This window comes from Kribbella catacumbae DSM 19601, assembly GCF_000372465.1.
Lineage (GTDB): Bacteria > Actinomycetota > Actinomycetes > Propionibacteriales > Kribbellaceae > Kribbella > Kribbella catacumbae.
In genome coordinates this window covers 1-55,554 of the sequence record NZ_AQUZ01000021.1, presented here as the reverse complement: position 1 = coordinate 55,554, position 55,554 = coordinate 1, and the positions used below count along the sequence as shown (strand labels likewise).

Genomic DNA, 55,554 nt, shown 5'->3' with positions numbered 1-55,554 from the left:
ACTGGCAAGTGGAAGCATTCCTTCGGTATTGGCTGGAGCACATCTTGAAGCCTGCGAAGAAGCCGAAGACCTACCAGGGGTACGAGTTGGTCGCGCGGGTGCATCTCATTCCCGACATCGGCAAGAAGAAGCTGCACAAGCTCACCGGTGCCGATGTCCGGCTGTTCATGAAGCGCCTACGGAACACCTGTCTTTGCTGCAAGCACGGGTACGACGCAAGGCGGGGCGATAAGGCGAAGTGCTGTGCGGTTGGTCAGTGCTGTGAGCGCCATCCTTCAGACCGGCTAGTGGAGCAAGTCCACGCCGTTCTTCGGAACGCCTTGCAAGCCGCTGTGCGAGAGGAAGTCCTACAGCGGAACGTGGCCAAGCTGGTACAGGTCCAAGGCGCGCAGTACGACGTCAACCGAGGCGCAACCGAGGAACAGGCTCGGCTGTTGCTCAAGGCGGCTAAGCCGACGCGGCTCTACGCGCTGTACGTCATGGCGCTCTACATGGGACTGCGGCGCGGCGAGCTACTCGGCCTTAGGTGGGCGGACATCGACCAGGTGGAGAAGACCCTCGAAGTTCGCAGGACGCTGCAACGGGTTGATGGCGCATTGCAGGCGGTGACACCGAAGACCAAGAAATCGAAGAGGACCGTGCCGCTGATCAAGGTGTGTCTTGAAGCACTCGCGAGCCACAAGCGTCAGCAGGCGAAGGAACGGCTGTTGGCCGGCGCGAAGTGGGTCGATACGGGCTACGTGTTCACGACCGAGATCGGAACGCCGATCGAGCCGGACAACCTCCGGCGTACTTGGTACCCGATCCGGAACGCGGCGGGGGTAGGGGAGATGCGCTTCCACGACCTGCGGCACTCGTGTGTGACTTTGCTCCTGCGGCTGAAAGTGCCGCCGCACATCGTGCAGGCAATCGTCGGGCACGCTGACGTACAGGTGACGATGGCGGTCTATGCCCATGCATCGCTGGAGGACCAGCGGAAGGCGCTGGAACAGCTAGAGGAGATGGTTGCCGGATAGGCGTTGCGGTACTGGTTGCGGTAGTCGCGGGGGAGTCGGCGGATCTCGGATCGAGATCCACGCTCAAGATTGGGTGGTCAGGGGCGGTCTCGAACCGCCGACCTTCCGCTTTTCAGGCGGACGCTCTACCAGCTGAGCTACCTGACCGGGAGAGATCAATGGCGGCGGTGTGTGAACACTCCGCCGCCACTCTCCTGGCGACCCAGACGGGACTCGAACCCGCGACCTCCGCCGTGACAGGGCGGCACGCTAACCAACTGCGCTACTGGGCCAGATTGCTCGACGATGCTACACCATCCTTCGAGCCTTGCTGACATCGGTCTTTCGACCGTATCCCCAACGGGATTCGAACCCGCGTTACCGCCTTGAAAGGGCAGCGTCCTAGGCCACTAGACGATGGGGACTCGGACCGCGGGAGCCGAAGCTCCTTGGGACAGCCGTAAGCATAGAGGAGAGCGGGCCGAGGTCCAAAACGAGTTCCTGGGAAGGCCATCCAACGGCCCCAGGAGGGTTTCCAGATAGGCCCATCCGGTGGCTCCCAGAAGGCCCGTCCAGCGCCTCCGTAGAGGGACACGTGGTGCGGGGTCCGAGGCGCACCACGTGTCCGGGTCACGAGGGTCAGCCGGCGTCCGGTGCGACCAATACCGGGAGTACCTGCTCGAAGCGCTGGGCGAAGGGCTTCGACGGGAGGATGTGGCCCTGGACCCGGGCGGTGTCGGCGAGGCTGAAGCCCCAGAGGGCGGCGCGGGTGCGCTGGTTCGGCGTGCCGTGGTGGCCTGGCTCTGAGAAGCCGCAGTCGCCGATCTGGGCGAACATCTGGGTGAAGTGCTGCACCCGTTGCCACTTCATGTTCTCGCCGCGCACATGGGTCAGGAAGTACGCGCTGAACGCGTCCGCCATCAGCTCCGTACGCCGGGTCGCCTCGGGCGCCGGCAGCGTCGAGGTGAACAGCCCCTGCTCGAACTGGATGTGGTGACCGAACTCATGCCCGATGATCGCCTGGCTGGTCACGTCGCCGAGCCCGACCAGCCCGAAGCCGTCCTGGACGCCGTCGCCCATCACGATCCGGTCCGGCACCAGTCCGACGCCCGGCATCGGCACTCCCTCGAGGCTGTTCGCGTAGGCGTTGAAGGTGAAGATCGGGTGGTCGCCGTACTTCGTCGCCGCGGTGTCGAGTTGCGTCGCGATGAACGCCGCGGTGTTCGCCGACAGGTCGGCGGGCTGGCCGTACAGGGTGGTGAACACCTTCGTCACGCGCGGCTGGTCCAGCAGCATCCGGCCGTGGGCGGGCACCAGTTCGATGTCTTCCGACTTGATGTCCCAGAACATCTTCAGGGTCTTGAAGGCCTCCGTCGCCTTCTTGCTGTAGGCGCCCGTCGCGCCGAACGTGTACGGGCCGGGCGTCGACAGGTACGTCGCCTCGGTCATCGGGATGTCGAACAGGAGCGCGTACAGGGCGGCGAGCCGCTGCTCGAAGGTCCAGTCCGCGACGCCGACGGAGATCGCGTCGACGACCGGCGGGGGTGCGGTCGGGCACTCGTGCTGCGTGGGATCGATCACATCCAGTACTGCGGCCCGCAGCGGGCTGTCGTCGAGCCCGAGCCGGGTGCGGGTCGCCTCGGCCGCCTCGCGGGCGGCGGGCAGCCCGGCGAGGAGCTGCTCGACGATCGGCTGAGGCGAAGACGCGGTGGCGACAGTGGCGGTAGCAGCCGGCGCGGCGAGGGCGGGCACGGCGACCGCGGTGGGGAGGAGGAGCGTGGCGGTGGCGGCGACCGCCAACCACATGGTGCGCTTTCTCATACGGAGCTCTCCTGGGACTGGGGACGGAGGAAACCGGCCGCCGGGACACGACCGATTGGCCGTCAGTTCAGCAGGAGGGAGCGCGTACTACGAGGTGCTGCGATGTCGGAAACCGGCATGGCAGAAACCTGAAGGCTCAACGGCTACCCACCGCTCAACGGCGTCACGGCCGGCGATCAGCCGCGCGGGCTGGGGCGCATCATTAGGCTGGCACCGTGATCGAGATGAGCCGGGCTGATTTCGAGGTGCTGGTGTCCGAGGCGCTGGATCAGGTGCCGCCTGAGCTGGCCGCGCTGATCGACAATGTGGCGGTGTTCGTCGAGGACGACGCGCCGCCGAGCGACCCGCACCTGCTCGGCATCTACGAGGGCATCCCGCTGACCGAGCGCGGGCACTACTACGGCGGTGTGCTGCCCGACCGGATCACCGTCTACCGCAACCCGACGCTGCAGATCTGCGAGACGGTCGAGGACGTCGTCGACGAGGTGAACATCACCGTGGTGCACGAGATCGCGCACCACTTCGGCATCGACGACTCCCGCCTCCACCAACTCGGCTACGGCTAACCGGTACGCCGCTACGCGGGCTGGGCAAGGCGCAAAAGCGCGCCGCTCGGCGTGCTGCGTGCCGAGCGGCGGGGGAGTGCATCGGGTCAGGAGCGCTTGAAGAGGAGCTTCCAGGGCATCAGGGCCGACTCGAGCTGGACCTTGAGGCTCATCTTCGACGCGCCTACCGTCCTCTCCTCGAAGCGGATCGGTACCTCGGCGATTCGGCGGCCCTGCCGCACCGCCCGGTAGTTCATCTCGACCTGGAACGAGTACCCGTTGCTCTGGATGGTCGCCACGTCGATCGCCCGCAGGGTGTCGGCCTTCCACGCCTTGAAGCCGGCCGTGGCGTCCTTCACGTGCAGCCGCAGGATGGTGTTCACGTAGATGTTCGCGAACGCCGACAGCAGTCGCCGGTGCCAGGCCCACTCGGCCGCGGCGGATCCGCCTTCGACGTACCGGGAGCCGATCACCACGGCGGCGTCGGTGGTCCGCAGGGTGTCGACCATGATCGGGATCACCGAGGCGGGGTGGGACAGGTCGGCGTCCATCTGGATGATGATGTCGGCGTTCTCGTCCAGCGCGCGGCTGATCCCGGCGATGTAGGCGCGGCCGAGGCCGTCCTTCGCGGTTCGGTGCAGGACCGAGACCTCTTCGGGCGAGGCCTTCGCCAGGTCGTCGGCGACGTCGCCGGTACCGTCGGGGGAGTTGTCGTCGACCACCAGCATCTGCAGCCCGGGCAGCTTCAGGTCGGACAGCAGCGCCGCCAGAACGGGCAGGTTCTCCCGCTCGTTGTAAGTCGGCACCACCACGATGATCTTGGCGCTCTCAGCCATTCTCATTCCTTCGTCAAAGCTTTCACGGGTCACAGGACGCTATCGCATCAACTGTCCCCGAGCCGCTTTGGTGACGTGATCCAAGGTTGCAACTTGTCCCGACCGACAGGACATAGTCATGCCCGAGCCGAGAGCTCACGCTCAGAGCCGGCCCGGCAGACCCCGAAATCGGCACTATGTCCTGTCGGTCGGGACGGGCGAGCCGGGTGAGACCCGGCTCGCCCAGGCGGTCAGTAGGCGGCTGCCCACTGGTCGACGATTTCGCTGACCATGTGCAGGGCCAGCAGGTGCATCTCCTGGATCCTGGCGGTCTCGTCGGCCGGTACGACGATCGCCAGGTCGGCCGCTGCCGCCAGGCCGATCCCGCGCCGGGAGGTGAAGGCCACCGAGCAGGCCCCGGCCGAACGCGCCGCGGCGAGCCCCTTCACCACCGTCGGTGAGGTCCCGGAGGTACTGAAGCCGACCACCATGTCGGCCGGCCGGACCAGCGCCTGGACCTGCCGGGAGAACACTTCGTCATAGGAGTAGTCGTTGGCGATGCAGCTGGTCACGGCCGCGTCGCCGACCAGGGCCACGGCGGGCAGCGGCCGCCGTTCCCTCAGATAACGGCCGATGAGTTCACCGACCAGGTGTTGTGCGTCGGCAGCGGATCCACCGTTGCCGTAGGTGTAGAGCACCCCGCCCGAGTCGAGTCGGCGGATGAGCTCGTCGGCGACCGCTTGGATCGCCTCCAGCTGGCTGTGCATCGCATAGGCGACCTCGGTGTGACGCTCGAGCTGCCTGGCGATGACCCGGTCTACATGTACTTGTGTCATGTGCCGGTGGTACGCCAGAAATTCAGTTTCTGGGAGCGGGTCCGGTAGATCCGCGGACAACAAGACGTGGCGTCACCCGGACAATTCGCCGCCGGGCAGGCAATTCATCCCTGATTCGGGCCAGCAATAGTTGCGCAGAGCTACGACCCAGATCCACTGTGTGCTGATCCACGGTGGTTATGGCCGGTTGGACCAGTGACATCCACGGCACGTCGTCGTACGCGGCGAGGCTGATTTTGTTCGGTATCCGGAGCCTTCGGTGCTTCAGTTCGGCCAGGGCGCCCTGCGCCAGCACGTTGTTCGCCGACAGGATCGCGGTCACGTCGTGCTCGTTGAGCAGTTCGCGGGTGGTCTCGCGAGCCGCCTCGGCGTCGAAGCTGGTGTAGACGATCAGGTCCTCGTCCAGCTCCAGGCCGGCATCCTCGTACGCCGCCCGGAATCCGGCGAGCCGGCCCGCTCCGGTGGACCATTTCGTCTCATCGATCAAGAGCCCGATCCGCTCGTGGCCGAAGCCGAGCAGGTGTTCGGTCAGCTCGCGGGCACCCGCTTTGTTGTCACTCAGTACTGCGTCGCCGCCGCGGCCGAGCTGCCGGTCGGCGGAGACCACGTGGATCCCGTTGTCCTGCAGCATCTTCGGGCAGGCGGCCGCGACCGGAGTCACGATCACCCCGGCGACCTGCATCGCCAGCAGCGTCTCCGCCGCGTGCATCTCCTCTTCCGGGTCGCCGTTGTCGTTCACCAGGATCATCTGGTAGCCCTCGGACCTGAGCACCTCCTCGACCCCGGCGGCCAGATCGGCGTAGAACGGGTTGCGCAGGTCGGAGATCAGTACGCCGATCGCGGTCGACGTCCGGCTGCGCAGGTTGCGGGCCATGTGGTTCGGCACGTAGCCGAGCCGCTGGGCGGCCGCCTGGACGCGTTCGCGGACCTCCGGCGAGGCGTAGCCCCGGGTGTGCAGGGCACGCGACACGGTCGACGGCGAGACGCCGGCCTCCCGGGCAACGTCCTGCACGGTCGGCCGACTCTGCTGCTTCCTGGAATCGACGCTCACACGCGTCATCGTAGGGCCCAAAGCCCCCAACACCGCGGACTTAGTGCCGTTCGACCGGCTCCATCGTCAGCAGAACACCTCGTTGCTGCCCGTCCGGGCCCCTCAACGCGCTGCAGAGCAGCCGGACCACGATTGCCCGTCCACGCCGGTTCACGGCGTCCAGGCGGGTCTCGCTGGCGCCGGCCGGATCGCTGAGCGCGGCTCGTACCAGCGGGCGCAGTACGTCGGCAGGCAGCCCGACATCGAGGTTGAGCAGGTGCTGCCCCTCGGCCTCGTCGCCGCGCACGCCCCACAGCTCCTGGGCGGCCGCGTTCCAGGCCAGGATCCGCATCTCCAGGTCGACGACGATCACCCCGGCGGTGAAGGCGGACAGCACCGACTCGAGGAAGTCGTTCACGTCGTTCAGCTCGGTACTGCGCTCGCGGACCGCCTCGTTGATGATCTGCAGCTCGTCGTTGGCCGACTGCAGCTCCTCGTTCATCGTCTCGAGTTCCTCGTTGGTGGACTGCAGTTCCTCGTTGGTGGTCTCGAGCTCCTCCACCGTCGACTGGAGCTCCTCGTTGGTCGTCTCCAGCTCTTCGTTGGTGGACTGCAGTTCCGCGTTGGTCGCCTCCAGTTGCCGGCCGGACCGCTCGACCTCCTGCCGCAGTGCCCTGGTCGCGGTGACGTCGTGGAACACCACCGAGACGCCGAGCAGCACCGAGGAGTCCAGGACCGGGGTGAGATGAACCTCGAACCAGTGCGTGACGCCACCGGCCCGGCCGAACTCGACCTCGGAGACCCGGATCGGCTTCTGCTCGGCGATCACCTGGTCGAGGTGGCTGCGCAGGGCGAGTGGCTGGTACGAGACCTCCAGCTCGCGGATCGGCCGGCCGAGGTCGCGGCGGCTCAGCCCGAACAGGCTGGCGGCCTGGTCGCTCTGCATCACGAGCGTGTCGTCGAGGCCGACGACCAGCTGGGCGATCGGGCTGGCCGCGAGCGAGAGCTCCCGGAGCCGGTCGGTGACCGGCCCGTCGGCCGGTGGCGGCAGCGGGCGGCGGCCGGACGTCATAGACCGGTCGGCCACCCGGCGGAAGATCCGTTGCTTGAGGTCGATCGGCTCGAACATCCGGCTCCGGCCCAGCAGCATCTCCGCCCGGCCCAGGAAGAGCACCCCACGAGGTACCAGGGCGAAGTGGAAGCGGTTCAGCACCCGCTGCTGGGTCTCGGCGTTGAAGTACATCAACGTGTTGCGGCACAGCAGCAGATCGACTCGCGAGATGGGCGCGTCCTGGACCAGGTCGTTGCGCCCGAAGATCACCGTCCGCCGCAGGTCGGGGGTGAAGACGTAACGGTCGCCGCGCTTCTCGAAGTACTTCGTCCGGAGCTCGTCCGGCACACCCTCGAGCTCGGCCTCCTGGTACGCCGCGTGCCGGGCCTGGCTCAGTGCGTCGTCGTCGATGTCGGTGGCATAGATCTTCACCTGCTGGAGATAGGCGTCGGGGCCCAGCTCCTCGGCCAGCAGCATCGCCAGCGAGTACGCCTCCTGGCCGGACGAGCAGCCCGTACTCCAGACCCGCAGCGGGTCGCCCGGGCTGCGTTCGGCGAGCAGGCCGGGCACGACCTCGGTCCGCAGCCGGTCCCAGGCTTCCGGGTCGCGGAAGAAGCCGGTGACGTTGATCAGGATGGTGTTGAACAGCGCGGTGAACTCGGCCGCGTCGACCTGCAGCAGGTCCAGGTAGTCGTGGAAGCTGTCGATCCCGGCCTGACTCATCCGGTGCGTGATCCGGCGGGCCAGCCCGGTCCGCTTGTAGCCGCCGAAGTCGAAGCCCCGGGACTCGCGCAGGTAGTCGAGCAGGGCTTCGAGTTCGTCACCGGCCACGCTGGGGTTCGTCACGTCGCCACGCTACTTGCCGTTCCGCCACCCGTTGTTGATCGCCGCTCGTGCGCTCGGCGTCGTCACCCGGATCGTCGCCCAGACGATCTTGCCGCCGCTGATCGTCGGGTTGGCACCCCACGCGGTCGACAGAGCCCTGACGATGCCCAGTCCACGGCCGTTCTCGGCCCAGTCCTCGGTCGGTGGCCGGACCGGGAAGGTCGGGCTGTCGTCGCTGATCGCCACGGTCAGCAGTTGCCTGCGCAGTTCCAGCCGCAGTACCGCGTCTGTCCGCGCGTGCCGCACCACGTTGGCGGTGAGCTCCGAGACGATCGCCACCGCATCCTCCGCGATGTCCTCGCAGCGCCACAGCTCGCAGGTGGCCGCGACGTACCGTCTGGCCACTCCAGGGCTGCTCGGTTCGGGCGCCAGCCTCAGCCGGGTCAGTTGCCGGACCGGTGGATTGTTCATCGAGGCCAGTGCCGACGCGAGGTTGTCGAACACGGGGATGAACCGGGCCACCGCGGCCGTATGAAGCTGCAGCTGGTGGTCGTGATGGCGGCTGGTGACCAGGATCAGCGGAATCCCGGACCATTCCGCGGTCTGCCGGGCCACCGTGGTGAAGACGCTGAGTGTGTGCGCCTTGGCCAGCAGGAGGTCGTGCAGCAGCACGACGACCGCGGCCGGCTGCTCCGCCAGTTGCTTGGTGAGGAAGGTCCGCAGTTGCGGTGCGGTCGCGACGTCCAGCACGCCGGACGGGCTGACCACCACGGCCTGGCCGATGGTCTGTACGCCGATCCGAAGGCGAGCGGCTCGACTCATCGCGATTCCCCTGTCCTCGGCGTCCTGGCTTCCGACTGCCCGACCGTCAGCCGTGATCGCAACAACTCGGCGGCCTTGCCGGTCTCCTCGGCCGACTGGGTGTACCGCCGGGCCAGTCCCCAGTTGCCGCGGTTGTCCGCCGAGGCGGCCATCCGCCGCGCCAGAGCCGCCTTGTCGTCGAGAGTCCGTACTGCGATCCACAGCGCGGCCCGCAGCTCCTGATCGGCCAGTTCGAGCTGATCAGGACCGGCGCACCCAGGCTCGTGGTCCGACGAATGGACAGTCTTCCCACAATCGGGACAGGCCGAACCGCTCGGCCCGGCCAGGATCCCGGCCAGTCGCCGGCCGATGGCCGCGGCCGGGAGCACGTGATCGACCAGGACGTTGGACAGCGCGCTGTCCGGCATCCCCCGGTACGCCGCTTCGTCGGGCCGCTGCACGATGGTCAGCCCACCGCGAGCCTTGATCGCGACGAGTCCGGCGGTCCCGTCGTCCAGAGCCCCGGACAAGACGATCCCCGTGACTGCCGGGCCGCGGGATCGGGCAGCGGACCGGAACAGCGCGTCCACCGCCGGCCGATGACCGTTCTCCGGCGGCTCGTCGGACAACAGCATGCAGCCGTCGTCGACCAGCAGATGGTGGTCGGGAGGCGCGACGTAGACGTGGCCGGGCTCGATCTCCGCACCGTGCTCGGCCACTGTGGTCGGCAACACGCAGGTGGCGCCCAGGATGCCGGCCAGTGCGCTCGTGCCGCCGGGCGGCAGATGCAGTACGACCAGGACACCGGCCGGCAGATTCGCCGGCAAGCCGGACACCAGGCTCCGCAGTGCCTCGACGCCGCCGGCGGAAGCACCGACCACGACCAGGTCGCGGAGCATGCCCGGTGGGCTCATCGCCGGTCGCCGACTGACTTCGTCACCCAGGCCCCGCCCTACCGGAGGGCCTCGTCGACGGAAGCGAAGATCCGGAACTCGCGCCCGAGCCCGGTAATGGTCAGCGGACGGTCCACCGGACGGCCCACCCCGACCAGTGCGAGATCGATGCCATGTTGCCCGGCCAACTGCCGGGCCTCGACCAGGTTGCCCAGGCCGGCCGAGCTGCAGAACGTCACCGCGGACACGTCGATCAGCACCAGCCGGGCCGGCGGCGCGATCGCGGCGCGGATGGATTCGGCGGCGAAGTCCGTGGTGGCGATGTCGATCTCACCGGACAACCGGACCACCAGGACGCCGGGCTGAAGCTCCTCGGTGACTGCGCCGAACGTGGTCCGGATCATCTCGCCGTCACCGGCATCGGGCTGGCTCGTCACGCTGTCTCTCCCCCGGGTGCCCCCGTGACGCCGGTCGGTCCTGACGTGGTGGAAAACAGCCCTGGTGTCACCGTATGCCTGAACGCCGCGAGGTCACAACGGTTGCCTGTCCGCGGCCCCCGGAGCGAAACCTCTCGACGAGCTGTTCGATGAACCCGGAAATCAAGCATGATGAGGACGCGTCGACTGCTGGAGGAGATCAGATGGGCGTGCTGACCGGCAAGGGTGCACTGGTGACAGGCGGTTCCCGCGGGATCGGTGCGGCGATCGTCCGCCGCCTCGCCGCGGACGGTGCAGCGGTCACCTTCACCTATGCCTCCAACGCGGCAGCGGCCGAGGCGGTGGTCGGTGAGGTGAAGGCCGGCGGAGGCCAGGCGGTCGCAGTACAGGCTGATCAGGCGGATCTGTCGACGCTCGACGAGGTCTTCGCCCTCGCTGCCGAGCCGGCTGATGGGCTCGACATCCTGGTTTGCAACGCGGCGTCCGCGATGGTGACGCCGATCGCTGACGTGACCGAAGCGGCGTACGACGAACTCATGGCCGCCAACGTGAAGGGCCCCTTCTTCGCCTTGCAGAAGGCAGGCTCGGTACTGCGTGACGGCGGTCGCGTGATCAACCTGTCGACGCTCAACACCGCTGTGCCCGGCCCCGGCATCTCCCTGTACGCCGCTAGCAAGGCCTCGCTGGAGCAGTTCGCCGCCGTTGCCGCCCGTGAGCTCGGCCCGCGCGGCATCACCGTCAACTGCGTGTCGCCGGGTGCCACCGAAACGGACATGTTCCGCGACTCGAACCCGCCCGAGGCGGCAGGCGCGGTCGTCGGCCTGACCGCGCTCGGCCGCGTCGGCCAGCCGGCCGACATCGCGGACGTGGTCGCGTTCCTGGCCGGCCCGGACAGCCGCTGGATCACGGGCCAGAACCTGCGGGTCACCGGAGGGCTGCTGATCTGAGCACGATCGACGAGCTGCTCCGGGAGATCGACGAGGCGGCGGACCCCAAGATCGCTGAGACGCTCGCGCGCTACTTCCAGGTCAAACCGGGCGGTTACGGCGAGGGCGACCTGATCATCGGCGTCAAGCTCTCCACCTTGCGCGTCCTGCTGAAGCCCTACCTTCGGGCGGACCTGCCGCTGCCGGCCGTCGAGGAGGCGCTGGCCAGCCCGATCCATGAGCACCGGCTGGCAATCCTCTGTCTGCTGGCGGATCGTGCCGCCCGCGCCCTCAAACCCCGTACTGCGAACGCCGCGGAGCTCGCCGCGATCTATGAGCTGTACCTGCGCAATACGCAGTACATCGACAACTGGGATCTCGTCGACTGCAGCGCGCCGCAGGTCGTCGGCGGCCAGCTGCTCGAGCTGCCCCGCGATCCGCTCTACAAGCTGATTGCCTCCAGCAACCTTTGGGAACGCCGGATCGCCTTGGTCGCCACCTACCAGCTGATCCGGGCCGGTGAGACCGACGACACCTTCGCATTGGCGGCACTGGTGCTGGATGACCAGGAAGACCTGATCCACAAGGCCTCCGGCTGGATGTTGCGTGAAGCCGGAAAGCACACGGCGCCGGATGAACTGCTCGCCTTCCTGGACACTCACGCGCCCCGGATGCCCCGAACTATGCTCCGGTACTCGCTCGAGCGCCTCCCCGCCGCAACCCGGAAGCATTACCTGAGCCTGCCCCGCGGTTGATGACGAACCGGTAGATGATTGCTGCTAGCAACAGATAACCGGGGACCAGCAGGATGACGTCGGGGCTGGTCAGTTCGGCGGACCAGCCGGAGTCGCGGTCGTCGCCAAGCAGGGTGAGACGGTTGACGGTGAGGAAGGTCAGGTGCGTCGCGATACCGGCGTACAGGGAGCCGGTGGAGGTACGGGCGGCGATCAGGGTGAAGCCGAAGATGGTCAGCAGGATGAAGTAGCCGACGGGGTCCTCGCCGGACGGAGCCAGGCTGGGGGTCGGTGAGGAGACGCCGATCAGACGGCTGAGCAGGAACTGGATCACGGTGGAGAGTCCGGGCACCAGCAAGAACAGGAACGTGGTGCCGACGGCGGTGAGCCAGGGGCGGTGGGCGGCGCGCAAGGTCGTGTAGGTGTGGCCGCGCAACGTCAGTTCCTCGGGGAAGGCCTCGAGCAGCACCGCGATCACACCGTTGGTCAGAAGGAAGAGGAGTACGGCGCTCAGCTCCAGTGGGCCCCACTCGATCCAGCCCAGCGCAGTACCGCCGCCGAGCATCACCACGGCGCTGCCGCCCGTCACGGCCACGCCGATGAGGAACGGGCGTAGTCCGCCGGTCAGGCCCAGTTGCGAGCGTCGGCGCCAGGGACGGATCAGCAGGACTGCGATCGCCGTGCAGAGCAAAGCCGGCAGCAGGCGTTCCAGCCAGGTGGGAGCGTCGGAGAGCGCGGTCGAGGCGGTCCCGGCCGCGCCAAGCGCCAGTGCCATCGCGAGAGCGCCGAAAGCGGCTCTTAGCCAAATCATGCATACGATCGTACAGCACGACTGTGTTAAATCACTAGGTCTTCACAGTCCGCAAGCGAGTCAGTACTCTCCGGTAAAGATGAATTTGACTCAGCTTTTAGCCGTAGAGGAGACGTCATGCGCCGCCGCCCCCGCCCGCTCGTCGCCGTACTCGCCGTAGCTCTCGTCGCCATCAGTCTGAGTGTCAACCGGACCTCGGCGCAGGCCGTCGATTCGCAGTACCTGGTCGGACGCGGGATCTCCGACGTCACCGGCCCGGCTGCCGAGAACGGGATGATGGGCTACTCGAAGTTCGGCCAGAACACGACTGGCCTTCATCAACGGCTGCGAGCCAGAGCCTTCGTCACCGTCGAGCAGGCGACCGGCCAGCGCGTCGCCTACGTGAACGCGGATCTCGGGATGATCTTCCAGGCCCAGCGAGATGCCGTCCTGGCCAAACTGCAGGCGAAGTACGGCAGCCTGTACTCCGAACGCAACTTGTTGCTCTCGGCAACTCATACCCACTCGGGCCCCGGCGGTCAGTCGCACCACCTGGCCTACAACCTGTCGATCCTCGGCTTCCAGAAGCAGGCCTTCGACGCGACTGTCGACGGCATCGTCGAGGCGATCACCGAGGCGCACCAGAACCTTGCCCCCGGCACCATCAGCCTTGGTCGTTCCACGTTGACCAATGCCAGCGTCAACCGTTCGCGAGTCGCCTTCGACCAGAATCCGGCCGCCGACCGCGCCGCCTTCCCGCAGGCGATCGACCCGGCCGTGACCGTACTGCGCTTCCAGCAGGGCGGCAACGACGTCGGCGCGATCAGCTGGTTCGCTACCCACGCGACCTCGATCACCAACGAGAACACGCTGATCAGCCCTGACAACAAGGGGTACGCGGCGTATCGCTGGGAGCACGACCACAAGGGTGTCCGGTACCTCGACGAGAGCCAGGGGTTCGTTGCCGCGTTCCCCAATACCAATGCCGGCGACATGTCGCCCAACCTCAATCTCAAGCCTGGTTCCGGTCCGACCGAGAACCCGCTGCTGAACGAGCAGATCCTCGGTGACCGCCAGCAGCAGGCGGCCGAGCAGGCCTACAACGGGCCGCGGGCAACGATCACGGGCAGCATCGATGCCCGGATGCGATTTGTCGACATGTCGGCTGTTCAGGTCGACCCGAAGTACACGCCCGACGGTGAGCCGCATCGCACCTGTCCCGGTGTGGTCGGCGTCTCGACGCTGGCCGGCAGTGTCGAGGACGGCCCGGGGATCGCGGTCATCCCCGAAGGTGTGACGAACCCGTTCTTCGAGCTGCTGAAGCCGTTCAAGGTCGACGTGCCGCCGTGGCTGATCAGTTGCCAGTCGCCCAAGCTGGCCGCAGTACCGACGGGACAGTTGCAGGCGACGCCGGACATCGTACCGATCCAGCTCGTGAAGCTCGGCCAGTTCTACCTGGTCGCGGTGCCCGGTGAGGTGACGATCGTGGCCGGGCTGCGGCTTCGGCGTACGGTGGCGGCGGAGCTCGGCGTTCCGCTCGAGAACGTGCTGATCCAGGGTTATGCCAACGCCTACAGCCAGTACGTGACGACGCCGGAGGAGTACCAGCTGCAGCAGTACGAAGGCGGCTCGACGTTGTTCGGCAAGTACACGCTCCCGGCGTACCAGCAGGAGTTCGCCGGCCTGGCGAAGGCATTGAAGGCCGGTACGCCGGTCGCGGTGGGAACGCATCCGCCCAAGCCCGCCACCGCCGAGCTGAATCTGCAGACCGGTGTGGTGTTCGACAGTCCGCCGCCGTTCAAGTCCTTTGGCCAGGTGCTGACTGACGCGGCGCCGCAGTACCAGCGTGGGGCTACTGTCTCAGTGGCGTTCGTGACCGGCCATCCGAAGAACAACTTGCACCGCAACGGCACGTTCCTCGAGGTCCAGCGACAGGTTGGTGGCCAATGGCAACGAGTTGCCGACGACGGTGACTGGGATACCACCTATCGCTGGGAGCGCACCGGCATCGCGGACTCGAAGGCGACGATCACCTGGAAGGCGACCCAGGCCGGCACCTACCGGATCATCCACCGCGGCGACTCGAAGGCCCTGAACGGCACGATCACGCCATTCACCGGCACCTCGCGCACCTTCACCGTGACGTAGACGCAGTACTGGGGCAGTTCGACAGCGGCGGCGACTCCAGTGCGCAGTGCCGGTGATAAACGTGCGGGCGCTCGCCCGGCTTCTGCGGAGCCGGGCCGAGCGTCACCCAAGCCAGTACTGCGCCCGCAACGGCCAGGCCGGCCGAGATCCACATCGCCATCTGGAAGCCATCGCTGAAGGCGGCGGGATCCCGGTAGGAGTCGCCGGTGATGCCCGCGGCCAGCGGGATCGCGGCGACCGCCATCAACTGGGCGGAGCGGGCGACGGCGTTGTTGACCCCGGAGGCGACTCCGGCGTGGTGGTCCTCGACCGAGGACAGCACGGTGGCTGTCAGGGGAGCCACCGTGCACACCAGGCCGATCCCCAGCACGACGACGGACGGCAGGATGGCGGTGAGGTACTTCGCGCCGGGCTCGACGTTCATCATCAGCAGGAAGCCGCCGGCCATGAAGAGCGGGCCGACCGTCATCGGGATGCGGGCACCGATCCGCTCCGACAAGGAGCCCGCGTAGCCCGAGAGGGTCAGCATCAGCAGAGTCATCGGCAACAGTGCGGCGCCGGCGGTCAGAGCTTCGTACCCGAGTGCCGTCTGCAGGTAGACGACCAAGAGGAACGTGGCCGTGCCCAGGGCGCCGTACACGACGACGGTCACCAGGTTGGCGCCGGTGAACCGAAGACTGGTGAAGATCCCCGGCGGCAGGATCGGGTGCGAGCTGCGACGCTCGACCTCCACGAAGGCCGCGAGCCCGAGGACGCCGATCACCAGCGACGTCAGCACCAGCGCATCGCCGAACCCACGGTCCCCGGCGCTGATCAGGCCGAAGGTCAAGCCGGCCAGTCCGGTCGTCGCCAGGACGGCGCCGGCCACGTCGAGCTTGCCGGACATCGTCTCGTCGCGCGTCTCCGGCACGTGCCGCAGGGTGACCAGGACGGTGACCGCCGCGATCGGCAGGTTGATCACGAAGATCAGCCGCCAGGAGCCGTTGTCCACCAGGGTGCCGCCGACGAAAGGCCCGACCGCCGCGGCCACCGAGGTGAGTCCCGACCACATGCCGACCGCTTTGGCGCGATCCGACGGCCGGAAGGCCGTCTGCAGGATCGCGAGGCTGCCAGGTGTGAGCAGAGCGCCGCCGATCCCTTGCAGGACACGGCCGGCGATCATTACCTCGAGATTCGGCGCCACCGCGCAGACCAGCGACGCCAGCGCGAACCAGATGACGCCGGCGATGAAGGTCCGCCGCCGGCCCAGCCGGTCACCGAGCGATCCGCTCAACAGGATCAGCGAAGCCAGCATCAGCATGTAGCCGTTGACGATCCACTGCAGGCCAGCGATGTCGGCGCCCAGGTCCTCACCCATCGCGGGCAGCGCGACGTTGACGACCGTGCCGTCCAGGAACGCCATCCCCGAACCGAGCGCGGTGGCGGCCAGCACCCAGCGGGCCCGGGCGGTACCGAAAGCGATCCGATCGTCAGGCTGTGTGTCGACCATGAGCTCAGCCTAAGCGCTTCAAAGCGCCGATTCAGGACTACTTCGGCAGATTCAGCTGGAGTACTGCGAGCGCCTGGCCGGCCGGGATGCCCTGCTGGATTCCGAGCCCGGGTGGCTCGCCGACGGCGCAGCGGGGATCCGGCAGTTCCGGGCAGACCGCGTTGAGCAGTCCGCCGCCGGAGATCTGGTAGTTGGTAGGCAAGGTCCCGTCGACCCCGGCTGTGAGCGGGCTGATCACCGCGGCGGCCCGGCCGGCCTCCGACGGCTGGCTGCGCACAGTCGAACCGGTCAGCCGGTAGGTCAGCCGCAATCGGGTCGCGGCGACCGTCAGCGGCACGTCGCGGGTTGCGGGGGATTGAGCGGCTATCGGCACCGGCTGGTCGTCGGCGGTGATCCGCAAGCTCGTCACAGTGGGCTTGGTCGGTCGCATCAGCCCGGGCAGTTGGTCACCCGATCGCGGCAGTTGAAGGCGGATGAGGGCGACCTCGGCGCGCAGTACGACGTCTTCGGTGATGTCGAAACTGCCGTCGCTGCGGGGGATCGCGGCCAGATGGATTCCGGGTGCGGTCCGGCCTGGGCCCTCTGCGGACGGGGACGGCTGGACCGATGCGGTGGCGGTGTCCTGGGGCGGCGGGGCGGGGCTGGGTGCGACCGGAGTACCGGTCTGATCCGAGGTGCAGGCCGCGGTCGCGCTGAGCCCCAAGGTCAGTGCCGCAAGGATCTCGACGGACCTGCGTGCGGCCATGCGCCATCGCCCCCAAAGGACCCGGACAGTTCCTCTGGTGGCCGGATCGACTTCCGCATACGATACGCCGCAATTAGCCTGATCAGGCAATTCCCGAAGCATTTCCGAAGGGTGGGGGAAAATGCGGGAGCGGAGCGTATCCGGGCAATCTCCAACAGTTATCAATACCAAGTCATTCTTATCGAGAATGTCAGGTCCGCAATTTCGGCGGATGATTTCCGGAGTGCTGGCGGTGGTCGTGGCCGGGCTGCTCTGCGGGCTCGTCGCGCAGCCGGCACAGGCGGCCAGCAGCGGCGTACTGCACGTGATCCAGGGGCTGCCCGGGCGGACCGTCGACATCGCCGTGGACGGCAAGACGGTCGCCGGCGGAGTAAAGGCGACCGAGGTCGTCGGCCCGCTCACGGTGGCGGCCGGGTCGCGCAAGATCACCGCGACGGAGGGCGGAAAAGTGGTGATCGAGCGGCAGGTGTCGGTGGGGGCCAACAGCAATCTCGACGTCGTCGTCCACCGTCCGGCGTCGCCGACGGCGGCTGCGGTGATCACCACGTACGCCAACAAGCTGGCCGCTGTACCTCGGGACAAGGCCGCTGTCCGGGTCGCGCACACCGCGGCCGTCGGGCCGGCGGACATCCGGGTGAACGGTCAGGTGCTGTTCTCCAATGTGGCGAACGGTGAATCACTCGACGTGGTGGTTCCGGCCGGTACCTACAAGGTCGACATCGTGCCTACCGGGGCGACCACGCCGGTTGTTCTCGGGCCGCTGAATTTGCCGGTCCGAGCCGGGTATCTGACCCGCGTATTCGCGGTCGGTGAGCCGGCGTCGAAGACGATGAATGTCGCGGTCGCGACGCTGAAGCTGCCCGGGTCCGGCAGTCAGAAGCCCGGTCTGGTCAACACCGGAACCGGCGGGCAGGCGGCAGGCCTGGCCTCCGGATCGCCGGGCGCTGGGCTGCCCTTGGCGGTTCTGCTCCTGGCGGGCGCGCTGGCACTGATGGTCAGGAAGGCGGTTCGTCGCTGAACAGGTTCTTGCTCGGATTGGTCCTGTTCTGCTGCGTGGCCCTGGAGGGGTGCAACGCAGCAGTGAACACGGCAGTCCCGAGCCCTGGCGCGGAAGGTGGCGGTACTCCGGCTGTGGGGCAGCCGGAGCCGTTGCCCTCCGTGCTGCCCGGGCGGGTTGGTACTCCAGCCGCGAGCCAGCGGATCAGATTTGTGCCGACCGAACTCGTGCTGCCCGGTGGCGGCAAAGCAGCGGTGTTGCCGGCCTCGACGGTGGATGGGCAACTGGTCGTGCCAGAACTTGTCCAGCGGGTCGGCTGGTGGGACGGCGGAGCCGAGGCAGGTGATCCGTTCGGCTCGGTGGTGATCGCGGGACACGTCGATTCCGCCAAAGAGGGCATCGGCTTCTTCGTGCGGCTGTTGAAGGTCAAGGCAGGCGAGGTCGTCGTACTGCGCGGCGCCGGCCACAGCGCGGCGTACCGGGTGGACTCCGTGACGTCGGTGCCGAAGGATGCCTTGGCGACCGAGAGCGGGGCGTTCGAGCAGACGGGCGATCACCGGCTGGTGATGATCACCTGCACGGGTGCCTATGACCGGTCTCGTGGTGGGTACCAGAACAACCTGGTGGTCAGCGCGACCCCCCTCCCCACCTGATCATTCGCCCCCTTTTCACCCTCGTCACCCTGCCCACAGGACCGGATAGTTCGCAGGAGGGTGAAAAGGGGGCGAATGATCAGATAGGTGGGGCTAGGTCTACCTCGGGTGGGGTGGTCGCTCCCTGTCTCCGCCCGCCTTGGCCGACAAGAGTTGTCCGCATGGACTTCACTACGTTCCGCCCCGCCCGCCGGATGCTGCTGGCTGTCGGGATCGCCGCCGGACTCGTCGCGGCGCCGCTGTCGGCTCCGCTGGCGGCCAGTGCCGCGACCTCCATCGATGGGGTCTGGCAGCTGGACGGCTACGGCACAATCGTTGCCATTGACAACGGAAAGGCCGAGCTGTTCTCGACCACCTCGATCAGCTGTACGCCGGCCGCGGTGTACACGCGATCCGGCAACCGCTTCACCGCCGAGGAGGAGCAGGCCTTCACCATGCAGGGCCGTCGCGACCGCGCGGTGATGCATGTCGAGGGCAACGTCGGTGACAAACACCTGCGCCGGTTGGCCAAACTTCCCAAGCTCTGTACGGTGCCCGGGGCAACGGGTCCGCTGGCCGTCTTCGACCAGTTCTGGACGACGTACGCCGAGAACTACCCGTTCTTCCAGGCCAAGGGCATCGACTGGAACAAGGTGCGCGACACCTATCGGCCGCGCGTGACGCCTGACATCTCCGAGGACGCGCTGTTCGACCTGCTGAGCGAGATGATCAGACCGCTCGGCGATGCGCACACCGCGATTCGCAGCGAGACCAGAACGTTCGGCGGGGTGCGTCCCGGAACCACCTTCCCGTCCCCGGAGCTCGAGGCGCAACTGCGGCCTTACATCGAGCAGACCACGCTCAAGGGCACCCACCTCACGACGTACGCGAACGACCGGATCGGGTACGCCGATCTGCCCGGGCGGATCGGCTACCTCAGGGTGATCGCCTTCCTCGGGTACGGCGATGTCGCCGACTACAACGCCGAGCGGAAGGTACTGAACGGCACGATCGACCAGATCCTCACCAAGGACCGCACGACCGGGCGGAACAAGCTGCGCGGGCTGATCGTCGACCTGCGGATCAACGGCGGCGGTTCCGACCAGCTGGGGTTGGATCTGGCCTCGCGGCTCACCGGCAAGCCGTTCTTCGCCTACGCCAAGCGGGCTCGCAACGATCCGTCCGACCCGGCCGCGTTCACCGCGCCGCAGCCGCTCTTCGTCCAGCCGTCGGAGCGGACGAAGTACACGGGACCGATCGCGATGCTGACCGGCGGGTCGCAGATGAGCGCCGGCGAGACGTTCACGCAGGCGATGATGAACCGCACCCCGCGGCCGGTCCGGATCGGGCAGAACACCCAGGGCGTCTTCTCCGACGTACTGGTCCGGAGCCTGCCGAACGGCTGGCGGTTCATCGTGCCGAACGAGGAGTTCCGCACCCGCGACTGGAAGTCCTTCGACGGCCCGGGCATCCCGCCGGACCTGCGGACCCCGGTCTTCAGCAAGGACGAGTTCGAGGCGCAGCGCGACACTGCCTTCAGTACCGCGGTGAAGGTGCTGGTCAGGTAGTCCACTGAGAGATCCCCGGATCCGTCCCTGATCTGCGCTCCAAGCCGTTCCCAGCCGCTGGGAACGGCTTGGAGAATCGCTGCCATGATCACCTCGTCCCGCTCCGCCCGATGGCTGCTCACCACTGCCCTCGCGCTGACCACCCTCGCCCTGTCCTTCCTGCGCTAGCGCTAGGGTCAGGGGATGGCGAGGTATTTCGACGTACACCCGGAGAATCCGCAGAAGCGATCGATCGGCCAGGTGGTCGACCTGATCCGCGACGACGGGCTGGTCGCCTACCCGACGGACTCCTGCTTCGCGCTCGGCTGCCAGCTGGGCAACAAGGACGGCCTGGACCGGATCCGGACCATCCGGCAACTCGACGACCGGCATCACTTCACGCTGGTCTGCCAGGACTTCTCCCAGCTCGGGCAGTTCGTGCACATCAGCAACGCGGTGTTCCGCTCGATCAAGGCGGCGACCCCGGGCAGCTACACGTTCATCCTGCCCGCGACCAAAGAGGTCCCGCGGCGGCTGCTGCACGCCAAGAAGAAGACGGTCGGCGTCCGCATCCCCGCCCACGTCGTGACCCAGGCGCTGCTCGAAGAACTCGGTGAGCCGCTGCTGTCCAGCACCCTCCTGCTCCCGGACGAGGAGGAGCCGATGACGCAGGGCTGGGAGATCAAGGAACTGCTCGACCACCAGATCGACGCGGTCATCGACTCCGGCGACTGCGGCACCGAGCCCACCACGGTGATCGACTTCTCCGAAGACATCCCCGAGGTAGTGCGTGTAGGCGCCGGCGACCCAAAGCCTTTCGAGTAGTTCTGTCCCGACCGACAGGACATAGTCGGTTCTTCGGCCGGGCGCCACGCTCACTGGAGCGGCGGCCGCGCCAAAAATGAGCACTATGTCCTGTCGGTCGGGACAGCGTCAGGTCTTGCGGGTGGGTAAATTGTGGCTGAAGGTGGCGGGGAGAGGTTAGTTGTTTACGGCCCCGCCCCGAATGGAGACAACCGTGCCCTCCCTCAAGCGAACAGGTCTTGCGCTGTTTGCCGCTGTGCTGTTGATCGGCGGCATTCCCGGCAGTGCGCAGGCGTACGCGAACGCCTTCTTCCCCACCCAGAGCAGCGGCAACCGCGGCGCCGACGTACTGGCGATCCAGTACTTGCTCCAGCACAACGGTCAGTCCGTCCCGGCTGACGGCGTCTTCGGTGCCGGGACGGTGATGGCCGCCAAGGCGTTCCAGACCGCCAAGGGCCTCGGCTCCGACGGCATCGTCGGGCCGCAGACGTGGGGCGCGCTCGTCCCCACGATCCGCTCCGGCGACAACAACGCGGCCGTGAAGGCGCTGCAGGTTGAGCTGAACGCCAAGCGCCGCCTCAGCCTCCCGGTCGACGGAGTCTTCGGTACTGCGGTCCGCGACGCCGTCGTCGCGTTCCAGTCGCATGCCGGCATCGGCGCGGACGGCATCGTCGGCCCGGTCACCTGGCGCAATCTCGCCTGGCACTACGACTACCCCGACTTCACCGCCAACCTGTGCGACCAGGATCCCGACAGCAACGGCACCGCCGCCAACTGGGCTACCTCGGCCGCTGTCGCCCAGCTTGAAGCGAGCGCGCGAAGCTTCGCCGGCACGAGCCAGGGCAAGGTCCCGTACGGCGACGCCGGGTTCGAGCACGGCGGGGACATCCCCGGTCACGGCAGTCACGAGAACGGTCTGGACATCGACATCTGGCCGATCCGCACCGACAACGGGCAGTGCACCGCCGGCCGGATCACCTGGCAGTCGACGACCTACGACCGCGCCGCGACCCGCCAACTCGTCCAGGCGATCCGTGCGTCCGCTCCCGGCCACGTCAAGTTCATCTGGTTCAACGACCCGACCCTGATCAGCGAGGGCCTGACCGCCCAGTGGCCCGCGCACGACAACCACCTGCACGTCCGGTACTGCGAGAAGGTCCACCCCACCTCGATGTACACCTGCTGACAAACTGAGAAGGTGACGACACTCGACCTCACCCCAGACGAACTGCTCACCACCACCCGTACGGTCCGCAAGCGGCTCGATCTCGAGCGGCCGGTGCCGATGGAGCTGATCCGCGAGTGCATCGAGACCGCGCTCCAGGCTCCGTCCGGCAGCAATCGCCAGACCTGGCACTGGCTGGTCATCACGGATGCGGAGAAGCGGGCGGCGATCGGGGAGTACTACCAGCGCTCGGTCGCGGCGTACCTGGAGTCCTCGGGTGCGGCCGGTCGCTTGTACGCCGACGATCCCGAGCGGGCGCCCGTCCAGCAGCGGGTCGGGTCGAGTGTCGCCTACCTTGGTGAGCGGATGGGTCAGGTGCCGGTGCTCGTCATCCCTTGCCTGCAAGCGAAATCGTTGGGCGCAGGCAACCAGGCTGGCCTGTGGGGTTCGATCCTCCCGGCTGCGTGGAGCTACTGCCTGGCAGCACGCGCTCGCGGCCTCGGTACTGCGTGGACCACGCTGCACCTGACGTACGAGCAGGAGATCTCGGAGTTGCTCGGACTGCCGGAGGAAATCCGGCAGTCCGTGCTCCTCCCGACCGCGTACTACACCGGCGACACCTTCAAGCCGGCCCCGCGCCAGCCCTTCGACGAGATCCTGCACGTCGACGGCTGGTGAGTCAGCGGACCTCCAGCTCCGACAACTGCATCCGGTAGCCGCCTTCGCCGTCCGGCCGGAGCTCAGTCCCACGCACCTGCACGTACCGCGCGGTCGTCGCAGGGAACGTGAATGCCTGTACTCCGGCCCCGGGCTGCGGCAGGTCGTTCACCGTGGCCACCGGGGTCCAGGTCGTGCCGTCGAGCGACGTCTCGACGGTGAAGTCGATCGGGAACCCATTGCCGGTACTCCCGCCGTCGGAGCGCGCGGACAGGTCTACCCGGCTGACCAGACTCGGCCCACCGAGATCCACCCTCGCGTACTGCGGGTTGCCGGCCGGCACGGAAGCGCTGGTCCAGCCCATCGAGTTCCACAACCGCGACTGGCGTGAGCCGTCGGTGAGGTTGGACCGCAACCACCCCTCGGCCGCGAACTCCGACGACGACGAAGCGGTGACCGGCCGCCCGGCCGCAAGGTTGCCGCCGGCAACCTCAACCTCCGCGAACTGCAGCCGGTAGGAACCGAAGTTGTCCTGACTGAGCTTGCTGCCGACAACCTTCACGTAGCGAACGTTCTGAGTAGCAAACGGGAAGGTCTGCGCCACGGCCGCTGGCTTCGCATAGTTCTGCCTACTCGCCACAGTCGACCAAGTAGAGCCGTCGGCCGACACCTGCACCGTGAAGTCGATCGGGAACCCCGATCCAGCGTTTGCACCGTCACTGCGCGGATAGAGATCCACCCTGCTGACCGGCCGAGCCGAGCCGAGATCGACCTGGAGCGACTGCGCAGCGGTAGCACTCGCGGCCGCAGCACTCGTCCAGCCCATCGACCCAACCACCGATGTACGCCGACCGTCGACGGCCGCCCGAGGATTCCACCCGTCGCCGTCGTACGTCGAGCTGACGGTGAGCGGCCGGGCCTCTGCCGGGTTGGTCTCCGGGTTGATCCTGGCGTTGTCGAACTGGACGCTGACGCCACCACTGGCCAGTCCGATGCCGCCCGCGCTGAACGCGTTGTCGGTGACCGTCAGCACGGGTGCTTGCCCAGAGCCCGCATAGACGGTGATCGTGTTGCCTCGCGCAACCACTCGCAACCGGTTGAACTGGCCGGGCGCGTAGCCGGTCGCGATCGCGCGACCGAGGTTGGTCCCGCTGCGATAGACGAACACCTCACCGTTGTTGCGCTGGGCCACCAAGTAGCCGCTCTCGAAGTCGGTGCCGTTGAGGTTGCGCACCACCAGCCCGGCCCAGTTGTTGTTGCCGTCGTTGGCGTTGACGCCGGTGATCCGCAGGTCGACGCTCGCCACCACATCGGCGTACGCGCGGGCCTCGAGGCTGTTGACGAAGTCCCAGCGGGAGGTGTCGGTCTGGCTCAGGACTCCGCCGGAGGCCGACCAGGTGCCCTTGCTTGCCTGCCACGAGTGCGCGCCGGAGGCGAAGTCGTCGGAGTACGGGTAGGTCTGGTCGGGTCCGCCGGTGGCGAGTGCGTCGAGGACCTGGCGATGGACGTGGTCGACCGCCGTACCGGAGTGGTCGAAGGTGTAGGAGTTGGTGATCAACGAGTTGGCCAGCGCCTTCGCGAGCACGGGCTTGGTCTCGGCCAGCTTGGCGAAGAGCTCGTAGTCCTCAGCGCCATCCAGCTGGGCCTCGCTGCGCACGCTGTCGTACAGGTCGTAGGCCGCGCGGTTGGGCCGGACGAGGAAGTTGTCGCCGTTGTGCGGGCCGTCGAAGGTGTCGAACTGGACGTAGGGGCCGCCGACGTTCTGGAACCAGTAGTTCCAGCCCCAGTGCAGATAGCCGACCGAGTTGGTCTTCCACGCGAGCAGCGGAGTCAGCCTGGTCTTGTTCAGATGTGAACCGATGAAGCGGTTGAGGTACGGGCCGCGCGGGCCGATGCAGTTGTAGAGCCAGAGCTCGTTGCCACCGAGCCGCTTGGACTGGAAGTGGCCGACGTTGTTCTCGTAGAGATCGAGGATCGGGGTGTTGGACGTGACGGTGGCCGCCGGGTTGAGGATGGCGAGTTCGGCCTCGTTCAGCTTCGGGTTCGGGAAGTACTGCCGGTACTTCGCGTAGAGCCAGTTGGCCGCGGTGATCTCCTCCGTGCGGGTGGATTCGTCGTTGGCGCTCAGGTAGAACTTGTCGGTCCAGCCCTTGGCATCGAGGTGCTGCTTGAGGGCGGGAAACACCTTGTCCAGATAGGCGTTCGCTTCGGCGGTGTTGGTGAGCACCGGGGCCATCTGAGGCTTGCCGTCGGCCCCGCGCTTGAGCATCTCCAGCCGGGGCGTGGTGCCGCCGATCAGCAGATGTGGGGTGTGGATCCACTGCAGCGCGCCGGCGTCGGCGTACGTCTGGATGAACCGGTCGAAGGTGGCCCAGCCGAACGTGTAGTTGCCAGCGGCATCGATCGTGGTGTCCGGGATGAGCAGCGCCTGGAAGTCTGCGAACACCACGTTGTTGCGATGTTTCGCGTGGTTGCGGGCCATCGCCCCGATCACCTTCCACCAGTTCGCGTCGTACATCTGGACGCCGTACTGGATCGGGATCGACTTGATCGTGCCGTCGTAGTCCCAGCCCGCCGAGGTGGTCCAGTTGTTCAGCTTGAACGTCGACTGGTTGGTGGCGGGCAGCGTCGTCGCATAGACGGTCAGCCGGACCGGTACTGCGACGTTGCCCGCGCTGCTCTGGACGGTGGCGGTGCCGGTGTAGACGCCAGGCGCCTGGCCGGCAGGCACACGCACGCTGTAGTGGTACGGCTGGGTGACGTTGGCCGCGAGGGATCGCGGAGTGTTCTCGACAAGCGCGTCGTAGTACGCCGTACCGCCGCCTGGTGCGGGCTCGACTTCGGCGTCGCCCAGGAGGACCACATTCGGGTGCAGGTACTCGCGGCGGACGGTGATCTCGCTGGCAGGGATGGTCGCGCCGCCTGGTCCGGTGAGGGTGCTGGGGGCGATGGAGACGCCGGTCAGCGCGGCAGTCGGGCGGACTGCGATCTGAGCGGCTTCGGTCTCGTTGCGGGCGGCGTACAGGTCGATCGCCGTCGGCGCACCGGCGGGTTTCGGCGTACCGGCGAACAGGCGGTCGGCGGCGCTGTGGGTCCAGACAGGCGGGGGTGCCGCGTGAGCGGGTGAGGGAATGAGCGCGGCTAGCAGTACCCCGGACATGAGAGCGGCAAGAGTGCGCATTTGTGTCCTCCGGGCGGCGAAAGGATCAGAAGTGTGCACGATTGTGTTGCTGCGTTTGTGAGCGGTCAAGGTCGCGACCCGTCACCCAGGCGTCCGGAACCGGCCAATCACCGCCCAGTCGTGCGCGCTAGCCGGCGGTAGCGGCCATCTCCTCGATGGTGAGACCGCTGAGGATCGAGCGCGGCTCGGCGATGGTCAGATCGAGCAACGGATCGGCGGACTCGTCACGCACCTTGACCAGCAGCCAGTCACCGTCGCGACCGGTCCGGGTGAAGGCCCACGAGCCGGTCAACTTCACGCCCTGCAAGCCGAAGCGGAAGTGCCCACGCTCGATCGCGTCCGCCGGATCGACGGGCCGGCGCTGCCTGTCCTTGGTCTGGTTCTGGTAGACCCCTGCGTCCCAGACGATCACGGCACCACTGCCGTACCGGCTGCCGACGTGCACACCTTCGTACGTCGCGTACTCCAGGTCGTGATCGTCGGTCGGCACGGCGAGCCGCTTCACCACCGGATCGAGCGAAGGCCCGCGCGGCACCGCCCACGACTTCAGCACGCCACCGACCTCGAGCCGTACGTCGTAGTGCAGGCGGCGCGCATCATGCAGCTGGACCACGAAAATCGGTGCCCCAGGCATCTAACCCCTCCGCAAGTGATCCGCCGCGGAGGCAATTCTACGGCGGACCACTGCGGTGAGGGCGCTACCGGGCCTGACGGGAGGGTGGTGTCAGGCCGCGGCAGCGGTGGGGGGCTCGATCCGGTCGCGCAGCCGGTCCAGAATGCCGCGCAACAGCCGGGAGACCTGCATCTGGCTGACGCCGATCTCGGCGCCGATGTCGGCCTGGGTGTGACCCTCGACGAAGCGCAGTTCGAGGATCTTGCGTTCCCGCGGGGCGAGTTCGCTCAGCACCGGTTCGAGGATGGCGACCGCCTCGGTCCGCTCGAACGCGCTGTCCTCCTCGTCCGCGATGGTGTCGGCCAGACTCGCCGTCGAGTCACCGTCGATCGGGCGATCCAGCGACAGGACGGAGAAACACCCGTCCGCGGCCAGCGCGGCCTCGACCTCGGCGACGGTGGTGCCGAGCTCGTCGGCGAGTTCTTCCAGGGTGGGATCGCGCTGCAGCTCCTGCACCAGCCGCGGCCGCACGGAGGCGATCGAGCCCTGCAGTTCCTGCAGTCTGCGCGGGATCCGGACGGTCCAGGAGCAGTCGCGGAAGTAGCGCTTCACCTCTCCGCGGATGGTCGGAACGGCATAAGCGAGAAACGGTGTCTCGGTGTCCGGGCGATAGCTGCGGGCGGCCTTGACCAGTCCCAGGTAGGCGACCTGGTCGAGATCGTCGGGTTCGACGCCGCGGCCGCGGAACCGGCCGGCGATGCTGTGGGCGATGCCGAGATTCAGCTCGATCGCTTCGTCCAGCAGCTTCTGTCGCTCTGCTTCGTCGGTGGATCGGGCCCGCCGGTCGAGAAGGGACCGGGTGGTGAGATCTCGATGCTGCTTCGGATCCCGGCGCTGCTTGCGTTCAGCCTGCTTCGGCTCGGTGAGTACGGCAACCATGATTCTTGACCTCGCGACGGTGAGTCACGGCGCGGCACATGTCTGGACCGCGGTCAAATATCTGTGTCTCATTCCTACCCCATGGATCGCGAAGTTATACATCCGAGGACCGAATTACACGAACCCGCAGGGTCGAGACACGACGGAAACACCAACCCCGCTTGACGAACAGCCACCACCCGATCCCGTTCGGTAATCGAACCAGTGCACTAGTCCAGCGTGCGCAGAACCGCGAGCGCGGCGGCCGGAGTACGGGGTGAGTCGCGCCAGCGCAGCGACCACCCGTACGGCGGAACGCCGGCGGCGAGTGGCCGGACGACCACACCTTCCGGATAGGGCGTCGAGAGCAGGCCGAGAGCGACGCACTCACCCGCACGGACCAGTTCTGCCGCGGAGGTGGACGTCGCGGGATGCCGGCGCGGCGCGAATCCCGCAGTACGGCAGCAGGCGAGCACGAACTCGTTCCACTCCGGCGCGAGGTCGTCCGGCGGCAGGTAGTGCAGCTCGTCGGTCAACTCCCGTACCGCGACCGCGTCCGCCGTCGCGAGTGGGTGGTTCTCGGAAAGCGCTACCCCTAAAGCCTCGCGGCGGATGATCCGCTGCATCACGCCGTCGGGGCAGCGCGCGGTGGAGCCGCAGAGCGCAAGGTCGAGTTCACCGGTCAGCAGGCGCTGCTGTTGTTCGCGAGTACCGCGGCTGGTGATCTCCAGGCGAAACGAGGGCAGCCGGTCGCGCAGCCGGTTCAGCACGGCGCGAGGGGTGGCGAGGTTGGTGTGCAGCACGTCGATTCGCAGTACCTGATCGCGCTGGGCGGCCGCGGTGGCGTCGATGACTCCGGACTTGATCGCGTCGAGTGCGCCGCGGGCGTGCGGAAGGAAGGCATCACCCGCGGCGGTCAGGGTCACGCCTCGCGGCGACCGGTCGAAGAGCTGGGCGCCGAGCTGTGCTTCGAGCCGGCGGATCTGGTTGCTCAGCGCCGGCTGGGAAACGTAGAGCCGGCGCGCGGCTGCGGTGAAATGCAGTTCCTCCGCCATCACCAGGAAGTACCGCACCAGCCGTAGATCGACGTCCATACCTCTCGGGACCTTCCCCAGCCTCGACCGTTAGAAGCTTGCGACGCTAGTGGCCGGTACCGTCACCCGTCGAGAGCTCGGCGCGAAGTAGGAGAATCCCTTACGTAGCAAGAAGAATCGGCTTGTCGGCCGTTTACCCGACAGGCGCCTACTTACCGCGCCGCACACGCCAGGCAGCGGCGCCCACACCGAGGGCCATGGCGCCACCCACGGCTGCTGCGGCCTTGGGGTGCTCACGAGCCGTCGCAGGCATCTGCTTGGCCCGCGCACCCGCAGTACCTGCTACCTGTACTGCGCGGTGGCCGGCGCTGCTCGCCGACTCCTTGACGCGGAGCGGGACGTTCAGCTGGCGACTCAGTTCCTGGACGGTTTGGGCCAGGTGGCGACGGGTGAGCTCGAGGTCGGCCTCGAGTTCTTCGGTTTCGCTCGTCTTCGTGGTGGTCATGCGGTGACCTTCCTTTCCGGCTGATGGCCCTTGAGGGCCTCGAGGTCCTCGTGCACGCCTTCGAACAGGCCGATGCCGATTCCGGCCTCCTTGCCCTTGTCCTTGAGCTCGGCCTTGGCCAGCCGCATCTCGTCGCGAACCAGCCGGCTCACGTCATCGCTGAGCTGTGCCACCAAGGCGCCGACATGCTGCTCCTGACGGTTCTCATGGATGGTTCCCGGATTCGTGGTCATAGCGGGCCGGTACCCAGGCAGTGTCACGTCAAGCAGTACTGGTCTGCGCGCGCGATATGTTGCGGACTCGGACACGATTGGGAGGGCAACGATGGACTGGAAGCTGGAGCTGGTCTCGGTACCGGTGACGGACGTGGACCGGGCCAAGGAGTTCTACACCGAGAAGGTCGGCTTCAACGCCGATCACGATCACAAGGTCACCGACGAACTGCGCTTCGTCCAGCTGACGCCGCCCGGCTCGGCCTGCTCGATCGCCATCGGCACCGGGATGGACCAGGCCGAGCCAGGCTCCGTCCAAGGCCTGCAGATCGTGGTCGCGGACGTCGCCGCCGCCCGGGACGAGCTGGTCGGCCGCGGGGTCGAGGTCAGCGAGGTGCAGGAGTTCGCCTGGGGCACCTTCGTCTTCTTCGCGGACCCCGACGGCAACGGCTGGGCACTCCAGCAGTTGCCCGACTACAGCTGACCTGCGGGCGGGGCCGGGACCGGGCGGCCGACTTAGGGACGGACAGTTCGGAAAAGTCCTTACCTGGTTGACGATTGAACGCCGGGTTTCCGGCCAGCGGACAGTTCGAGATAGGGCTGGGTCAGGGGTGGTCACCGGTTGTAAGGTGGCCTTTGGTTGAGCAGCCAGCCGGCGTTGGATGCGCCGACGACTGCGGTCCCTTCCGAGGACGCGACTATGAACGATCTGCACCACCCCACCGTGCCCGCTGTACGACGCCGTAAATCCGTCACCGCCCCTGTCCAGAAGTCTGGTGCCATGCCCGTTGTCACCCCCGCGCGACCCAAGAACGCGAGGCCGGAACCAGTCCAGGTCCATCTCGGCGGGCGCTGGATCGCCGGTCAGGCCCTGGCCCGGCGCGGCGGCGAGGTGCTGGTCAGCCACCACGGCCACTTGGTCTGGGTCGACCAGCAGTCCGTCCGCACGCCGTAACCACACCACGGTAGTTTCCGTGGTCTCCGCCAGACCGTAATCACGCCTGCGCGCTTTTAAGCTCTTCGAGGTACAGCCTGACGGGGCCGAAGTTGACCACGCCGCTGCCCGCGGCCAGCTCGTCTGCTGCGGGGGTCAGGGCCTCTAGGGCTCGCTTCATCGTCGCCTGGTCGTCTTGCTCGATGGCTGTTTTGGCGATCTGGCACCAGTGGGCTTCGAGTAGGAGATCTCCGCGGGGTTCTGCCGGCGGGGTCGCGGGCAGGAGGTCGAGCGACTGCAGCGCGAGCGGCAGCAGGCCTTCCGCCAGGCCGGGCATGCCGGCACCGTCCAGCAGGGTTGCGGCTTCCCGGTACGCCGCTTCGTCGGCGGCTCGCATGGCGCGGTACCAGGTGGTGAACACTGCGACCAGCGGCAGCTCGAACCGTTGCGCCAGCTCGTCAGCGGCCAGTGCGTGCTCGTCGGCGCTCTCGAAGTCTCCGAGTGCGCTACGAGCCTGGAGCCGGATGAGGCGGCCCAGGACTTCGATGGCTGGATCATTGCGGGCGAGGGTGATCAGCTCTGCGCCGATCTGGTCGCGTTCGGGGGCTAGGCCGGCTCGGTAGAAGCTCTGCATGAACAGGCCGTTCAGGGCGAAGGCCAGCAAGGCCGGGTCCTCTAGCCGCCTGGCGATCTCCACTGCCTCCTGTGCAGCCGCTAGGCCCCGGACGCCGTTGTGGCCGCGCGATTCGATCGCCACTGTGGCTAGTAGGCGCGCCCGCGCCGCCTCCTGGGTTGTGGCCGCCAGCGTGCGCTCTGCGGCCGCGACGATGGCGTCGGCTTGCTGCTGATCGTCCGACCGCGTCCAGATCGCCGGTACGTCGTACAGGCCGATCACCCGGGCAGTCAGCTCCGGATCGCCCAGCTCCTCGGCCGCGACGATGGCGGCGAGCCTGTGTTCACGGGCTGCCTCCAGACCGCTGCCGCCGGTCAGTGCGAGGTTGCGGAGTAGCCCGACGGTCGACTCCAGCCTTGCGCGTGCAGTGGAGGGCACTGCTCGGTCATAGGCGGCAGTGGCTTGGGCCCAGACGCGTCCTGCTGCCTGGGGATCCAGGTGGTCAGCCTGGTTGAGGATGTCGGTCTCCAGCCGCTGCAGCGCGGGACTCGGGTCGACACCGAGTTGCTCGACGAGGAGGGTGCGCGCGTTACGCAGTACGGCGAGTGCGTCGCCTTGGCGGCCTGAGCGATACAGCGCGAGCGCCAGCAGCCGCCACGCCTCCTCACGCCACGGGTGCTCGGTCACGTGCGCATCCAGAGCCGGTACTGCGTCCGCTGCGAGCCCCAACGCGAGCCGGGCCTCGGCCTGCCGCTCGATGGCCGTCAACCGCAGCTCGGACAACCGGGATCGCTCGCCGTGGGCCCAGGGCGCGTCGGCGAACTCGGCGTACGCGGGGCCTCTCCACAAGCTCAGCGCCTCGTCGAGCTCATTGAGAGTGCTGTTCTTTTCCAGGGCCTGCTCGAAGCGCCAGGCGTCGACGTTGGTCGCCCGCAAGGCGTAGCCCGGACCTACGGTGACGAGCAGTTCGGCAGGAGTGCGTGCTGGTCGATCGGGCTCGAGCGCCCGGCGTAGAGCGGCCACGAAGGTGCGGACCGCGCTGGTCGCGCCGTCGGGCGGGACCGTCCAGAGGTCCGCGACGAGCGAGTCGACCGGGACCACGCGGCCGCGGGCGACGATCAGGCGAGCCAGCACCGCGCGGTGCCGCGGCCCCTTCAGCGCTAGCACCACGCCGTCCCGCCAGGCCGTCACCGGTCCGAGCACCCCGAAAGCCACCTGCACCCGCTCACCGTATAGCGCTGCTCATCGGATGCTCATCGGCGCGCGGCAGGCTGGCGAGCATGAAGATCCCCGATTTCGACTACCAGCGGATCCAGGTCGCCGATGGTGTCTCCTTGAACGCCGCGGTCGGTGGCACCGGCACCCCGATCGTGCTGCTGCACGGCTTCCCGCAGACCCACTTGATCTGGCGGCACGTCGCTGCCGACCTCGCCGTCGACCACACGGTGATCTGCCCTGACCTGCGCGGATACGGCGCCAGCGACAAGCCGGCCGAGACCGACGGTACGACGTACTCGAAACGCACGATGGCCGCCGACATCGTCGCCCTGGCCGCGGCGCTTGGGCACGAACGCTTCGCCCTGGTCGGCCACGACCGGGGTGCTCTTGTCGCGTTCCGGGCCGGGCTCGATCACCCCGACAAGATCACTGCGCTGGTCTGTCTCGATGTCCTGCCGACGTTGGACATGTGGGACGCGATGCACGGCGTCAACGCGGCCGTCGCCTTCCACCTGTACCTGATGGCCCAGCCACCCGGCCTGCCCGAGGAACTGATCGCCGCCGCTCCCGACGCCTTCTTCAGCTACTTCCTGGACCTGTGGATCAAGGACCCAACCGCGATCCCCGCCGACATCCGCGCCGCCTACCTGAAGGCATCCCGCGAGGCGATCCCCTCAATCGTCGCCGACTACCGCGCCAGCGCCGGCATCGACCTCGACCACGACCGCGAAGACCTTGCCGCCGGCAACAAGCTCCGCATGCCCGTCGCGGTAGTCCAGCAAGACTGGGGCACAGCCCTAGGCTTCGACGCCGCCGCCCTCTGGTCAGCCTGGTCCCCCAACCTCCACCACTCCACCACCACCGCCGGCCACTTCATGGCCGAAGAGTCCCCGGCCGAAATCGCCAAGACCATCAGGGCAATCACGGACTAGCCTCCAACGAGTAGACAACGAGGCTGCCAAGGACTTGGTGCGACGTACGACGCTCTGTCGGTTCGCTACGACGAGGCTTTCGCCAGCGAAACACCGCCGGCCACACCCTCCTCTGGACCACCCGAGCCTGACCCGCCGCGGTCAATCGATGTGCTCCGCCCCTCCGAAGTACCGGTTGGCCCAGGCACCGACGACGCGGGGCGAGCGCGGGTGACGGCTGGCTGCGGACCGCCACCACTACCGAACCCGGGCTCAGGGCCTCGACACGCCGGGGGAAGCGTTTGCTCGTGAGGTTTGACAGTGGTGGCAGTCCGGCCCCCTCCGTCATTTCGGCGGTGAACCGCTCAAATGCTGGGTTGTCACCCGGAATCCGGGGTGACAACCCGCAAGGTCGGCGCGTGTACCCAGTTGACGGCCAACGACCTGATGGCGCGACGGGCTCCGGTGTACGCCTTCGAGTTCGCCGAGCCGCGGAAGGGTGAGCCGGGTGAGTTCCCGTACGGCGCTCATCACGGGGTGGACATTCAGTGGGAAGCGTTTGCAGGCGTACAGTCCCGACCTGTTGAGTAATCAACAAGATGCCCCGGTGGTGCTGTCAGGGCCCACCGGGGCCTCCTTGTGCCGCCGCTGGTCGATGGGGTTGGAGATGGTGTCGGGGGCGGGTGGCATGCTCTGCGGGGTAGGTGATTGAGCGGCAGGGGGTGTTGTGGCGGCCTGGGATGTGGAGCAGGTGCTTGGGATGGCGCCGGATCCCGCGTCGGCCAAAGCTGCCCAGGCCTTGGCTCGGGGAGCCAAGTGGTCCGCGCTCGGCAGCTCGGAGCGCGCGCTGTGGGGGTTGTGCCAGGGCAGCGGGAAGAAGCCGTACAGGACCGTCGTCGACCTGAGCGGCCCCGCGTTCAAGTGCTCCTGCCCCAGCCGGAAGTTCCCCTGCAAGCACGCTCTCAGCCTCATGCTCTTGTCGGCGACCGGTGAGGTGCCGCAGTCTGCCGAGGCCGCGTGGGCGTCGAGCTGGTTGGAAGAGCGGGCGACGCGAGCCGAGCGAGCCGAGCGCAAGCCAGGCGAGGTCGCCGACCCGTTGGCAGCTCAGCAGCGGCTGGCCCGGCGGGCTGATCGAGTCTCGGCCGGCATGGCGGAGCTGGAGAGCTGGCTGGACGATCAGGTACGCCGTGGGCTCGGCGGGTTCGAGCAACGCGGGTACTCCGAGCTGAGCCGCCTCGCCGCGCGCATGGTGGACGCCCAGGCCCCGGGAGTTGCAGGCGCCGTACGCCGAGCCGCCGGTGTCGTCGGCCGCGACCATGGCTGGCCCGGCGAACTCCTGGAAGAGCTGTCGCTCATCCATCTAGTGGTCTCAGCCCACGCCAGACTCAACGAGCTCCCGCCGTCGCTGGCCGACACAGTGCAGTCGAGGATCGGCTGGACCGTCGAAACCGCCCGCGTACTGGCCGAAGGCGAGAAGGTCGAAGACGACTGGCTGGTGCTCGGCCGGGTGGTCGAGCCGGACGACCGCCTGACCGTACGACGCCTCTGGCTGCGCGGCTCCAGTACCGGACGCCTAGCCCTGATCCTCAACTTCGCAGCCGCCGGGCGTCAGCTAGACCCACTCCCGGCCCGCCCCGGCGAGCTAGTCCCCGCAGTGCTCTCCTACTACCCCGGCGCACTCCCCATGCGAGCCCTACTGACCCAAACAGCGCCACGCCTGCCCGCCCAGCGCCCAGGAGGCCTCACCGCCAAGCAGGCCCTGGCCTCGTATGTCGAATCGCTGGCGGCCGACCCGTGGAACGAGCGCTGGCCCCTAGTCCTCGCAGACGTCCGCCCGGCACGCAACGGCGAGTACTGGGCGCTGGTGGACGAGACGGGCGACGCCCTGGAAGTACTGCCCGGCGTAGACCTCTGGAAGCTACTCGCTGTCTCGGCGGGCGACCCGGTCACCGTTGCCGGCGAGTGGAACCGTGCAGGCTTCAAGCCGATGACCTGCTGGGACGGCGACCGCCCGGTGATCCTGTCATGAGGGGCTGGGACGGCCTGGTCAGCTCTGCGCTGCTCGGCACCGAGCGGAGACCGCCTCGCTTCGAGGAGCTGCCGCCGAAGATCCAGGAGCAGTTGGGCGAAGGCGACCTCCTCGACGCGGCCGCGCTGGCCACCCTTTACAAGCGAGCTGGTCGCAAGCCGCTCGAAGGCCTAGCACCCATCCCAGCAGCGCCAGGCGAAGACCGGCCACTCCCAAGACCGAGTGCGATCCGCCGACTGGCAGCGATGCTCACTGGCTTCCAGACCACTGCCCTGGGCGAGTGGCTCCGCGCAGCCGACGCCCGCGGCTGGGGTGTTCCACCGGAGCACCTCCCCGCCCTGGCCGACTACGCGCGCGGCCGAGCGGAGTACCGGCCGTTGGTGGTGAAGGCGGCCGGGCGTCGGGCGAGCTGGCTGGCTGATCTCAACCCTGATTGGCGATTCCTGCACGCGGCAGTTGTCGAGGGCAACGACCATTGGACGCATGGCAACCCGATCCAGCGCCGCAGCTGGTTGCGATCGCTGAGGCAGCGTGATCCGGCTGCCGCGTTGGAGGCCTTGAAGGAGGTCTGGCCGTCCGAGCCCGCCGCCATCAGGCTGGACTTCCTCGGCCTGCTCGCCGACGGACTGTCCAGCGCCGACGAGGAGTTCTGCGAGCAAGCCCTCGATGACCGCTCCAAGGAGGTACGCCGGGCCGCGGCCGGTCTGCTCGCGCGGATCCCCGGTTCGCAGTACGGCGAACGGATGGCGCAGCGGGTGTGGTCGCACCTGGCGGTCAGTCAGGGCGTCATCGCCGTCGACCTTCCGGCCAGGCTGACCGTAGCGATGGAACGGGACGGCATCGAGTCGCAGCCGCAAGAGGGAATCGGCAAGCGGGCTTGGTGGTTCCGCCAGCTCCTCGCTGCCGCGCCGTTGTCCACCTACGAGTTGAGCTATCTCGAGCTCGATGTCGAAGGCTGTGCGCCCGAGGTGCTCCAGGTGGCCTGGGCGCAGGCCGCAGTACGGGAAGGATCGGCCGAATGGGCTCGCGCCCTGCTGCAGGCGAACACGAAGACCGGCAACCGAGTCGCTGAGCTGCTGCGGATCCTGCCGCCGGAGGAGTGGGTGCCGGCCATCGAAGTACTGCGCGCCCGCGTCGACATCGCCGATCTGGTCGGCGGCTTGCCGGTGCCTTGGCCTGCTCCGCTTGGCAATGCAGTCCTGGACCAGCTGGCCCAAGCGGGGACTGCAAGGAGCTGGGCACGGCTCGCGAGCATCGCGGCCCGCGCGGCGCCGGCCGAAGTACTGAACCACCCGATCACCCGCGAGCCGACCGGTGAGGAAGACACCTGGCGGCGGCGCCTGGTCGAGACCTTGATCTTCCGTCGGGAAATGTACGAGGAGCTGTCATGACTGAGGTACTGCGCCCGCACGCCGAAGACGAGTACGCCGGGGAACTGGCCGCGCTGGTCGCCGCCGACGACCGGCCGCGCCCGCCGGCTTGGAAGTTGTCGCCTGCGGCGGTTGTCACGTACTTGCTGGGCGGCAAGGCCGGCGACACCGAGATCACGCCCAAGTACGTCGGCCCGCGCCGGCTGGTCGAGGTCGCCGTCGCCACTCTCGCGACGGATCGGGCGCTGCTGCTGCTCGGCGTACCGGGGACGGCGAAGACTTGGGTCAGCGAGCATCTGGCGGCGGCGATCAGTGGTGACTCGACCCTGCTCGTGCAGGGCACCGCGGGCACCGCTGAGGAGTCGATCCGGTACGGCTGGAACTACGCGCAGTTGATTGCCCAGGGCCCCAGTGAGGCGGCGTTGGTGCCGAGCCCGGTGTTCCGCGCGATGGCCGACGCGAAGATCGCCCGGATCGAGGAGCTGACCCGGATGCCGTCCGACGTCCAGGACGCGCTGATCACGATCCTGTCCGAGAAGGCGTTGCCGATCTCAGAGCTGGGCACGGAAGTCCAGGCCCGTAAGGGATTCAACGTCATTGCCACCGCCAATGATCGCGACAAGGGCGTGAACGAGCTGTCGAGCGCGTTGCGGCGGCGCTTCAACACGGTCGTGCTGCCGTTGCCGGACGATGCCGAGGACGAGGTCCAGATCGTCTCCCGGCGCGTCGCGCAGCTCGGCACGTCGCTCGAGCTGCCGCAGCAAGACGATGCGCTCGACGAGATCCGCCGCGTCGTGACGGTCTTCCGGGAGCTTCGGTCCGGGCGCACCGAGGATGGCCGGACCGCCGTGAAGTCGCCCTCTGGCACGCTTTCGACAGCTGAAGCGATCAGCGTCGTCACCGGCGGACTCGCCTTGGCGGCCCACTTCGGCGACGGCGTACTGCGGTCGAATGATGTTGCCGGCGGCATCCTTGGGGCCGTGGTGAAGGACCCGTCGGCGGATCGAGTGGTCTGGTCGGAGTACCTGGAGACCGTGGTCCGCGAGCGGGATGGCTGGGCTGACTTCTACCGGGCCTGCCGGGACATCTCCGGATGACGGTTCAATACCTTCCCCGCCCCACCGCCCCGGTCTACCTCTTCGGCATCAGGCACCACGGTCCCGGGTCCGCCCGGGCACTCGCGGCTGCCCTGGCGGAGCTGGGTCCCGACATCGTGCTGATCGAGGGACCGCCCGAGGCCGACAAGGTGGTCGAGTTGGCGGCATCGGAGGAGATGGTGCCGCCGGTGGCGTTGCTGGCCTATGCCGCCGATGACTCGACGAGGGCCGCGTTCTGGCCGTTCGCGATGTTCAGCCCCGAATGGCAGGCGATCAGGCACGCGCAGGCGACCGGCGTACCGGTGCGGTTCTGCGATCTGCCGGCGGCGTACCAGTTCGGCAGTTCGGAGCGGGCGGAGCGACGGGGGTTGTCGGCGGATCCGCTGGCGACGCTGGCCGCGGCCGGTGGGTACGACGATCCCGAGCGCTGGTGGGACGACGTGATCGAGCATCGGCGGGACGGCGCGGAGCCGTTCACCGTGATCGCCGAGGCGATGACCGAACTCCGGCGCGGTGAGGAGGCGTCCGGGCGGGAGGCGCAGCGCGAGGCGTACATGCGGATGACGTTGCGCAAGGCAATCAAAGAAGGCTTTGAGCGGATCGCGGTCGTCTGCGGTGCCTGGCATGTCCCGGCGCTCCAAGCTCCGTTGCCTCCAGCAACACATGATCAACGGATCCTGAAAGGCCTGCCGAAGCGCAAGGTCGCCTGCACCTGGGTGCCCTGGACGCACGGACGACTGGCGTCCGGCAGCGGGTACGGCGCCGGCGTCACCTCGCCCGGCTGGTACCACCACCTCTTCACCGCGCCCGACCAGATCACGACCCGCTGGCTCACGAAGGTCGCCCACGTACTGCGGGCCGAGGACCTCCCGGTGTCGAGTGCTCACGTGATCGAGGCGGTACGGCTGGCCGACACCCTGGCTGCGTTGCGGGAGCGCCCCCTCGCTGGATTGAGCGAGGTCACGGAGGCCACGCGCGCAGTGATGTGCGGCGGCAACGACGTACTGCTCGACCTCGTGACTCGTGAGGCAGTGGTGGGGGAGTTGCTGGGCGCAGTACCGGCTGAGACTCCTCAGGCGCCGGTGGCGGCTGACCTTGCGGCTCAGGCGAGGCGTTTGCGGTTGAAGCGGGACGCGGCCGAGCGCGTGGTCGAGCTGGACCTGCGGAAGGCGAACGACTTGGAGAAGTCGCGGCTGCTGCACCGGCTGCGGATCCTCGGCATCGACTGGGGTGTGCCAACCGCCGACGAGCGGCGGAACCAGGGCACGTTCCGGGAGACCTGGACGCTGGCCTGGGATCCGGGCCTGGAGGTGGATCTCGTCGCCGCGGGCGCCCATGGGACCACCGTGCTGGGTGCCGCGACGACGGTCATGCTCAAGGTCGCCGAGGAGTCCTCGACGCTGGCCGAGGTGACCTCCGCCCTAGAGCGATCGTTGCTGGCCGACCTTGCCGACGCTTTGCCAACCCTGTTGCAGGGCGTCGATACCCGTGCCGCGAAGGATGCGGACGTCGGGCACCTGATGGCGGCGCTGCCGGCACTCGCGCGGTCCGCCCGGTACGGCGATGTCCGCGGCTCCTCTGCCGAAGGGCTCGGGCTGGTCGCCGGGCGGATGGTTTCGCGCGTCTGCGCGGGGCTGGGCAGGACTGTGCACGGTCTCGACGCGGATGCAGCTGCCGCAGTGCTGGACCTCATCGATGGAGTGCAGGACGCGACGGCCCTGCTCGACGAGGCTGTCCGGCTCGAGTGGCTGATGACCCTGCAGGGCTTGAGCGACCGCTCGTCCGTGCCGCCCTTGATCTCGGGGCGCCTGACCCGGTTGATGCTCGACACCTCGCGCGTGGAGGCGGCCGAGGTGGCACTGCGGTTGGGACGCGCGCTGTCTCCCGGTACGCCGACAGCCGACGCAGCCGGTTACGTGGAAGGCTTCCTGGCCGGTGGCGGCCTCCTGCTGGTCCACGACGAACGGCTCCTCGCGTTGGTCGACGCGTGGCTGGCGGCGATCCCCGACGACGCGTTCCTGGAGGCGTTGCCCTTGCTCCGCCGCACTTTCGGGACGTTCGCCTCGCCGGAACGCCGCTCGATCGGCGACCGGGCCCGCGCATTGGGCGATCCGGCCGCCGCTGTGGTTGCTGACGACAACGAGCTCGATTCGTTGCTGGCGGCATCGGTTCTGCCCGTCGTAGCGCGATTGCTGGGGGTGTGACGATGCCGGACGACGAACGCATGCGGCGCTGGCGGATGGTGCTCGGCAGCGAAGCTGATCCCGAGACCGGGTCGACGCTGTCCACCGCCGACCGCTCCGTCGATGCCGCCCTGTCAGCCCTGTACGACGCCGAGCGCGGCGAGCCCGGCACGAAACGGTCGGCCGGTTTGGGTTCGTCAGCGCCGCGGGTGGCCCGGTGGCTCGGCGACATCCGGCAGTACTTTCCGAGCACGGTCGTCCAGGTGATGCAGCGGGATGCGGTCGAGCGGCTGGGCATCACCCGGATGCTGATGGAACCGGAGCTGCTCAACGCGGTCGAGCCCGACGTCCACCTGGTCAGCACTCTGCTCGCCCTGAACGAAGTGATGCCCGAGGAAACCAAGCAGACCGCCCGCGAGGTGGTCGGCCGAGTCGTCGCCGAACTGGAGGCCCGCCTGGCCGAACGGACTCGCGCCGCGGTGTCCGGCGCGCTGGACCGCGCGGGCCGTACCGGGCGGCCGCGGCACTCGGACATCGACTGGGATCGCACGATCCGCGCCAACCTGAAGCACTTCTCGCCCACCCTCGGCACGATCGTCCCGGATCGGCTAGTCGGCTATGCCCGGCGCAACCACAGCGTGCAGCGCGACGTAGTACTGGCGATCGACCAGTCGGGCTCGATGGCCGAATCCGTCGTCTACGCGAGCCTGTTCGGCGCAGTACTGGGGTCGATGCGTGCCCTGCGTACCAGCCTCGTCGTTTTCGACACGTCCGTCGTGGACCTCACCGATCAGCTCGATGACCCGGTGGACGTCCTGTTCGGCACCCAGCTCGGTGGCGGCACCGACATCAACCGCGCCGTCGCGTACTGCGAACAGCTCATCGCCCAGCCCGGCGAGACGGTCATGGTCCTGATCAGCGACCTCTACGAAGGCGGCATCCGCGAGGAGCTACTGCGCAGAGCCCGCAACCTGGTCGAATCCGGCGTCCAGCTGATCGCTCTGCTGGCCCTGTCCGACTCGGGCACCCCGTCGTACGACGCTGAGAACGCCGCCGCCCTGGCCGATCTCGGTGTGCCCACCTTCGCCTGTACGCCGGAACTCTTCCCCGACCTGATGGCCGCGGCGATCCGCCGTGACGACATCTCCTCGTGGGCGGCAGCCAACGTGGCGGAGTGATTGACTGCCCTCATGCGGATCGTGACGATGAACGCGTTCTTGCCCGGCTACACCAACATCGCGGGCTGGGCCGAGCAGTACGGCCACGAGATCGTGCTGGTGGTGACTCCACCGGCCGGCGCCGGCGACCGGTACGGCGCCGACGTGAAGCCGTTCGTGCTGGAGCTGCCGCGGACGACCGACGTACTGGTCACGGGCAAGCTGCGGACCGTGGCCGCGCCGGTGATCGCGGCGCTGGAACCGGACCTGGTGATCTCGGCGGCGTTCCCGCGGCTGATCCCGGCCGAGATCCTCAAGATCCCCACGTACGGCGCCGTGAACCTGCACCCGTCGGTGCTGCCCGCCGGGCGGGGGCCCAATCCGGTCCGGCTGGTCTACGAGGGCGCGACCACCGTCGGCGCGACGCTGCATCGGACCGAGGCGGAGTTCGACACCGGCGCGATCCTCAGCCGGCGCGAGCGGCCGTTGCCGGACGACCTCACCGGGCCGGCGATCTTCCAGGCGTGGCGGGAGATGCTGCGCGAGGTGCTCGAAGAGGGGGCCGCGCGGGCTCTCGCCGGCGACCCTGGGATGCCGCAGGACCCGGCCATCGCGTCGGAGGCGCCGATGTTCACCCCGGAGGAGCAGGTGCTCCGGCTGACGGACGCAAGCGCAGTACTGGTCCGGAAGTCCGCGGCCCTGAACGTGCTCGAGCCCAAAACCAAGGTCATCGTCGCCGGCACCAAACAGCCCGTACGCCGGATCGAGCTCATCTCCGCCGGCGAACAAGCAGCCCAACCCGGCGAGATCATCACGTACCACACCGACGGCTGGACTGTCCGCTCCGGCGACGGGGTGGTCCGGCTGTTCACTTCCTGAGACGGGGAATGCCCAGCACGGGTTGGTGGTTCGATCAGGTAGTCATGATTGGTGACTATCAAGGCACGTGACTGATGATGGGATGACGCGAAGATGACCACGATCGAACTGACCCGGTTCAGGGTGGCTGCGGACAAGGCCGCCGAGCTGGTGGCCGCGCGTCCCGGGATGCTGGCGGACTTCGCCGCTGACCGTGCCGGTTTCGTCGCGGCACAGCTGGTCGAGCTGCCCGGCGGCGAATGGCTGGACATCGTCGAATGGGAGACCCCCGAAGACTTCGCGGCCTCCCGAGCCAAGGGCGGCAACCTCCCCGGCATCGCCCGCTTCTTCGCCGCCATCGACGAGTTGGTCACCGCCGAAGAAGGCACGCTAGCCGCCTAGCCCCCGCGGACGGCTGCGCACGCACGACCCGGCGCCGATGCCCCGACACGCCGAGGGAAGCGTTTGCTGGCCGAGCTGGGTATGCGCGGGTGTCCGGACCCTGCCGACTTCGGGCCCCCAGGGTCTCGTCGCCGACCCTTCGGCGTGCTGTCCCGTCCGGGTACGCCGGGTTGCGGACAGACCCGCGAGCCGGGATCAGCCGGCGACCTCGAAGATGTCGATCTCGGTACCCGGGTCGGCGTCGGCGAAGCGGAGGGCCCAGCGGACTGCCTCGTCCTTGGAGTCGACGCGGATGATCGAGACGCCGGCGATCAGTTCCTTGGTTTCGGTGAACGGCCCGTCGAGCACCCGCGGCTCGTTACCTCCGGGGAACGTCACCCGGGCGCCGCGCGAACTCGGCATCAGCCCTTCGGCGGAGCACAGGACGCCGGCCTGCCGCATCTCCTCCAGTACTTCGTCCGCGCGCGCCAGCATCGCCGGATCGGGAGCCTGTCCCGCCTCGAGCTTCTCGTTGGTCTTGTGCAGCAGCATGTAGCGCACCGGCTCCACCCTTCCTCGCCAGATCTCTGAAGTCTGACGGTAGCGGCCCTCACGAACCTTTTCTCAACGCCGCCCAGAATCCTTCGGGAATCTCGTACTCCAGCAGCCCGGCCAGCTCCGACACCTCGGCCGCTGCCCGGGCGCCGACCACCACAGCCGGTACGGCGGGGTCGCGGAGCGGGAACTGGGTCAAGGACGCCGGTGCGCTGAAGGTGGTCCAGAACCGCGCGACCCAGACACTCACCCAAGCAGGCTGATCCGGGTACATACTCGGTCCCACTGCCCGGCCACCCGGCCGGGTAACTGGGAGGCACGAGATGGGCGAGATCGCGGAGCGGTACCGGCGTCGGGCGGATGCGTTCGAGCAGAAGGTCGCGGGGGTGCGGCCGGAGCAGTGGGGGAACCAGTCGCCGTGTGCGAAGTGGTCGGCGCGCGATGTCGTCGACCACATCGTGGCGATGCACGGCTACATGTTGATGCCGGTGGGGCGAGAGCTGGAGCCGGTGCAGGACGATCCGCTCGCGGCGTTCTGGGGGGCGAGGGCGGCGGTGGAGGCGGTGCTGAACGATCCGGCATTGGCCGCCCAGGAGTGCGAGACGCCGGCCGGGCGGATGACGGTCGAGGGCCAGATCGACCAGGTCGTGAGTGACGACCTGGTCCTGCACGGGTGGGATCTGGCCCGTGCGACCGGCCAGGACGAGACGATGGACCCGGTCGACGTGCAGAGGTTGTGGGCGAGCACCACCGCGATCCCGGCCGACGTGATGGAGAAGTACCGGACCCCGGACGCCTTCGGACCGGGCATCGAGGTCTTCGGCGCCGAGATCGCCGTCCCCGAGGATGCTCCGCTGCAGGACCGGCTGCTCGGCTACATCGGCCGCCAGCCTTAGCGGGGCGCTAGCTTCGGCCGCAGGGCACCAGCGGGAGCGGGGCGTAGTACGCGCTAGCGGCGGACGGCCTAGCGGGGCGACGCGGGGGACGGGCTAGCGGGGCGACGCGCGGGACGGGCTAGCGGGGCGACGCGCGGGACGGGCTAGCGGGGCGGGGCGTAGTACGCGCTGGGGTCCGAGGCGCGGGGGAGGGTGTCGAGGGCGGGGGCCAAGGCATCCGGGCCGGGGATGAGGGCGGAGTCGCCCCGGGCGATGCTGGGGGCCAGGTACTCGTGCCCGGGGAGGTCGGCGACGGCCGTGCGGCAGCCGAGCAGCATGCCTTCGAAGAGTGCGGTCGTGGAGACGCCGACCTGATAGGTCGCGGACGCCAGGACCGCCAGCGTGTTGTCAGTCGACAACCGGACGCCGGCAGGCAGGACATAGTCCGTACTGCGCTCGCTCGGGTGCAGATGGAAGGCCACGTCCAGGTCCGGGCGGGCGGACGCGAGCGCTGCGGCGTACTCGAGGAGGCCGGGGCCGATCGTGCCCTGGGACAAGAAGACGACCAGCCGTGGGTCCTTGGCGGCCAGCTCGGCCGGGGACAGCGGGGAGATGAAGGAGGCGCCGACCACCTGGGCCTTCATCCCCGCGGGCAGGTCGGCGACATCGGTCCAGTACGAGCCGAAGCACCACAGCTCGTCGGGCTGGTCGGCCACCTCGGGACGTCCCGGGTAGCTGTAGCCGAGGTGGTAGGGGCTGATGACCCCGTGCTGGAGTTCCACGACGCGGATGCCGAGGTCGCGGGCGGCCCCGGCGATGTGCTGGTGGAAGTACCCGACCACGACGTATACGGTCTTGATCCGCCGGCGCTTCAGCAGCGTGCGATATATCGCACGCAGCCGTTTGTGCTTCGGCACCTCGCGAGCAATCAACGCGGCCACCGGTACCTTGATGCCGGTCTCGGCCTCCAGCGCGGCAGTGATCTCGGCGCAACGGGCATGCGCCTTGCGGCTGCGGATCGCCCCGGCGGCTGAGGTGAAGAAGTCGAGGTTGACGCTGCCCGGCAACGGGGTGCCGTTGATGCCCGAATCCAGCACCAGCGCAGAGTCGCCGAGCGAGGCGCGCAGCGAGTCGGTGTAGATCTCGACGCCGCCGGGTTTACGCGGATGAGGGACCACCAGCGAGTCGAACGAGCCGCGCGCCAGGAACGGGTTGCGGGTGACCGTGCCGGTCACGTGCTCGGCGACCAGACGTGCCTGGTCCGCGCGAGTACGGCGTACCGGGTGGGGGTCGCCGTGCAGGCCGCTGCGGCGGGTCAGCTCATGGAAGATGCGCATCCGGATGATCGGCCACGGGCGCACGCCGTCGATCTGCCAGGTCAGCAGGTCCAGCTCCCGCTCCACCTTCCAGACCGCCTGGCACAGCGTCGTCACCGTCAGGATGGTGCCGCTCCCGGTACTCGTCATGGTTGATCCCTACTATCCCCGCGAGGCTGCCGATGCCCGAGAAGAACCGGCGGACAGCCTTCAGTAGGTAGGCCTTCCGGAAGAGCACCAGACCGCCGAGCCCGAACGCCAGGGCCGACACGATCCGGGCCAAAGAATAGGCCAGTACCAGCACATAACCGCGCGCGCCCGGCCGGATGAGCAGCCGGCTGATCGTGTCGCCGCTCCCGGACCGGAAGGCGCGGCGGACGAGCCAGGACAGCGTCGTCCGGGAGGCGGGGACGTGTTCGTGGATCTGGGCTTCCTCGCACCAGACGATCCGGTACCCCGCGCGGTGCACCCGCAGGAAGAAGTGCAGGTCGCTGGAGCCGGTATAGCGGAAAGCGGGATGGAAGCTGGGCGTCACCGAGTGGTAGACGTGCTGCGCGACCAGGGTGTTGTTCGTGTACGCCTTGTTGCGGACGTCGCCCGTCTCGTACCGCCCGGTCGAGTCGTGTACGTCGCTGTGCCGGTTCCAGGCGGGGGCGCCGGGCGGCAGGATGCCCCGGACCGGCCCGGTGACCACGTCGGCGCCGGACGAGCGCCAGGCCCGCAGCAGCGTGCAAAGCCAGCCGGGCGGTGCCACCTCGTCGTCGTCCACGAAGATCAGCGCGTCGTCGTCCCAGGCGAGCAGCACCGATTTCTCCCGGGCGAACGGGATTCCCGGCTCCGGTTCCGCCGCGGCCTCGACCGGGTAGCGGGAGTCCTTGGCCGCGCGCGCGATCACGTCGGTCGCGCTGCCCTCGTCGTCGTTGTCGACGACGATGATCCGGACGGCGAAATCCTCTTCGGCCGGAAGGTCCTGGGCCAGCAGGCTGTCGAGCAGCGCTTCCAGGAGAGCGGGTCGCCGAAAGGTGATGACGGCGATCGCGACCCTGGTGCTCATGCCGCCCGACAATATCTGTAGAGCGCGGCCGCGGTCCTGTCGCGGGTGCGTCGGCCGCCGCTGGAAATAAGCCGGTAACAGAGCGGCCGGGATTCCTGTACCTATCGGTGCGTACAGACGGGGTACCGTGGCGACGTGGAGACAGCGGAAAGGTTGATCCGGAGTACGCAGGAATTGCTCTGGGAGCGGGGCTATGTCGGCACCAGTCCGAAGGCCATCCAGCTCGCCGCGGACGCCGGTCAGGGCAGCATGTATCACCACTTCAGCGGCAAGGCCGAGCTGGCCAAAGCGGCCATCGAACGGTCCGGCACCGAGCTGCGCGCGGCGGCCGAGGAGCAACTCGGCGGCGACGGTACGGCGACCGAGCGGATCACCGCGTATCTGCAGCGCGATCGCGAGGTGCTCAAGGGCTGCCGGATGGGCCGGCTGACCGCCGACCCGGACGTGATGGCCGACCCCGTACTGCGTGCGCCGGTGGACGAGACCTTCGGCTGGATCCGCACCCGGCTCGCCGAAATCATTGCCGAGGGCAAGGAGTCGGGCGAGTACCCGGCCAGCCTTGATCCGGAGCAGACCGCCGCCACCATCGCGGCCGTTTTGCAAGGTGGGTACGTGCTGGCTGGTGCGGCGGGGTCGGGCGAACCGTTCGACCTTGCCGTCCAGGGTCTCGTCAACTTGCTCAAGGGAGTCGCCTCGTGAGGATCGGTGCCGTCTTTCCACAACTCGAGATCGGGGCTGATCCCGGCGTCGTCCGCGACTGGACCGAGACCGTCGAATCGGCCGGCTACACGCATGTGGTTGCCTACGACCACGTGTTGGGTGCCGATCCCGCCAACCGGCCGGGCTGGAAGGGGTACACCGACCAATCCCTGTTCCACGAGGTCTTTGTGCTCTTCGGGTACATGGCCGCCATCACCACCACGCTGGAGCTCGTCACCGGTGTACTCGTCCTGCCGCAACGCCAGACTGCTCTGGTCGCGAAGCAGGCCGCCGAGGTCGACGTACTGAGTGGCGGCCGGCTGCGGTTGGGCGTGGGTATCGGCTGGAACGAGGTCGAGTATCAGGCGCTCGGGGTTCCCTTCTCGGAGCGAGGTGCGCGGTTGACCGAGCAGGTCGGACTGCTGCGCAAGCTCTGGGCCGACCCCGTCATCTCGTCCGAGGGCCGCTTCCACGAGGTCGTCGAGGCCGGGCTCAATCCTCTACCGCCGCGCCGGAGCATCCCGATCTGGTTCGGCGGTAACGCCGAGGCCGCGCTCCGGCGTACCGGGCGGATCGGTGACGGGTGGATGCCGCAGAGCAGGCCGCACGATCGGGCTCGCGCGCAGGTCGAGGTGGTCCGCGCAGCTGCGGTGGAGGCCGGCCGCGATCCGGCGGAGCTCGGGTTCGAGGCGCGGCTCACGCTGGGCGCAGTACCGGAGAAGGACTGGCCCGGATTCGTGGCCGGCTGGCGTGAGCTGGGCGCGACGCACTTGGGCGTGAATACGATGAACCTCGGGCTGGCCAGGCCCGAAGACCATGCCGCCGTACTGCGAGACGTCCTGCCCCTACTGCAGGACAGCTGAGGAGAAACCTGTGTCTGTCGACGTCACCGGACCGATGAACGACCGGTACGACGAGATCCTGAGCGAGCCGGCCCTGGAGCTGATCGAGCTGCTGCATCGGGAGCTGAACCCGCGCCGGCTGGAGCTGCTGGAGCGGCGGCGGGCGCGGGTGGAGGAGATCGCCGCGGGCGGTTCGCTCGGCTTCCTGGAGGAGACCCGGGCCGTCCGCGAAGACCTCTCGTGGCGGGTGGCGGAGGCGGCGCCCGGGCTGGTCGACCGGCGGGTGGAGATCACCGGGCCGACCGACCGGAAGATGACGATCAACGCGCTCAACTCCGGCGCCAAGGTCTGGCTGGCCGACCAGGAGGACGCGAACACGCCGACCTGGGAGAACGTGGTCGGCGGGCAGCTCAACCTGCTCGACGCGGTGACCCGGAAGATCGACTTCAGCACCGCCAGCAAGTCGTACGAGCTGAAGCCGGACGAGGAGCTCGCGACCATCGTGGTCCGGCCGCGCGGCTGGCACCTGCCGGAGAAGCATCTGCTCGTCGACGGCGAGCGCACCTCAGGGTCCCTGGTGGACTTCGCGCTGTACCTCGTGGCCTGTGGGCAGCTGCAGCGCGATCGCGGCGCCGGGCCGTACTTCTACCTGCCGAAGATGGAGTCGCACCTCGAGGCACGGCTGTGGAACGACGCCTTCGTCCTCGCGCAGGTCTTCCTCGGGATGCCGCGCGGCACGATCCGGGCGACCGTGCTGATCGAGACCTATCCGGCCGCCTTCGAGATGGAGGAGATCCTCTACGAGCTGCGCGAGCACTCGGCCGGGCTGAACGCGGGCCGCTGGGACTTCATGTTCAGCGTGATCAAGACGTACCGGACCCGCGGCGCTGACTTCCAGTTGCCGGACCGCAACTCGGTGACGATGACGGTACCGTTCATGCGCGCCTACACCGAGCTGCTGGTCAGCACCTGCCACAAGCGCGGCGCGCATGCGATCGGCGGGATGGCGGCGTTCATCCCGAGTAAGGATCCGGCGGTCAACGAGCAGGCGTTCGCGAAGGTCGAGGCAGACAAGACCCGCGAGGCCGGCGACGGTTTCGACGGATCGTGGGTCGCGCATCCCGGCATGGTCGACACCTGCAAAGCGGTCTTCAGTTCGGTCCTCGGTGACCGTCCGAACCAGCTCGACGTACTGCGCTCAGACGTGCGCGTCACGGCCGCGGAGCTGCTCGATGTCGCGTCGACCCCAGGTGAGGTGACCGAGACCGGTCTGCGGAACAACATCAGCGTCGCGGTCCAGTACTTGGCCGCCTGGCTCGAAGGCACCGGTGCCGTCGGCATCTTCAATCTGATGGAGGACGCCGCCACCGCCGAGATCTCGCGCTCGCAGATCTGGCAGTGGCGGCACAACAACGTCGTCCTCGACACCGGCGCGGTGGTGACCACCGAGCTGGTCACCACCCTCGCCGATGAGGAGATCGCCAAGCTGGACGGCGATCCGGCCGACTATGCGACGGCTCGGGCCACCTTCCTCGACGTGGCCCTCGCTGACGACTACATCGACTTCCTCACTCTGCCTGCCTACGAACGCTTCGAGTAAGTCTTCAGGGCTTCTTCCAGAAGGCTCGCTTGGTCGGCTGGGTCGTCGGCTGGGTGGTCGGTACTGCGCCGGCGAACTCGTCGAGGACTCGCAAGGCTTGTTGCCACAACGCGTCGAGTTGGACCTCGTCGAGTGGGGCGGTTTCGCAGACGGCCAGGGCGGTGACGAGTTCGCGCAGTGGATCGGCTTCCGGCCCGACGGCTTGGGTCAGGGCGGCGATGCGACTGGCCAGGTCGGCCAAGATGGTCAGCCGTTCCGCTGGCGTCGGCGTACCGGCGTTGCGGAGCAGTCGTACCTCGGCGGCGGCCTGGATGCGTGCCTCGGTCAGCGGATCCCGCATGACCTCGGCCTGCTCCTGGAACGCAGCGAACGGACGGCTGCGCTTCATGCCCCGACTCGGGGCCGGGGCTGCGTGCGTGAATCCGAGGCTCATTGCCCTCGGGGCCGCGTCGCCAGCACCACCTGCCGCTGAGAGGGGAACGCCAGCCGGTGCGGCAGGGCCGCCGGCGAAGGCTTGCGGGCTGGCGAACTGTCCGGCGTCCCAGCCTGATGGCAGCTCGACGGGCTGGACCACGCTGTGCTTCGGACCGCCCGCAGCGACGACTCGTGAGTCCACGGCGACGAGGGCGGTGAACCGGCACAGCACGTGGTGCCGCAACGACACCGCGACGATCCGGCGCTCCAGTTCCTGCGCGTCGCCGGGCGTCGTGGTGTACCGGTCTTCGAGATCACGCAAGTGGCCGCGCGCCCAGACCTGGGCCAGTGCGCCCTTCGTCTGAACGGCCGGCACCGTCACGTGCCATTCCTCGCCCGAGGCGGTGATGCCTTGCAGTCGGGCGACGGCGTTCTCCGGCGTACCGCGGTATCGGCCGCGGAGTACCAGTGGGACGCCGGCGAAGGCGTCGGGCATCCGGGCCGGGCTGATGTCGGCCAGGGCGAGTCCGTCTGCGGATAGCGCGAGGCCGGTGAGCAGCGGCGTACCGATTCGGCGGTGGATGCGGTCGAGTGCCTCGTCGAGGCGTTCCTCGCTCTCGACCAGTTCGCAGCGGCCGCCGCCGAGACCGGCCAGCCGGCCGAGGAAGCCTGCGTTCACTGCTCGGTCGATGCCGACGGTGTGAATCCGTACGCCGGCCAGAGGTGTGTCCAGTTCCGACAGGAGTTGGTCTTCGTTGCCGATCTGCCCGTCGGTCACCAGGATCAGGACGCGTTCGCGCTCATTGTCGTCACCCAGCAACCTGGCCGCCTCTCGCAACGGCGCCAGCATTTCGGTGCCGCCCCGGGCGGTCAGGCCGGCCAGGTGCTCGACGGCGCGGAAGCGGTGGCGGTCGGTGCCCTCGGACAACGACCCTTCCGGTAGGCCGGACGGTCGTTCGATGACGCTGTCGAAGCTCAGTACTGCGAATCGGTCGGCGGCCGTCAACGTGTCGACGATCCGAGCAGCCGCTCGGCGGGCCGCGACCATCTTCCAGCCCTGCATGCTGCCGGATCGATCCAGGACCAGGACGACGTCCCGCGGGCGGGGCGCGACGGCCTTGAGGGGCGGCAGGACGGTCAGCTCAAACGTTCCCTCGTCGTCCTCGTCTGGCTCTACGGCAAAGCTGGTCGCGGTGGCTTCGGCTTCGCCGTACGCCAGGCGCAGGATGAAGTCGCGATCGACTCGCTCACCCGGGTTGATCGCGACGCTGGTGATCCGGTCGCTCTCGTCGGTGCCGATCGCGTGCAGGCTGGAACGCAAACCCTGCAAGGGAAGACCGGCCGGGTCCACGTCGGCCCGGATGCTCAACTGGACGGGATTCGGGAAGCCGGGGAGCAGGATCGGCGGGGTGATGCGAGAGGCATCCGGTACTGCGTCGGTGTCCGGCGCATACCCGTCGCCGACACTCGGCCCGGGCAGCGGCGCCCCGGGGATGTAGCGCGGCGCGACAACCAACGGCAGCCGGTACGTCGCTTCGCCGTCTTCGTACGGGAGGGGGCCGACCAAGGTGAGTCGTACAGTCACGCGCTCGCCGGCGACGATGTTGCCGACGCGAAGGGTGAAGACGTCGGGCCGCTCCTCTTCGGCGATCGACGCTCGCTGACCAGCCGCCAGCGCTTCGTCGTACGCGGCTCTGGCTTCGGCGCGTTCGCGTAGTTCGGCGTCGATGGTTCTGCCGTCGGCTGTCATCCGCAAGCCGGTCACCGCGGCGCGTGGGGGCAGCGGGAAGATGTACGTCGCTTCCAGCGGGACGTCGTGCGGGTTGTGGAATTCCTGGGTCAGCACTGTGCGGGCGACCATGCCCGTGATGGTGGCGTGGGCGTCGATCCGCTCCAGCGGGAGGTTTCCCCGCTCGGTGAGCAGCGCGCCCAGACCGGCGTCGTCGGTGGCGTCCCGCAGTTCGTCGGGACCGAGGGTGGGTAGAACGGTCATGACTCGTCTCCTGACGGTTGGGGAAGCAGCCCCTGCCGAACCAACTCCGCAACCAACGGCCCAGCCGCAGCAGCCAGCCGCCCTGGATCCGAAACAACCCCAGCCTGCCCCAACACCACAGTCACCCCATCAGCAACCCGAACCGCCGCCACCACCTCAGCGCTGCCTGCGCCTGCTGGCGCCGCTGCCGCTGTCAGTGGCTGTGCAGCATCGGTCGGCGTCGCGGGCACTCGATCGCTCCAAAAGCGGGAGCGGGCCTGCTTCTCACCGAGCACGTCGCCTTGGCGCGCGGAACTCGGCTCGCGCACGTCGGCGGGGAGAGTGGTGATCGGTTCGGGTAGGTCGGTGGGGAGGCCGGCTATGGGTTGGAGGGTTTCGTTGGTTGCGCCGGCTAGTTCGGTCTGGATCTGGGCCAGGGTGTGTCCTTGGGCCTGGCGGCGTTTGATCGCGACCAACTGCAGCAGGTGGCGCCGGCCGTACAGGGCGGTGCGGCCGCGCATCTCGGCCGGCCGATCGACCAGGCCGGTCGTGGTGTACCAGCGGATCGCCCGCTGATCCGGAACAGCGCGCACCCGGCCATTGACCTGACCCGGGTAGCCGGCCAGCGCCGCCTCCACCCGCTCCGCCAACTCACCAAGCGTCCACAGTTCCATTCCCCGATCATGACACTGTCATATTGACACTGTCAACATGGGCGCGCGGACGGCCACCACTACCGAACCTCGCCAGCAACCGATTGCCTGCGGCGTGTCGGGGCGTCGGTGCCGGGTTCCGTAGTGGTGGCGGTCCGCGAGTTCCGTCAGCGGCTGGGGTAGGCGGCGTCGACTTCTACCTCGACCAGCCAGCCGGCCACGGGGAGGTTCTCGATTTCCAGGGCGAAGCGGGACGGGCGGGACTTGTTGATGACGAAAGGCTTGGCGGGTGCGGCTGTGCCGAGGGGGACGGGGACGTACTGGCCGGTGGTGAGGTCGGTGTTGGCGAAGTACTGGCGGTAGGCGCGGTTCCAGCCGGCGAAGTCGGCGGCTGCGGCGCCCGTGGGGTTCTGCAGGAAGACGCGCATTGTGTAGACGTCCGAGTACGACAGCCCCTGCGCCTTGAGATTCTCACCGATGCGGCGGAGGACGTTGATGCCTTGAGCCTCGGTGATGGTGACGCCCGCTGGGAGAGTGCCGCCCGGGAAGACGCCCGTGTCGACGTACGCCGCTTCGCTGCCCGCGGGTGCATCGGTGTTCAGAGCAGCCGGCCCGAGTCCGCTCGTCTTGTAGATGGGCGTGTTGGCGCCGATCCCGACACCGGTGGCGATCATCGGGTTCGCCTGCCCGGCGGGGAGAGCCGGTACTACGGTGCCGGGGCGAGGCGGCTTCGGCCGGTCCCACCAGCCGGCGGCGGTCGCAGTACCGGCGGAGAAGGAGATCGCCACCACGGCGAGTCCAGCAACGACCTTGCGCTTCATCGGCTCATCACCTTGCTGTGCAGGGCGCTCACGCTCGCCCGGGCGGAGACCATCGCGCCGTGCTGCCAGGCGATGGCGTGGCTGAGGTGGTCACCGGCGAAGTAGATGTTGCCGGTGGGATCGAGCAGTTTCGCGTAGACGCCGTCGGTCTGCGACGGCCAGCCGACCCACGAACCACGCGAGTACTCCGTGCCGGCCCAGTCGACGGAGAAGGAGGCCAAGATGTCCTTGCCGTACATCTCGCCGTGAATCTTGGTGCCTTGGGCAACGGCTCGCTGGAACCGGGCCGCCGGGCTGAGCGCACCGTACGCCGTCGCGTTCGCGCCGGTGTTGTAGTAGCCGACCATCGTGCCGCGCTCGCCGTGGAACCCGGTCGACGGGTACCACATGTTGACCAGGTCGAGGTTGCTGTTGGTGATGCCGCCGTAGATCCGGTGGTCGAGTTCCCACCAGCGCCGGCCGTACTCGATCCCGATCTTGCCCGCGTTGCCCGGCCGGGCGTACTGCAACGCGCTGACGATGTCGGCGGGCAGGTTCGACGGCACGGTCGCGGCGATGTGCGGCGGGAGGGTGTTGATGGCGTAGTCGGCCTTGAGTTCCCTGGGATGGGTGCCGGTGCTGTAGACGACCGAGACGCCCGACGACGTGTTGCGCAGCCCGAGTACCTTCGCGCCGTACACGAATTTCTCCCGGCCGATCGCCCGCTCGAAGGCGTACGAGATCCGGTCCATCCCGCCGACCGGCTGGAACATCATCATCGCCTGGTCCCAGCCGAACTCGAACGAGAAGTAGTTCCCGACGCCACTGGCGAAGACATCGGCCAGCGGGTACGGCGAAGCGGTGGTGCCGCCCTCGAGTCCGGCGCCCGGCTCGACCTCGTACCCGCGACGCCCGGTGCCGGTGTAGGCGAAGCCGGCAGTTTTGTTGCCGATGGCACCGAAACTGCCGAGGAAGCCGATCAATGCCTCCTTGTCGGTCGCCGTCAGCAGGCTGTCGAGCGCACCCTGATCGGTGGCCTTGGCGAGCAGTTCGGAGACGTAACCGTAGACGTCCGCCTTCGCGGTCCGATGCCGGATCGCCTTGCCGGAAAGGGATGTACTGCCCTCGCGATAGAGGTAGGCGTCGGCGTTCTGATTCACGAACGGCTCGATCGCGACGCCGAGTTCGCGGCAGTAGTCCAGCGTCACGTGATGCTGCGGGATCCGGCCCGGCCCGGCGTTCAGGTACTGCCCCTTGGAGAAGCCGGCCCGCTGGGTGTTGCCGTGCAGGTCCTTCTCCTCGGTACCGCCGCGGACGGTCCAGTTCCGCCCGCCCGGCCGCTGCCGGGCCTCCAGCAACGTCACCTTGTAGCCGGCCTTGCCCAGCTCGTACGCCGAGGTCAGTCCCGCGATCCCGGCGCCGAGGATCACGACGTGTTTGCGGCCGCGTCCGTTCAGTTCGTTGCGCGTCGGTGCTGCGAAGGCCGGCGTCTCGGCGGCGGTCGTCAGACCGAGCGCGCCCATCGTCGAGTACAAGACACCGGCACCACCGGTGATGCCGACCTGGTGCAGAAACTGCCGTCGGGTTTGGGCCATTTGCCAACTCCTCACTAGGCGGGTGGGGGTGTAGCTGCCTAGAAAGGTAAGGACAAATAGTTTCCGCGCTGTATCCGCGTTGTGAGTTCTTTGCGCCGATCGGGTCAGGAATGTTACGGGTTAACGAACCTGATTCTCGGCGGTGTCGCGGGGATTAACGCAGCAGCTGAGCTTGGATGGCCTTCGCTGCGGGTGCGATCTGGGCGTAGACGCCCGGGTAGCCGCGTTCGGCGCAGCCCTTGCCCCAGGAGACGGTGGCGAGGAGGCGGCCGTTGAGGACGAGCGGGCCGCCGGAGTCGCCCTGGCAGGCGTCGCGGCCGCCGTCGAGGTAGCCCGCGCACAGGTTCGTGGCGGCGGCGTACCCCATGTCGACGTACTCCTTGTTCGCCAAGCAGGTCGAGTCGCCGAGGTTGGGTACCGCGAGCTTGCCGAGTGTGTCGGCGGGACCCGTGTTCTGCGTGTCGCCCCAGCCGTAGACCGTCGGCACGACGCCCTTGCGGTCAGCCTTCGGGTTCGTTTCCAGCGGCAGGATCGGTACGTTCGTCATCGGCCGGTTGAGCGTCAGTACCGCGAAGTCGTAGCGGTTGTCGGTCCGGTTGTAGCCAGGGTGGATCCAGATCGACTTGATCGTGGACATGCGGGCGGCGGTCGGGTTGCTCAGGTCTGGCCGGCCCTGGATCGCGGTGTAGGTCCCGATCGGCTTGATCATGCAGTGGGCCGCGGTGATGATCTTGTTCGCCTTGATCAGCGCGGCTCCACACCAGCGGCCGCTCGACTCCGCGGAGGAACTGTTGGTCAGGGCGATCGCCCACGGCGCTTCCGTAGTACTGGCGAGTGTGCCGCCGACGATCAGTTTGTGGTCCGAGCCCAGTTTGTGGTCCGAGGCCGTCGCGGCACCGGCGGTGGCGAGTAGCAGGGCTCCGGCAATGACAGCAGCGCGCTTCAGCATGCCGAGAACCTACTCCAAGTACTCACCCAGGCGCGGTAAGTCACCGGTTCGGCGCGAATAGGTCTGGGGCTTCGGGGCACAGGTTGGGCAGGAACTTGCCGGAACTCGAGGTCCCGCAAGCTCCAGGCCCCGGCGTTGAGGAAACCAGCGCCGGGGTCGCTTCTTTCCGGCTCGCCGGGGGCACACTAGTGCGCCGTGTCGGAGGTTCCGTTGCGCTACCGGCGCCCAGGCACGCGCCTCGCGGCAGCGGAGAAACGGCCACGATGGAAAAACATCGAGGCCGCTCCTCCGCCACCACGAGGCACGCACCTGGACACCGCTATCGCTAACGGA

Annotated in this window: 53 protein-coding genes and 3 tRNA genes (1 of these 56 only partly in view); 26 read left to right on the top strand and 30 right to left on the bottom strand. The window is 68.1% G+C overall.

Features of this window, described 5'->3' with window-relative positions; genetic code table 11:
• Positions 1–1,016, top strand: the 3' portion of a protein-coding gene (locus A3ES_RS47955) for a tyrosine-type recombinase/integrase (RefSeq protein WP_020388973.1). 196 nt of this gene lie to the left of the window's left edge; 1,016 of the gene's 1,212 nt are visible here — the last part of the coding sequence; the start codon falls outside the window, past its left edge; its stop codon occupies positions 1,014–1,016.
• 74 nt (positions 1,017–1,090) lie between these two features.
• On the opposite strand, the gene A3ES_RS0121830 is transcribed toward A3ES_RS47955, so the two are convergent.
• From A3ES_RS0121830 to A3ES_RS51445, 4 genes are all read right to left on the bottom strand, one after another.
• A tRNA-Phe gene (locus tag A3ES_RS0121830) sits at positions 1,091–1,163 on the bottom strand.
• A gap of 48 nt (positions 1,164–1,211) precedes the next feature.
• A tRNA-Asp gene (locus tag A3ES_RS0121825) sits at positions 1,212–1,288 on the bottom strand.
• A gap of 59 nt (positions 1,289–1,347) precedes the next feature.
• Positions 1,348–1,420, bottom strand: a tRNA-Glu gene (locus A3ES_RS0121820).
• Between the two features lie 214 nt (positions 1,421–1,634).
• Positions 1,635–2,816 carry a neutral zinc metallopeptidase gene (locus tag A3ES_RS51445; protein WP_157630662.1) on the bottom strand — a complete coding sequence of 394 codons (1,182 nt, stop codon included), beginning with the start codon at positions 2,814–2,816 and terminating at the stop codon, positions 1,635–1,637.
• Between the two features lie 215 nt (positions 2,817–3,031).
• Between A3ES_RS51445 and A3ES_RS0121810 the strand changes: the two genes are divergently transcribed.
• Positions 3,032–3,382 (top strand): metallopeptidase family protein, encoded by a 351-nt coding sequence (locus A3ES_RS0121810; protein WP_020388971.1) that lies wholly within the window; start codon positions 3,032–3,034, stop codon positions 3,380–3,382.
• An 86-nt stretch (positions 3,383–3,468) separates the two neighbouring features.
• Here the strand turns inward: A3ES_RS0121810 and A3ES_RS0121805 are convergent, their stop codons facing one another.
• The 7 genes from A3ES_RS0121805 to A3ES_RS0121775 form a co-directional block, all read right to left on the bottom strand.
• Positions 3,469–4,197 carry a polyprenol monophosphomannose synthase gene (locus tag A3ES_RS0121805; protein ID WP_020388970.1) on the bottom strand — a complete coding sequence of 243 codons (729 nt, stop codon included), beginning with the start codon at positions 4,195–4,197 and terminating at the stop codon, positions 3,469–3,471.
• A gap of 230 nt (positions 4,198–4,427) precedes the next feature.
• Positions 4,428–5,012 (bottom strand): D-sedoheptulose-7-phosphate isomerase, encoded by a 585-nt coding sequence (locus A3ES_RS0121800; protein ID WP_020388969.1) that lies wholly within the window; start codon positions 5,010–5,012, stop codon positions 4,428–4,430.
• Positions 5,013–5,034: 22 nt separating this feature from the next.
• Positions 5,035–6,072, bottom strand: a complete 1,038-nt coding sequence (locus A3ES_RS0121795; RefSeq protein WP_040455214.1) for a LacI family DNA-binding transcriptional regulator — start codon at positions 6,070–6,072, stop codon at positions 5,035–5,037.
• 31 nt (positions 6,073–6,103) lie between these two features.
• A complete protein-coding gene (locus A3ES_RS0121790; RefSeq protein ID WP_040455212.1) occupies positions 6,104–7,939 on the bottom strand; it encodes a CheR family methyltransferase in 1,836 nt (611 codons plus the stop codon).
• 9 nt (positions 7,940–7,948) lie between these two features.
• The gene (locus tag A3ES_RS0121785) at positions 7,949–8,740 is read right to left on the bottom strand and encodes an ATP-binding protein (protein ID WP_020388966.1); all 792 of its coding nucleotides are present in this window, start codon (positions 8,738–8,740) and stop codon (positions 7,949–7,951) included.
• Entirely contained in the window at positions 8,737–9,633 is an 897-nt protein-coding gene (locus tag A3ES_RS0121780) for a chemotaxis protein CheB (RefSeq protein WP_026163093.1), read from the bottom strand. The genes A3ES_RS0121785 and A3ES_RS0121780 overlap by 4 nt, the downstream gene beginning before the upstream one ends.
• Before the next feature lie 38 nt (positions 9,634–9,671).
• Positions 9,672–10,049: an STAS domain-containing protein gene (locus A3ES_RS0121775; protein ID WP_020388964.1), complete on the bottom strand. Its 378-nt coding sequence runs from the start codon at positions 10,047–10,049 to the stop codon at positions 9,672–9,674.
• 203 nt (positions 10,050–10,252) lie between these two features.
• Here A3ES_RS0121775 and A3ES_RS0121770 point away from each other — a divergent pair, with 203 nt between their 5' ends.
• Positions 10,253–10,996, top strand: a complete 744-nt coding sequence (locus A3ES_RS0121770; RefSeq protein WP_026163092.1) for an SDR family oxidoreductase — start codon at positions 10,253–10,255, stop codon at positions 10,994–10,996.
• A complete protein-coding gene (locus tag A3ES_RS0121765; RefSeq protein ID WP_337587770.1) occupies positions 10,948–11,730 on the top strand; it encodes a DNA alkylation repair protein in 783 nt (260 codons plus the stop codon). Before A3ES_RS0121770 ends, A3ES_RS0121765 begins: the two co-directional genes overlap by 49 nt.
• Here the strand turns inward: A3ES_RS0121765 and A3ES_RS47945 are convergent.
• The gene (locus A3ES_RS47945; protein WP_083933590.1) at positions 11,657–12,520 is read right to left on the bottom strand and encodes a CPBP family glutamic-type intramembrane protease; all 864 of its coding nucleotides are present in this window, start codon (positions 12,518–12,520) and stop codon (positions 11,657–11,659) included. The two genes, A3ES_RS0121765 and A3ES_RS47945, sit on opposite strands and share 74 nt — an antisense overlap.
• Positions 12,521–12,637: 117 nt before the next feature.
• Here A3ES_RS47945 and A3ES_RS0121755 point away from each other — a divergent pair, with 117 nt between their 5' ends.
• Entirely contained in the window at positions 12,638–14,647 is a 2,010-nt protein-coding gene (locus A3ES_RS0121755) for a neutral/alkaline ceramidase (protein ID WP_020388960.1), read from the top strand.
• Here the strand turns inward: A3ES_RS0121755 and A3ES_RS0121750 are convergent.
• Positions 14,634–16,136 (bottom strand): DHA2 family efflux MFS transporter permease subunit, encoded by a 1,503-nt coding sequence (locus A3ES_RS0121750; protein WP_020388959.1) that lies wholly within the window; start codon positions 16,134–16,136, stop codon positions 14,634–14,636. The genes A3ES_RS0121755 and A3ES_RS0121750 overlap by 14 nt on opposite strands.
• Positions 16,137–16,173: 37 nt before the next feature.
• Complete coding sequence (locus tag A3ES_RS0121745; RefSeq protein WP_020388958.1) at positions 16,174–16,881, bottom strand: hypothetical protein; 708 nt, start codon at positions 16,879–16,881, stop codon at positions 16,174–16,176.
• 211 nt (positions 16,882–17,092) lie between these two features.
• Between A3ES_RS0121745 and A3ES_RS0121740 the strand changes: the two genes are divergently transcribed.
• The 6 genes from A3ES_RS0121740 (at position 17,093) to A3ES_RS0121710 (ending at position 22,704) form a co-directional block, all read left to right on the top strand.
• Positions 17,093–17,899 (top strand): DUF4397 domain-containing protein, encoded by an 807-nt coding sequence (locus tag A3ES_RS0121740; RefSeq protein ID WP_085955574.1) that lies wholly within the window; start codon positions 17,093–17,095, stop codon positions 17,897–17,899.
• A 62-nt stretch (positions 17,900–17,961) separates the two neighbouring features.
• Positions 17,962–18,531 (top strand): class F sortase, encoded by a 570-nt coding sequence (locus A3ES_RS0121735; protein WP_237745018.1) that lies wholly within the window; start codon positions 17,962–17,964, stop codon positions 18,529–18,531.
• Positions 18,532–18,692: 161 nt separating this feature from the next.
• Positions 18,693–20,078: a S41 family peptidase gene (locus A3ES_RS0121730; protein ID WP_020388955.1), complete on the top strand. Its 1,386-nt coding sequence runs from the start codon at positions 18,693–18,695 to the stop codon at positions 20,076–20,078.
• Positions 20,079–20,261: 183 nt separating this feature from the next.
• On the top strand, positions 20,262–20,882 hold the full coding sequence (locus tag A3ES_RS0121720; protein ID WP_020388954.1) for an L-threonylcarbamoyladenylate synthase: 621 nt from the start codon (positions 20,262–20,264) through the stop codon (positions 20,880–20,882).
• A 193-nt stretch (positions 20,883–21,075) separates the two neighbouring features.
• Positions 21,076–22,047 (top strand): penicillin-insensitive murein endopeptidase, encoded by a 972-nt coding sequence (locus tag A3ES_RS0121715; protein ID WP_202806555.1) that lies wholly within the window; start codon positions 21,076–21,078, stop codon positions 22,045–22,047.
• Between the two features lie 12 nt (positions 22,048–22,059).
• Positions 22,060–22,704 carry a nitroreductase family protein gene (locus A3ES_RS0121710; protein WP_020388952.1) on the top strand — a complete coding sequence of 215 codons (645 nt, stop codon included), beginning with the start codon at positions 22,060–22,062 and terminating at the stop codon, positions 22,702–22,704.
• 1 nt (position 22,705) lies between these two features.
• Here A3ES_RS0121710 and A3ES_RS0121705 read toward each other — a convergent pair whose 3' ends face one another.
• The 6 genes from A3ES_RS0121705 to A3ES_RS47940 form a co-directional block, all read right to left on the bottom strand.
• Positions 22,706–25,864 carry a discoidin domain-containing protein gene (locus A3ES_RS0121705; RefSeq protein ID WP_083933588.1) on the bottom strand — a complete coding sequence of 1,053 codons (3,159 nt, stop codon included), beginning with the start codon at positions 25,862–25,864 and terminating at the stop codon, positions 22,706–22,708.
• 127 nt (positions 25,865–25,991) lie between these two features.
• Positions 25,992–26,498, bottom strand: coding sequence for a DNA polymerase ligase N-terminal domain-containing protein (locus A3ES_RS0121700; protein ID WP_020388950.1), 507 nt, complete (start codon positions 26,496–26,498; stop codon positions 25,992–25,994).
• 90 nt (positions 26,499–26,588) lie between these two features.
• On the bottom strand, positions 26,589–27,416 hold the full coding sequence (locus A3ES_RS0121695; RefSeq protein ID WP_020388949.1) for a SigB/SigF/SigG family RNA polymerase sigma factor: 828 nt from the start codon (positions 27,414–27,416) through the stop codon (positions 26,589–26,591).
• A 209-nt stretch (positions 27,417–27,625) separates the two neighbouring features.
• A complete protein-coding gene (locus A3ES_RS0121690; protein WP_020388948.1) occupies positions 27,626–28,489 on the bottom strand; it encodes a LysR family transcriptional regulator in 864 nt (287 codons plus the stop codon).
• Positions 28,490–28,637: 148 nt separating this feature from the next.
• A complete protein-coding gene (locus tag A3ES_RS0121685) occupies positions 28,638–28,934 on the bottom strand; it encodes a DUF3618 domain-containing protein (protein WP_020388947.1) in 297 nt (98 codons plus the stop codon).
• Complete coding sequence (locus A3ES_RS47940) at positions 28,931–29,167, bottom strand: phage holin family protein (protein ID WP_020388946.1); 237 nt, start codon at positions 29,165–29,167, stop codon at positions 28,931–28,933. The genes A3ES_RS0121685 and A3ES_RS47940 overlap by 4 nt, the downstream gene beginning before the upstream one ends.
• Positions 29,168–29,210: 43 nt before the next feature.
• On the opposite strand from A3ES_RS47940, the gene A3ES_RS0121675 reads away from it, so the two are divergent.
• Both A3ES_RS0121675 and A3ES_RS0121670 read left to right on the top strand, forming a co-directional pair.
• A complete protein-coding gene (locus A3ES_RS0121675) occupies positions 29,211–29,630 on the top strand; it encodes a glyoxalase superfamily protein (protein WP_475008818.1) in 420 nt (139 codons plus the stop codon).
• Between the two features lie 156 nt (positions 29,631–29,786).
• The gene (locus A3ES_RS0121670; protein WP_237745017.1) at positions 29,787–30,101 is read left to right on the top strand and encodes a hypothetical protein; all 315 of its coding nucleotides are present in this window, start codon (positions 29,787–29,789) and stop codon (positions 30,099–30,101) included.
• A 40-nt stretch (positions 30,102–30,141) separates the two neighbouring features.
• Here A3ES_RS0121670 and A3ES_RS0121665 read toward each other — a convergent pair whose 3' ends face one another.
• Positions 30,142–31,914 carry an AfsR/SARP family transcriptional regulator gene (locus A3ES_RS0121665; protein ID WP_020388943.1) on the bottom strand — a complete coding sequence of 591 codons (1,773 nt, stop codon included), beginning with the start codon at positions 31,912–31,914 and terminating at the stop codon, positions 30,142–30,144.
• Positions 31,915–31,973: 59 nt separating this feature from the next.
• Between A3ES_RS0121665 and A3ES_RS0121660 the strand changes: the two genes are divergently transcribed.
• The 9 genes from A3ES_RS0121660 to A3ES_RS0121620 all read left to right on the top strand — a co-directional run bounded on the left by A3ES_RS0121660 (position 31,974) and on the right by A3ES_RS0121620 (position 41,918).
• Positions 31,974–32,843: an alpha/beta fold hydrolase gene (locus A3ES_RS0121660; RefSeq protein WP_020388942.1), complete on the top strand. Its 870-nt coding sequence runs from the start codon at positions 31,974–31,976 to the stop codon at positions 32,841–32,843.
• A 375-nt stretch (positions 32,844–33,218) separates the two neighbouring features.
• Entirely contained in the window at positions 33,219–33,413 is a 195-nt protein-coding gene (locus A3ES_RS0121655; RefSeq protein WP_020388941.1) for a hypothetical protein, read from the top strand.
• A 169-nt stretch (positions 33,414–33,582) separates the two neighbouring features.
• Entirely contained in the window at positions 33,583–34,851 is a 1,269-nt protein-coding gene (locus A3ES_RS0121650; RefSeq protein WP_051084771.1) for an SWIM zinc finger family protein, read from the top strand.
• Positions 34,848–36,242, top strand: a complete 1,395-nt coding sequence (locus tag A3ES_RS0121645; protein WP_020388939.1) for a DUF5691 domain-containing protein — start codon at positions 34,848–34,850, stop codon at positions 36,240–36,242. The genes A3ES_RS0121650 and A3ES_RS0121645 overlap by 4 nt, the downstream gene beginning before the upstream one ends.
• Positions 36,239–37,318 (top strand): ATP-binding protein, encoded by a 1,080-nt coding sequence (locus tag A3ES_RS0121640; RefSeq protein ID WP_020388938.1) that lies wholly within the window; start codon positions 36,239–36,241, stop codon positions 37,316–37,318. The genes A3ES_RS0121645 and A3ES_RS0121640 overlap by 4 nt, the downstream gene beginning before the upstream one ends.
• Complete coding sequence (locus A3ES_RS0121635) at positions 37,315–39,522, top strand: DUF5682 family protein (protein WP_020388937.1); 2,208 nt, start codon at positions 37,315–37,317, stop codon at positions 39,520–39,522. The genes A3ES_RS0121640 and A3ES_RS0121635 overlap by 4 nt, the downstream gene beginning before the upstream one ends.
• 2 nt (positions 39,523–39,524) lie before the next feature.
• A complete protein-coding gene (locus A3ES_RS0121630; RefSeq protein ID WP_051084767.1) occupies positions 39,525–40,679 on the top strand; it encodes a VWA domain-containing protein in 1,155 nt (384 codons plus the stop codon).
• Positions 40,680–40,691: 12 nt separating this feature from the next.
• A complete protein-coding gene (locus tag A3ES_RS0121625; protein ID WP_020388935.1) occupies positions 40,692–41,537 on the top strand; it encodes a methionyl-tRNA formyltransferase in 846 nt (281 codons plus the stop codon).
• Positions 41,538–41,630: 93 nt separating this feature from the next.
• The gene (locus A3ES_RS0121620) at positions 41,631–41,918 is read left to right on the top strand and encodes a hypothetical protein (RefSeq protein WP_020388934.1); all 288 of its coding nucleotides are present in this window, start codon (positions 41,631–41,633) and stop codon (positions 41,916–41,918) included.
• A 195-nt stretch (positions 41,919–42,113) separates the two neighbouring features.
• On the opposite strand, the gene A3ES_RS0121615 is transcribed toward A3ES_RS0121620, so the two are convergent.
• Entirely contained in the window at positions 42,114–42,449 is a 336-nt protein-coding gene (locus tag A3ES_RS0121615) for a YciI family protein (protein ID WP_237745025.1), read from the bottom strand.
• A gap of 58 nt (positions 42,450–42,507) precedes the next feature.
• On the bottom strand, positions 42,508–42,702 hold the full coding sequence (locus A3ES_RS0121610) for a hypothetical protein (protein WP_020388932.1): 195 nt from the start codon (positions 42,700–42,702) through the stop codon (positions 42,508–42,510).
• Positions 42,703–42,775: 73 nt separating this feature from the next.
• Between A3ES_RS0121610 and A3ES_RS0121605 the strand changes: the two genes are divergently transcribed.
• A complete protein-coding gene (locus A3ES_RS0121605; RefSeq protein WP_020388931.1) occupies positions 42,776–43,348 on the top strand; it encodes a TIGR03086 family metal-binding protein in 573 nt (190 codons plus the stop codon).
• A 143-nt stretch (positions 43,349–43,491) separates the two neighbouring features.
• Here the strand turns inward: A3ES_RS0121605 and A3ES_RS56160 are convergent, their stop codons facing one another.
• On the bottom strand, positions 43,492–44,664 hold the full coding sequence (locus A3ES_RS56160; protein WP_237745024.1) for a hypothetical protein: 1,173 nt from the start codon (positions 44,662–44,664) through the stop codon (positions 43,492–43,494).
• Positions 44,648–45,697 (bottom strand): glycosyltransferase family 2 protein, encoded by a 1,050-nt coding sequence (locus A3ES_RS0121595; RefSeq protein WP_020388929.1) that lies wholly within the window; start codon positions 45,695–45,697, stop codon positions 44,648–44,650. The genes A3ES_RS56160 and A3ES_RS0121595 overlap by 17 nt, the downstream gene beginning before the upstream one ends.
• A 135-nt stretch (positions 45,698–45,832) precedes the next feature.
• On the opposite strand from A3ES_RS0121595, the gene A3ES_RS0121590 reads away from it, so the two are divergent.
• Genes A3ES_RS0121590 through aceB form a run of 3 tightly spaced genes read left to right on the top strand, consistent with a single transcriptional unit; the run spans position 45,833 to position 48,838 of the window.
• Entirely contained in the window at positions 45,833–46,396 is a 564-nt protein-coding gene (locus A3ES_RS0121590; RefSeq protein ID WP_026163088.1) for a TetR/AcrR family transcriptional regulator, read from the top strand.
• A complete protein-coding gene (locus A3ES_RS0121585; RefSeq protein ID WP_020388927.1) occupies positions 46,393–47,259 on the top strand; it encodes an LLM class F420-dependent oxidoreductase in 867 nt (288 codons plus the stop codon). Before A3ES_RS0121590 ends, A3ES_RS0121585 begins: the two co-directional genes overlap by 4 nt.
• Positions 47,260–47,269: 10 nt before the next feature.
• Positions 47,270–48,838 carry a malate synthase A gene (aceB, locus tag A3ES_RS0121580; protein WP_020388926.1) on the top strand — a complete coding sequence of 523 codons (1,569 nt, stop codon included), beginning with the start codon at positions 47,270–47,272 and terminating at the stop codon, positions 48,836–48,838.
• A gap of 4 nt (positions 48,839–48,842) precedes the next feature.
• Here aceB and A3ES_RS47935 read toward each other — a convergent pair whose 3' ends face one another.
• The 5 genes from A3ES_RS47935 to A3ES_RS0121555 form a co-directional block, all read right to left on the bottom strand.
• Positions 48,843–51,245, bottom strand: coding sequence for a VIT domain-containing protein (locus A3ES_RS47935; RefSeq protein ID WP_020388925.1), 2,403 nt, complete (start codon positions 51,243–51,245; stop codon positions 48,843–48,845).
• Positions 51,242–51,898 (bottom strand): MerR family transcriptional regulator, encoded by a 657-nt coding sequence (locus A3ES_RS52190; protein ID WP_020388924.1) that lies wholly within the window; start codon positions 51,896–51,898, stop codon positions 51,242–51,244. The genes A3ES_RS47935 and A3ES_RS52190 overlap by 4 nt, the downstream gene beginning before the upstream one ends.
• 146 nt (positions 51,899–52,044) lie before the next feature.
• Positions 52,045–52,698: a Rid family hydrolase gene (locus A3ES_RS0121565; RefSeq protein ID WP_020388923.1), complete on the bottom strand. Its 654-nt coding sequence runs from the start codon at positions 52,696–52,698 to the stop codon at positions 52,045–52,047.
• Positions 52,695–54,272 carry a flavin monoamine oxidase family protein gene (locus A3ES_RS0121560; protein ID WP_020388922.1) on the bottom strand — a complete coding sequence of 526 codons (1,578 nt, stop codon included), beginning with the start codon at positions 54,270–54,272 and terminating at the stop codon, positions 52,695–52,697. The genes A3ES_RS0121565 and A3ES_RS0121560 overlap by 4 nt, the downstream gene beginning before the upstream one ends.
• A gap of 154 nt (positions 54,273–54,426) precedes the next feature.
• Entirely contained in the window at positions 54,427–55,221 is a 795-nt protein-coding gene (locus A3ES_RS0121555; protein WP_020388921.1) for a S1 family peptidase, read from the bottom strand.
• Between the last annotated feature and the right edge of the window lie 333 nt (positions 55,222–55,554).

What these genes read in the sequence shown, in the direction of transcription:
- A3ES_RS51445 (WP_157630662.1), bottom strand. Translation starts at nt 2,816, where the DNA reads ATGAGAAAGCGCACCATGTGGTTGGCGGTCGCCGCCACCGCCACGCTC.
- A3ES_RS0121805 (WP_020388970.1), bottom strand. Translation starts at nt 4,197, where the DNA reads ATGGCTGAGAGCGCCAAGATCATCGTGGTGGTGCCGACTTACAACGAG.
- A3ES_RS0121800 (WP_020388969.1), bottom strand. Translation starts at nt 5,012, where the DNA reads ATGACACAAGTACATGTAGACCGGGTCATCGCCAGGCAGCTCGAGCGT.
- A3ES_RS0121795 (WP_040455214.1), bottom strand. Translation starts at nt 6,072, where the DNA reads ATGACGCGTGTGAGCGTCGATTCCAGGAAGCAGCAGAGTCGGCCGACC.
- A3ES_RS0121785 (WP_020388966.1), bottom strand. Translation starts at nt 8,740, where the DNA reads ATGAGTCGAGCCGCTCGCCTTCGGATCGGCGTACAGACCATCGGCCAG.
- A3ES_RS0121780 (WP_026163093.1), bottom strand. Translation starts at nt 9,633, where the DNA reads ATGAGCCCACCGGGCATGCTCCGCGACCTGGTCGTGGTCGGTGCTTCC.
- A3ES_RS0121770 (WP_026163092.1), top strand. Translation starts at nt 10,253, where the DNA reads ATGGGCGTGCTGACCGGCAAGGGTGCACTGGTGACAGGCGGTTCCCGC.
- A3ES_RS47945 (WP_083933590.1), bottom strand. Translation starts at nt 12,520, where the DNA reads ATGATTTGGCTAAGAGCCGCTTTCGGCGCTCTCGCGATGGCACTGGCG.
- A3ES_RS0121755 (WP_020388960.1), top strand. Translation starts at nt 12,638, where the DNA reads ATGCGCCGCCGCCCCCGCCCGCTCGTCGCCGTACTCGCCGTAGCTCTC.
- A3ES_RS0121750 (WP_020388959.1), bottom strand. Translation starts at nt 16,136, where the DNA reads ATGGTCGACACACAGCCTGACGATCGGATCGCTTTCGGTACCGCCCGG.
- A3ES_RS0121745 (WP_020388958.1), bottom strand. Translation starts at nt 16,881, where the DNA reads ATGGCCGCACGCAGGTCCGTCGAGATCCTTGCGGCACTGACCTTGGGG.
- A3ES_RS0121740 (WP_085955574.1), top strand. Translation starts at nt 17,093, where the DNA reads ATGATTTCCGGAGTGCTGGCGGTGGTCGTGGCCGGGCTGCTCTGCGGG.
- A3ES_RS0121730 (WP_020388955.1), top strand. Translation starts at nt 18,693, where the DNA reads ATGGACTTCACTACGTTCCGCCCCGCCCGCCGGATGCTGCTGGCTGTC.
- A3ES_RS0121720 (WP_020388954.1), top strand. Translation starts at nt 20,262, where the DNA reads ATGGCGAGGTATTTCGACGTACACCCGGAGAATCCGCAGAAGCGATCG.
- A3ES_RS0121705 (WP_083933588.1), bottom strand. Translation starts at nt 25,864, where the DNA reads ATGCGCACTCTTGCCGCTCTCATGTCCGGGGTACTGCTAGCCGCGCTC.
- A3ES_RS0121700 (WP_020388950.1), bottom strand. Translation starts at nt 26,498, where the DNA reads ATGCCTGGGGCACCGATTTTCGTGGTCCAGCTGCATGATGCGCGCCGC.
- A3ES_RS0121695 (WP_020388949.1), bottom strand. Translation starts at nt 27,416, where the DNA reads ATGGTTGCCGTACTCACCGAGCCGAAGCAGGCTGAACGCAAGCAGCGC.
- A3ES_RS0121690 (WP_020388948.1), bottom strand. Translation starts at nt 28,489, where the DNA reads ATGGACGTCGATCTACGGCTGGTGCGGTACTTCCTGGTGATGGCGGAG.
- A3ES_RS0121685 (WP_020388947.1), bottom strand. Translation starts at nt 28,934, where the DNA reads ATGACCACCACGAAGACGAGCGAAACCGAAGAACTCGAGGCCGACCTC.
- A3ES_RS47940 (WP_020388946.1), bottom strand. Translation starts at nt 29,167, where the DNA reads ATGACCACGAATCCGGGAACCATCCATGAGAACCGTCAGGAGCAGCAT.
- A3ES_RS0121660 (WP_020388942.1), top strand. Translation starts at nt 31,974, where the DNA reads ATGAAGATCCCCGATTTCGACTACCAGCGGATCCAGGTCGCCGATGGT.
- A3ES_RS0121650 (WP_051084771.1), top strand. Translation starts at nt 33,583, where the DNA reads ATGGCGCCGGATCCCGCGTCGGCCAAAGCTGCCCAGGCCTTGGCTCGG.
- A3ES_RS0121645 (WP_020388939.1), top strand. Translation starts at nt 34,848, where the DNA reads ATGAGGGGCTGGGACGGCCTGGTCAGCTCTGCGCTGCTCGGCACCGAG.
- A3ES_RS0121640 (WP_020388938.1), top strand. Translation starts at nt 36,239, where the DNA reads ATGACTGAGGTACTGCGCCCGCACGCCGAAGACGAGTACGCCGGGGAA.
- A3ES_RS0121635 (WP_020388937.1), top strand. Translation starts at nt 37,315, where the DNA reads ATGACGGTTCAATACCTTCCCCGCCCCACCGCCCCGGTCTACCTCTTC.
- A3ES_RS0121630 (WP_051084767.1), top strand. Translation starts at nt 39,525, where the DNA reads ATGCCGGACGACGAACGCATGCGGCGCTGGCGGATGGTGCTCGGCAGC.
- A3ES_RS0121625 (WP_020388935.1), top strand. Translation starts at nt 40,692, where the DNA reads ATGCGGATCGTGACGATGAACGCGTTCTTGCCCGGCTACACCAACATC.
- A3ES_RS0121620 (WP_020388934.1), top strand. Translation starts at nt 41,631, where the DNA reads ATGACCACGATCGAACTGACCCGGTTCAGGGTGGCTGCGGACAAGGCC.
- A3ES_RS0121615 (WP_237745025.1), bottom strand. Translation starts at nt 42,449, where the DNA reads ATGCTGCTGCACAAGACCAACGAGAAGCTCGAGGCGGGACAGGCTCCC.
- A3ES_RS0121605 (WP_020388931.1), top strand. Translation starts at nt 42,776, where the DNA reads ATGGGCGAGATCGCGGAGCGGTACCGGCGTCGGGCGGATGCGTTCGAG.
- A3ES_RS56160 (WP_237745024.1), bottom strand. Translation starts at nt 44,664, where the DNA reads ATGCGCATCTTCCATGAGCTGACCCGCCGCAGCGGCCTGCACGGCGAC.
- A3ES_RS0121595 (WP_020388929.1), bottom strand. Translation starts at nt 45,697, where the DNA reads ATGAGCACCAGGGTCGCGATCGCCGTCATCACCTTTCGGCGACCCGCT.
- A3ES_RS47935 (WP_020388925.1), bottom strand. Translation starts at nt 51,245, where the DNA reads ATGACCGTTCTACCCACCCTCGGTCCCGACGAACTGCGGGACGCCACC.
- A3ES_RS52190 (WP_020388924.1), bottom strand. Translation starts at nt 51,898, where the DNA reads ATGGAACTGTGGACGCTTGGTGAGTTGGCGGAGCGGGTGGAGGCGGCG.
- A3ES_RS0121565 (WP_020388923.1), bottom strand. Translation starts at nt 52,698, where the DNA reads ATGAAGCGCAAGGTCGTTGCTGGACTCGCCGTGGTGGCGATCTCCTTC.
- A3ES_RS0121560 (WP_020388922.1), bottom strand. Translation starts at nt 54,272, where the DNA reads ATGGCCCAAACCCGACGGCAGTTTCTGCACCAGGTCGGCATCACCGGT.
- A3ES_RS0121555 (WP_020388921.1), bottom strand. Translation starts at nt 55,221, where the DNA reads ATGCTGAAGCGCGCTGCTGTCATTGCCGGAGCCCTGCTACTCGCCACC.